Source organism: Actinacidiphila yanglinensis, from assembly GCF_900107965.1.
GTDB lineage: Bacteria > Actinomycetota > Actinomycetes > Streptomycetales > Streptomycetaceae > Actinacidiphila > Actinacidiphila yanglinensis.
On sequence record NZ_FNVU01000014.1, the window covers coordinates 135,911 to 193,581 of the forward strand.

Annotated in this window: 46 protein-coding genes (2 of these 46 running past the window's edge); 28 read left to right on the forward strand and 18 right to left on the reverse strand. The window is 74.1% G+C overall.

Annotated elements, in window-relative coordinates; genetic code table 11:
* The 4 genes from kdpB to C4U44_RS27830 all read right to left on the reverse strand — a co-directional run.
* A protein-coding gene (gene kdpB / locus C4U44_RS27815) for a potassium-transporting ATPase subunit KdpB (RefSeq protein WP_103888792.1) crosses the window boundary here: on the reverse strand, positions 1-1,901 show its 5' portion. The gene continues 235 nt to the left of window position 1, outside the view; the window shows 1,901 of its 2,136 coding nt (coding positions 1-1,901); its start codon is at positions 1,899-1,901; its stop codon lies off the left edge, out of view.
* Positions 1,901-3,565 (reverse strand): potassium-transporting ATPase subunit KdpA, encoded by a 1,665-nt coding sequence (kdpA, locus tag C4U44_RS27820; RefSeq protein ID WP_103888793.1) that lies wholly within the window; start codon positions 3,563-3,565, stop codon positions 1,901-1,903. The genes kdpB and kdpA overlap by 1 nt, the downstream gene beginning before the upstream one ends.
* 1 nt (position 3,566) lies before the next feature.
* Positions 3,567-3,656, reverse strand: coding sequence for a K(+)-transporting ATPase subunit F (gene kdpF / locus C4U44_RS27825; protein ID WP_103888794.1), 90 nt, complete (start codon positions 3,654-3,656; stop codon positions 3,567-3,569).
* A 286-nt stretch (positions 3,657-3,942) separates the two neighbouring features.
* Entirely contained in the window at positions 3,943-5,511 is a 1,569-nt protein-coding gene (locus tag C4U44_RS27830) for a hypothetical protein (RefSeq protein ID WP_103888795.1), read from the reverse strand.
* 333 nt (positions 5,512-5,844) lie between these two features.
* On the opposite strand from C4U44_RS27830, the gene C4U44_RS27835 reads away from it, so the two are divergent.
* From C4U44_RS27835 to C4U44_RS27860, 6 genes are all read left to right on the forward strand, one after another.
* Positions 5,845-6,984, forward strand: a complete 1,140-nt coding sequence (locus tag C4U44_RS27835; RefSeq protein ID WP_103888796.1) for a universal stress protein — start codon at positions 5,845-5,847, stop codon at positions 6,982-6,984.
* A gap of 120 nt (positions 6,985-7,104) precedes the next feature.
* The gene (locus C4U44_RS27840) at positions 7,105-7,467 is read left to right on the forward strand and encodes a hypothetical protein (protein WP_235032395.1); all 363 of its coding nucleotides are present in this window, start codon (positions 7,105-7,107) and stop codon (positions 7,465-7,467) included.
* 205 nt (positions 7,468-7,672) lie between these two features.
* A complete protein-coding gene (locus tag C4U44_RS27845; protein ID WP_103888797.1) occupies positions 7,673-8,614 on the forward strand; it encodes an ABC transporter ATP-binding protein in 942 nt (313 codons plus the stop codon).
* Positions 8,611-9,993 (forward strand): ABC transporter permease, encoded by a 1,383-nt coding sequence (locus tag C4U44_RS27850; RefSeq protein WP_235032396.1) that lies wholly within the window; start codon positions 8,611-8,613, stop codon positions 9,991-9,993. The genes C4U44_RS27845 and C4U44_RS27850 overlap by 4 nt, the downstream gene beginning before the upstream one ends.
* Positions 9,994-9,997: 4 nt before the next feature.
* Positions 9,998-12,751, forward strand: a complete 2,754-nt coding sequence (locus C4U44_RS27855; protein ID WP_103888798.1) for an alkaline phosphatase family protein — start codon at positions 9,998-10,000, stop codon at positions 12,749-12,751.
* A 137-nt stretch (positions 12,752-12,888) separates the two neighbouring features.
* On the forward strand, positions 12,889-13,701 hold the full coding sequence (locus C4U44_RS27860; RefSeq protein ID WP_103888799.1) for a maleylpyruvate isomerase family mycothiol-dependent enzyme: 813 nt from the start codon (positions 12,889-12,891) through the stop codon (positions 13,699-13,701).
* 18 nt (positions 13,702-13,719) lie between these two features.
* Here the strand turns inward: C4U44_RS27860 and C4U44_RS27865 are convergent, their stop codons facing one another.
* Complete coding sequence (locus tag C4U44_RS27865) at positions 13,720-14,451, reverse strand: N-acetylmuramoyl-L-alanine amidase (protein WP_103888800.1); 732 nt, start codon at positions 14,449-14,451, stop codon at positions 13,720-13,722.
* A 120-nt stretch (positions 14,452-14,571) separates the two neighbouring features.
* Entirely contained in the window at positions 14,572-15,978 is a 1,407-nt protein-coding gene (locus tag C4U44_RS27870; protein ID WP_200823431.1) for an MFS transporter, read from the reverse strand.
* Between the two features lie 259 nt (positions 15,979-16,237).
* Between C4U44_RS27870 and C4U44_RS27875 the strand changes: the two genes are divergently transcribed.
* Complete coding sequence (locus tag C4U44_RS27875) at positions 16,238-17,254, forward strand: ATP-binding cassette domain-containing protein (RefSeq protein ID WP_103888801.1); 1,017 nt, start codon at positions 16,238-16,240, stop codon at positions 17,252-17,254.
* The gene (locus C4U44_RS27880) at positions 17,251-18,087 is read left to right on the forward strand and encodes an ABC transporter permease (RefSeq protein ID WP_103888802.1); all 837 of its coding nucleotides are present in this window, start codon (positions 17,251-17,253) and stop codon (positions 18,085-18,087) included. Before C4U44_RS27875 ends, C4U44_RS27880 begins: the two co-directional genes overlap by 4 nt.
* On the opposite strand, the gene C4U44_RS27885 is transcribed toward C4U44_RS27880, so the two are convergent.
* Together C4U44_RS27885 and sigJ are read right to left on the reverse strand one after the other, a co-directional pair.
* Positions 18,065-21,256: an ATP-binding protein gene (locus C4U44_RS27885; protein ID WP_103888803.1), complete on the reverse strand. Its 3,192-nt coding sequence runs from the start codon at positions 21,254-21,256 to the stop codon at positions 18,065-18,067. The two genes, C4U44_RS27880 and C4U44_RS27885, sit on opposite strands and share 23 nt — an antisense overlap.
* Positions 21,257-21,788: 532 nt before the next feature.
* Positions 21,789-22,751: an RNA polymerase sigma factor SigJ gene (sigJ, locus tag C4U44_RS27890; protein ID WP_103888804.1), complete on the reverse strand. Its 963-nt coding sequence runs from the start codon at positions 22,749-22,751 to the stop codon at positions 21,789-21,791.
* A 171-nt stretch (positions 22,752-22,922) separates the two neighbouring features.
* On the opposite strand from sigJ, the gene C4U44_RS27895 reads away from it, so the two are divergent.
* Both C4U44_RS27895 and C4U44_RS27900 read left to right on the forward strand, forming a co-directional pair.
* Complete coding sequence (locus tag C4U44_RS27895) at positions 22,923-23,294, forward strand: DoxX family protein (protein ID WP_103888805.1); 372 nt, start codon at positions 22,923-22,925, stop codon at positions 23,292-23,294.
* A gap of 92 nt (positions 23,295-23,386) precedes the next feature.
* Entirely contained in the window at positions 23,387-23,848 is a 462-nt protein-coding gene (locus C4U44_RS27900; RefSeq protein WP_103888806.1) for a nuclear transport factor 2 family protein, read from the forward strand.
* 150 nt (positions 23,849-23,998) lie between these two features.
* Here the strand turns inward: C4U44_RS27900 and C4U44_RS27905 are convergent, their stop codons facing one another.
* A complete protein-coding gene (locus C4U44_RS27905) occupies positions 23,999-25,255 on the reverse strand; it encodes an SGNH/GDSL hydrolase family protein (protein ID WP_103888807.1) in 1,257 nt (418 codons plus the stop codon).
* Between the two features lie 66 nt (positions 25,256-25,321).
* Positions 25,322-27,934 (reverse strand): right-handed parallel beta-helix repeat-containing protein, encoded by a 2,613-nt coding sequence (locus tag C4U44_RS27910; protein WP_103888808.1) that lies wholly within the window; start codon positions 27,932-27,934, stop codon positions 25,322-25,324.
* A gap of 813 nt (positions 27,935-28,747) precedes the next feature.
* On the opposite strand from C4U44_RS27910, the gene C4U44_RS27915 reads away from it, so the two are divergent.
* From C4U44_RS27915 to C4U44_RS27925, 3 genes are all read left to right on the forward strand, one after another.
* A complete protein-coding gene (locus C4U44_RS27915; protein WP_235032397.1) occupies positions 28,748-29,404 on the forward strand; it encodes a helix-turn-helix transcriptional regulator in 657 nt (218 codons plus the stop codon).
* Positions 29,405-29,514: 110 nt separating this feature from the next.
* A complete protein-coding gene (locus C4U44_RS27920) occupies positions 29,515-30,174 on the forward strand; it encodes a DUF4255 domain-containing protein (RefSeq protein ID WP_103888810.1) in 660 nt (219 codons plus the stop codon).
* Entirely contained in the window at positions 30,171-32,372 is a 2,202-nt protein-coding gene (locus C4U44_RS27925) for an ATP-binding protein (protein WP_103888811.1), read from the forward strand. Before C4U44_RS27920 ends, C4U44_RS27925 begins: the two co-directional genes overlap by 4 nt.
* 58 nt (positions 32,373-32,430) lie before the next feature.
* Here C4U44_RS27925 and C4U44_RS27930 read toward each other — a convergent pair whose 3' ends face one another.
* The 3 genes from C4U44_RS27930 to C4U44_RS27940 form a co-directional block, all read right to left on the reverse strand.
* The gene (locus C4U44_RS27930) at positions 32,431-33,825 is read right to left on the reverse strand and encodes a COG1470 family protein (protein ID WP_103888812.1); all 1,395 of its coding nucleotides are present in this window, start codon (positions 33,823-33,825) and stop codon (positions 32,431-32,433) included.
* A gap of 103 nt (positions 33,826-33,928) precedes the next feature.
* Positions 33,929-34,435, reverse strand: a complete 507-nt coding sequence (locus C4U44_RS27935) for a hypothetical protein (RefSeq protein WP_103888813.1) — start codon at positions 34,433-34,435, stop codon at positions 33,929-33,931.
* Positions 34,436-34,533: 98 nt separating this feature from the next.
* A complete protein-coding gene (locus tag C4U44_RS27940; protein WP_103888814.1) occupies positions 34,534-36,087 on the reverse strand; it encodes an eCIS core domain-containing protein in 1,554 nt (517 codons plus the stop codon).
* Between the two features lie 388 nt (positions 36,088-36,475).
* Between C4U44_RS27940 and C4U44_RS27945 the strand changes: the two genes are divergently transcribed.
* From C4U44_RS27945 to C4U44_RS42055, 4 genes are all read left to right on the forward strand, one after another.
* On the forward strand, positions 36,476-38,086 hold the full coding sequence (locus tag C4U44_RS27945) for a phage tail sheath family protein (protein ID WP_103888815.1): 1,611 nt from the start codon (positions 36,476-36,478) through the stop codon (positions 38,084-38,086).
* Positions 38,087-38,209: 123 nt separating this feature from the next.
* Positions 38,210-38,653 (forward strand): phage tail protein, encoded by a 444-nt coding sequence (locus C4U44_RS27950; protein ID WP_103888816.1) that lies wholly within the window; start codon positions 38,210-38,212, stop codon positions 38,651-38,653.
* Entirely contained in the window at positions 38,653-39,147 is a 495-nt protein-coding gene (locus C4U44_RS27955) for a hypothetical protein (protein ID WP_103888817.1), read from the forward strand. The genes C4U44_RS27950 and C4U44_RS27955 overlap by 1 nt, the downstream gene beginning before the upstream one ends.
* Entirely contained in the window at positions 39,144-39,302 is a 159-nt protein-coding gene (locus tag C4U44_RS42055; protein ID WP_200823432.1) for a DUF6760 family protein, read from the forward strand. Before C4U44_RS27955 ends, C4U44_RS42055 begins: the two co-directional genes overlap by 4 nt.
* 1,550 nt (positions 39,303-40,852) lie before the next feature.
* Here the strand turns inward: C4U44_RS42055 and C4U44_RS27960 are convergent.
* Positions 40,853-41,617, reverse strand: a complete 765-nt coding sequence (locus tag C4U44_RS27960; RefSeq protein WP_103888818.1) for a hypothetical protein — start codon at positions 41,615-41,617, stop codon at positions 40,853-40,855.
* Between the two features lie 355 nt (positions 41,618-41,972).
* Between C4U44_RS27960 and C4U44_RS27965 the strand changes: the two genes are divergently transcribed.
* From C4U44_RS27965 to C4U44_RS28005, 9 genes are all read left to right on the forward strand, one after another.
* Positions 41,973-42,602, forward strand: coding sequence for an extensin (locus C4U44_RS27965; RefSeq protein WP_103888819.1), 630 nt, complete (start codon positions 41,973-41,975; stop codon positions 42,600-42,602).
* A gap of 124 nt (positions 42,603-42,726) precedes the next feature.
* Positions 42,727-43,167, forward strand: coding sequence for a phage tail protein (locus tag C4U44_RS27970; protein WP_103888820.1), 441 nt, complete (start codon positions 42,727-42,729; stop codon positions 43,165-43,167).
* On the forward strand, positions 43,168-43,890 hold the full coding sequence (locus tag C4U44_RS27975) for a CIS tube protein (RefSeq protein WP_103888821.1): 723 nt from the start codon (positions 43,168-43,170) through the stop codon (positions 43,888-43,890).
* Positions 43,887-45,782, forward strand: coding sequence for a VgrG-related protein (locus C4U44_RS27980; protein WP_103888822.1), 1,896 nt, complete (start codon positions 43,887-43,889; stop codon positions 45,780-45,782). Before C4U44_RS27975 ends, C4U44_RS27980 begins: the two co-directional genes overlap by 4 nt.
* Positions 45,782-46,219, forward strand: coding sequence for a GPW/gp25 family protein (locus tag C4U44_RS27985; protein ID WP_103888823.1), 438 nt, complete (start codon positions 45,782-45,784; stop codon positions 46,217-46,219). Before C4U44_RS27980 ends, C4U44_RS27985 begins: the two co-directional genes overlap by 1 nt.
* Positions 46,219-48,177, forward strand: a complete 1,959-nt coding sequence (locus C4U44_RS27990; RefSeq protein WP_103888824.1) for a putative baseplate assembly protein — start codon at positions 46,219-46,221, stop codon at positions 48,175-48,177. Before C4U44_RS27985 ends, C4U44_RS27990 begins: the two co-directional genes overlap by 1 nt.
* Before the next feature lie 83 nt (positions 48,178-48,260).
* Positions 48,261-48,770 (forward strand): phage tail protein, encoded by a 510-nt coding sequence (locus C4U44_RS27995; RefSeq protein ID WP_103888853.1) that lies wholly within the window; start codon positions 48,261-48,263, stop codon positions 48,768-48,770.
* Positions 48,767-50,125: an NADase-type glycan-binding domain-containing protein gene (locus tag C4U44_RS28000; protein ID WP_103888825.1), complete on the forward strand. Its 1,359-nt coding sequence runs from the start codon at positions 48,767-48,769 to the stop codon at positions 50,123-50,125. Before C4U44_RS27995 ends, C4U44_RS28000 begins: the two co-directional genes overlap by 4 nt.
* Before the next feature lie 417 nt (positions 50,126-50,542).
* Positions 50,543-51,946 carry a hypothetical protein gene (locus C4U44_RS28005; protein ID WP_200823433.1) on the forward strand — a complete coding sequence of 468 codons (1,404 nt, stop codon included), beginning with the start codon at positions 50,543-50,545 and terminating at the stop codon, positions 51,944-51,946.
* Positions 51,947-51,952: 6 nt separating this feature from the next.
* Here C4U44_RS28005 and C4U44_RS28010 read toward each other — a convergent pair whose 3' ends face one another.
* From C4U44_RS28010 to C4U44_RS28020, 3 genes are all read right to left on the reverse strand, one after another.
* Positions 51,953-52,435 carry a MarR family winged helix-turn-helix transcriptional regulator gene (locus C4U44_RS28010; protein ID WP_103888827.1) on the reverse strand — a complete coding sequence of 161 codons (483 nt, stop codon included), beginning with the start codon at positions 52,433-52,435 and terminating at the stop codon, positions 51,953-51,955.
* 101 nt (positions 52,436-52,536) lie between these two features.
* Positions 52,537-54,057, reverse strand: a complete 1,521-nt coding sequence (locus C4U44_RS28015; RefSeq protein ID WP_265737345.1) for an MFS transporter — start codon at positions 54,055-54,057, stop codon at positions 52,537-52,539.
* 162 nt (positions 54,058-54,219) lie between these two features.
* Positions 54,220-55,716 carry an FAD-dependent monooxygenase gene (locus C4U44_RS28020; protein WP_265737346.1) on the reverse strand — a complete coding sequence of 499 codons (1,497 nt, stop codon included), beginning with the start codon at positions 55,714-55,716 and terminating at the stop codon, positions 54,220-54,222.
* A gap of 156 nt (positions 55,717-55,872) precedes the next feature.
* Here C4U44_RS28020 and C4U44_RS28025 point away from each other — a divergent pair, with 156 nt between their 5' ends.
* Together C4U44_RS28025 and C4U44_RS28030 are read left to right on the forward strand one after the other, a co-directional pair.
* Positions 55,873-56,514 (forward strand): TetR/AcrR family transcriptional regulator, encoded by a 642-nt coding sequence (locus C4U44_RS28025; protein WP_103888829.1) that lies wholly within the window; start codon positions 55,873-55,875, stop codon positions 56,512-56,514.
* A 76-nt stretch (positions 56,515-56,590) separates the two neighbouring features.
* Positions 56,591-57,133, forward strand: coding sequence for a hypothetical protein (locus tag C4U44_RS28030; protein ID WP_103888830.1), 543 nt, complete (start codon positions 56,591-56,593; stop codon positions 57,131-57,133).
* 90 nt (positions 57,134-57,223) lie between these two features.
* Here C4U44_RS28030 and C4U44_RS28035 read toward each other — a convergent pair whose 3' ends face one another.
* Positions 57,224-57,671 carry the end of a glycoside hydrolase family 2 protein gene (locus C4U44_RS28035; RefSeq protein ID WP_103888831.1) on the reverse strand. 1,505 nt of this gene lie beyond the right edge of the window, so 448 of the gene's 1,953 nt are visible here — the last part of the coding sequence; its start codon lies off the right edge, out of view; it ends in the stop codon at positions 57,224-57,226.

Sequence of the window (57,671 nt, forward strand, 5' to 3'; positions counted from 1 at the left end):
TTGAGGTGGCGCAGGCCCGGGTACACGCCGGCGAACATCGCGGGGATGATCGCGAAGTACTTCGCGACGTCGTTGGCGATCGAGAAAGTGGTCAGCGCGCCGCGGGTGATGAGGAGTTGCTTGCCGATCTCGACGATCTCGATCAGCTTGGTCGGGTTGGAGTCGAGGTCCACCATGTTCCCGGCCTCCTTGGCGGCCGAGGTGCCGGTGTTCATCGCCACGCCGACGTCGGCCTGGGCCAGCGCGGGGGCGTCGTTGGTGCCGTCGCCGGTCATCGCGACCAGCTTCCCGCCCTCCTGCTCCCGCCGGATCAGGGCCATCTTGTCCTCGGGCGTGGCCTCGGCGAGGAAGTCGTCCACGCCGGCCTCGTCCGCGATCGCCCTGGCCGTCAGCGGGTTGTCGCCGGTGATCATCACCGTGCGGATGCCCATCCGGCGCAGCTCGTCGAAGCGGTCGCGCATCCCCGCCTTGACGACGTCCTTGAGGTGGATCACCCCGAGCACCCGGGCCGACCCCGAGCCGTCGTGCCGGAGCACCTCCCCGACGACCAGCGGGGTGCCGCCGCTCGCGGAGATGCCGTCGACGATCCCGCCGACATCCGGTGCGGTGTGCCCGCCGGCCTCGCGCACCCAGCGCATCACCGACGCGGCGGCGCCCTTGCGCAGCGCCCGGTTGTCCTGCGGATCGTCGAGGTCCACGCCGCTCATCCGGCTCTGGGCGGTGAAGGGGACGAAGGTGGCGTGCGCGAGTTCGCCCTCCGTGCGCGCGCGCAGCGCGTGCCGCTCCTTGGCCAGGACCACGATGGAGCGGCCCTCCGGCGTCTCGTCGGCCAGCGACGACAGCTGGGCGGCGTCGGCGAGTTCCTCGATCCCCACGCCCTGGGCCGGGAGGAACTCGGCGGCCTGCCGGTTGCCCAGGGTGATGGTGCCGGTCTTGTCCAGCAGCAGCGTGTTGACGTCGCCCGCCGCCTCCACGGCGCGGCCGGACACCGCGAGCACGTTGCGCTGCACCAGCCGGTCCATGCCCGCGATGCCGATCGCGGACAGCAGCGCCCCGATCGTTGTCGGGATCAGCGCGACGGTCAGCGCGGCCAGGACGACGAGCGTCTGCCCCGCCCCCGCGAAGATCGCGAAGGGCTGGAGGGTCACCACGGCGATCAGGAAGACGATCGTCAGCGACGCCAGCAGGATGTTCAGCGCGATCTCGTTCGGCGTCTTCTGCCGGGAGGCGCCCTCGACCAGGGCGATCATCCGGTCGATGAAGGTCTCACCGGGCTTGGAGGTGATCCGCACGACGATCCGGTCCGACAGGACCTGCGTGCCCCCGGTCACCGCGGAACGGTCACCGCCGGACTCCCGGATCACCGGCGCCGACTCGCCGGTGATCGCCGACTCGTCGACGCTCGCGATCCCCTCGACGACGTCCCCGTCCCCCGGGATCACCTGCCCGGCCTCGACCACCACGTGGTCGCCCAACCCCAGGGCGGTGGCCTGTACCTCCTCCTCCGCCGCGGCCTCCGCCCCCGGGTGCCAGCCGGTCAGCCGCCGCGCGGTGGTGGCGGTCTTGGCCCGGCGCAGGGTCTCGGCCTGCGCCTTGCCCCGCCCCTCCGCGACGGCCTCGGCGAGGTTGGCGAAGACCACGGTCAGGTACAGCCAGGCGGTGATCACCCAGGCGAACACGCTCGGGTCCTTGATCGCGGACACGGTGGTCAGGACGGCGCCGGCCTCCACCACGAACATGACCGGGTTGCGGTACATCACCCGCGGATCGAGCTTGCGCAGCGCGTCCGGGGCCGACCGCAGCAGCAGCCTCGGGTCGAGCAGGCCCCCGGCGACGCGGTGCTGGTCGGTGCCGGGATCGCCGCCGGCCGGGAGGGGCGCCGGTCCGCCGGTGACGGCCATCAGTGCAGCCCTTCCGCGAGCGGCCCGAGTGCGAGCGCGGGGAAGTAGGTGAGCCCGACGACGATGAGGACCACCGCCGTGAGCAGGCCGACGAACTGCGGCCGGTGCGTGGGCAGGGTGCCCGCGGTGACCGGCACCGGCTGCTGGGCGGCGAGGGAGCCGGCCAGCGCGAGCACGAAGATCATCGGCAGGAAGCGGCCGAGCAGCATGGCCAGGCCGAGCACGGTGTTGTACCAGGTCGTGTTGACGGACAGGCCGGCGAAGGCCGAGCCGTTGTTGTTCGCGGCGGAGGTGAAGGCGTACAGCACCTCGGAGAAGCCGTGCGGGCCGGTGTTGAGCATGGCCGCCCGCTCGCCGGGCAGCGCCATCGCGATGCCCGTCCCGATCAGCACGACCGCGGGGGTGGTGAGGATGTACAGCGAGGCGAACTTCATCTCCCGGCTGCGCAGCTTCTTGCCCAGGTACTCCGGGGTGCGGCCGACCATCAGGCCGGCCACGAAGACCGTGACGACGGCGAGCACGAGGATGCCGTAGAGCCCCGATCCGGTGCCGCCGGGCGCGATCTCGCCCAGCATCATGTTGAAGATCGTCATCCCGCCGCCGCCGGGCGTGTACGAGTCGTGGGCGGAGTTGACGGCTCCGGTCGAGGTGAGCGTGGTGGACGCCGCGAACAGCGCCGAGGCCCAGATGCCGAACCGCTGTTCCTTGCCCTCCATCATCCCGCCGGCGTCGTGCCCGGCGGTGCTGCTCACGCTGTGCAGCTCGTTGGCCGTGATCAGCGCGACGGACGCGGCCCAGATCAGCACCATCACCGCGACGATCGCGTAGCTCTGCCGCCGGTCGCCGGCCATCACCCCGAAGGTGCGCGGCAGGGAGAAGGAGATGACCAGCAGCAGGTAGATCTCGATCAGGTTGGTGAAGGCGGTCGGGTTCTCGAACGGGTGGGCCGAGTTGGCGTTGTAGAACCCGCCGCCGTTGGTGCCCAGTTCCTTGATGGCCTCCTGCGAGGCGACCGGCCCGCCGGTGATGCTCTGGTGGCCGCCGGCGAGGGCCGGGACGTCCTGGACGCCGTGCAGGTTCTGCACGACCCCCGCCGCCACCAGCACGATCGCGAAGACGAACGCCATCGGCAGCAGCACCCGGAGCACCACCCGGGTCAGGTCCACCCAGAAGTTGCCCACCCGTTCGGTCCTCGTGCGGGTGAAGCCGCGGATCAGCGCGGCGACGACGGCGATCCCGACCGCGGCCGACAGGAAGTTCTGCACCGCCAGCCCGGTCATCTGCACGAAGTAGCCGAGCGCCGACTCCCCCGCGTACGACTGCCAGTTCGTGTTCGTCACGAACGACGCGGCCGTGTCGAACGCCTGGCTCGCCTTCATCCGGGGCGTGCCCAGGGCGAGCAGCAGGTGGTTCTGCAGCCGCAGGAAGCCGTAGAGGAACAGCACCGAGATCAGCGAGAAGGCGAGCACGGCGCGCAGGTAGCCGGTCCAGCGCTGGTCGGCGTCCGGGTCCATGCCGCCCGCCCGGTACACCAGGCGCTCCACCCGCCAGTGCCGCGGTGAGGTCAGCACGTGCGCGAGGTAGTCGCCCAGCGGGCGGAACGACAGGGCGACGACGACGACCAGGGCCAGGATCTCCAGCCATCCGCCGAGGGTGTCGTTCACCTCAGAACCTCTCGGGGAAGATCAGGCAGACCACCAGGTAGACGACGAGGATCGCGGAGACCACCAGGCCGAGGACGTCGTCCGCGCTCACAACCGGCCGACTCCTTTGGAGATCAGCCCCAGCACGACGAACACCAGGATGGAGAGGCCGATGAAGGCAAGGTCGTCCATCGCCGCGGTACACCTCACTCGACTCGTTCGGCGACCGGCCGGGCCGCGTGCCGCCTGCGCGTTGTGCGATCCGACGCTAGTGGCGATCCGTTCGGGCACGGCTCCACGCCTCACGGCCGATGGGGTGAATGCCGTCAGGACGGAGAAAAGCCGCCTTCGGGGCATGCCCCCGGGCCGGACCGGAGCCCGTGCCCGGCCCGGCCGGACTACCTGAACTCCGCCAGCCTGGGCCGCAGTCCGAGCACGGTGAGCGCGGCGGCGACCAGCAACGCCGCGCCGGCGCCCGGAAGGCGGCCGGTCAGCGATCCGCGGCCGTCCGACACCGCGCGGGCGTAGGCGGCGTGGTTGATCCCGATCAGCTTCTCCAGGTCGGCGTCGTACCGGGCGAACTCGTAGTTGGAGGCGCCCTGGTCGTAGCCGATGCAGAACTCGACGGCCTGCTGCGCCTGCCCCTGCCGGACCAGCGTCCGGAAGGTGCGGTCGTCCCGCTCGTACCGGGCGTACGCCTGCACGGTCGCCTCGGCGGCGGCGCGCTCCCCGGGGAAGGTGATGTTGCGGAACTCGTCGCCGAAGTACCCGGTGAAGCGCAGGTCCGCGTGGTCGGCGCGGTACGCGTCCAGCGCCGCGGCCAGCCGCGCGTCGTAGGAGCCCAGGGTGGCCTGCGGCAGGGTGAGCAGCCGCTGCGAGGTGTCCTCGAAGGCCTGCTCGTAGGCGCCGCGCCGGCCCGGGTCGAGGAGATAGCGGCTCTCGTCGGCGTTCGCGTCGTACGACATCGCGCGGGCCTGGGACAGGGCGACCACCGAGTCGAAGGCGTCCCGGCGGGCCACCGTCAGGTCGTGCGACTGGCCGGCCAGGACCGACCAGCCCAGCGCGCACGCGGCCACCGCGCAGGCGGTGGCGGCGGCCAGCGCGGGGTTCAGCAGCCGCCGGAACCGCCGGGCCAGCACGAGTTGGGTGGCGAGCAGCGCCGCGATCAGGGCGCCGCCGAGCACCAGCAGGGCCACCGTCCGGGCGTCGATCCCGGAGCGGGCGCTGCGGTAGGTGTCCTCGAACGCGCCGTCGTTGGTCTGGCCGAGCCGCTCGGCGGCGGGCAGCAGGGACTGGCGCAGCAGGTCGGTGGCGGTGCGGTAGTCGGTGAGGGCGTTCGCCTTCTCCTGGGGGTGAAGGTCGTTCTCCAGCGCCCGGCCGACGAGTTCCTGGTAGCGGGCGAAGTCGTCGTCGAAGCGGACGACGGTGGCGGTGGCCCGGGGGTCGCCCTGCGCCGCGGCGGCCAGCGTCTGCAGGTCGGTGCTGATGGTGTGCCGCGCGGCGGTGTAGAGCCGCTGGGCCGCGGAGTGCTGGGCCGGCATCGGGGTCAGACCGCCGCGGCCACCGCTGGACAGCAGCAGGTTCGCGGCCTGGGCGTCCATGTCGTTGAGCGCGAAGTACAGGTCGTCCGCGCCGGTGACCCGGGGGGCGGCCCGGTGGTCGATGCCGTTCCAGACGCCGGACGCGGACAGCCCGGCGAGTAGCAGCAGCGTGCCCAGGGCGGCGGCGAGCGCCACCACCGTCGCCCGCAGCAGCCGCAGCCGTACCGGGGTGTGGCGCCGGGTACGGGCGCGCAGCCGGGCCCAGCGGTCCGCCGAGGGCGGCAGGGACTCCGCCGCGGCGCCCCGCGCGGGCGGCGGCGGCCCGCCGGACGGGCCCTGCCCGCTCTCCGCCGGGTGCTCCGGCGGCTCGGCGGGACCGACGGCTCCGCCGCCGGCCGGCGTTCCGGTCACCACGGTCCCGGCCATCCGGGCGCCTCCAGCCGCACTCGATCGGACGGCCCGCCCGTCCCCCCGTACGCCACGAGCGTCGGCCCCGACTCCGCCGGCCGGCGCGGGTATTGACGCGCCCCTAACACCCCGAGAAGGCGTTTTGACGCCGTCCTGACACCCCCGCGGCGGCGGGACCCGCACGGGTGCCGGCGCGGGCGGCGGGCGCCCCGCCGATTCGTGCGGAGGGCCCGGGGTCGACGATGATGGAGGGGTGGGGACGACGGCCTCCGGACCTGCTGGAGACCGGCCGGGGACCTCGTCCCGACGCCGGACCGGGCTCCCGGCCCGGCCCGCCCGGAAGGAGCGGCCATGGCGCGCGGCGAGCTGCGGGTCTACCTCGGGGCGGCGCCCGGCGTGGGCAAGACCTACGCCATGCTCGCCGAGGGCCACCGCCGGGCCGACCGGGGCACCGACGTCGTCGTCGCCTTCGCCGAGGACTACGACCGGCCGCTGACCCGGAGGATGGCGGAGGGCCTGGAACAGGTGCCGCGCAGCACCCTGACGTACCGCTCCTGCACGTTTGCCGAGATGGACCTGGACGCGGTCCTGGCCCGGCACCCGCGGGTGGCCCTGGTCGACGAGCTCGCGCACACCAACATCCCCGGCAGCCGGCACGCGAAGCGCTGGCAGGACATCGAGGAACTGCTGGACGCCGGCATCGACGTGGTCTCCACCGTCAACGTCCAGCACCTGGAGTCGCTCAACGACGTCGTCCACACGATCACCGGGGTCCGGCAGCGCGAGACCGTCCCCGACGACGTGGTCCGCCGGGCCGAGCAGATCGAGCTGGTGGACATGTCGGCGGAGGCGCTGCGCCGCCGGATGACGCACGGCAACATCTACCCGCCGGACAAGATCGAGGCGGCGCTGGCGCACTACTTCCGGGCCGGCAACCTCTCCGCGCTGCGGGAGATCGCCCTGCTGTGGGCGGCCGACCGGGTCGAGGAGGCGCTGCAGCGCTACCGCGTCGACCACGGCATCAAGGAGCCCTGGTCCACCCGCGAGCGCGTCCTGGTCGCGCTGTCCGGCGGCCCCGAGGGCGACACCCTGATCCGGCGCGGGAAGCGCACCGCCTCGCGCGGGGCGGGCGGCGAGATCCTCGCCGTCCACGTCGATCCCGACGACGCGGCCAGGGCCGCCCCCGCGCCGCTGCTGGAGCGCCAGCGGGCGCTGGTGGAGGAACTCGGCGGCAGCTACCACGCGATCTCCGGCGACCATCCCGCGACGGCCATCCTCGCCTTCGCCCGGGAGGTGAACGCCAGCCAGATCCTGATCGGCGCCAGCCGCCGCAGCCCGCTGAAGCGGCTGTTCAGCCGCGGCATCGGCGAGACCGTCATCGAGGGGTCGGGGGACGACATCGACGTGCACGTCGTCACCCATTCCGAGGCGGTGCACGGCAGCCTGGCGCGGCTGCGCGGCCACGCCGACCACGGTGACGAGGCCACCTGAGCGCGGGTGGGTGGGCCGACGGCGCATGAGCGCGCGCGGGTGGGCCGACGGCGCGTGCGCGCGGCACGCCGCCGGCGGGATCGCCCGCCGGACCGGGACCGGGCGGACACAATGGATGCCATGTCCTCACGCTGGTCGATCGGTTCGCACAACTCGCTGCTGTCCGTCGCGTCCACGGAGTCGGTGCTGTCCGTCGGCTCGGCCGGCTCGGCCCTGTCCATCGGGTCGGTGGCGTCCTTCGGGTCCTTCGGCTCGCTCGGGTCGTCCATGTCCGCGCTGTCGTTCGGGTCGTTCCAGTCGTTCGGCTCGCTGCTGTCCGGCCAGTCGAACGGCTCGGTGCTCAGCTGGCAGTCCCGCGGCGCCGCGTACGCGCAGCGTACGAACGCCCCGGACGGGAAGGTGCTGCCGCGCGCCGCGCTCGCCGTGGCCGCCACCGCCGTCGCGGGAATCGTGTGGTGGCAGATCCAACGCGCCGTCAAGTGAGCCTGCCTGCGGCGCCGTCGACGTCAACCGCAGACGGCCGGAACTGATCCCGCAGGTGAAGCCTGGTCGACATGCTCTCGTCCACCGGCGGGGCATCGCAGCGGGGGGCGTCGGTCGTCCCGCGTTCCCCGAGCGTTCAACTTGAGGTTCCTGCCGATGCTGTGCGCCGTCCCTTAACTTCCTTGGGGTTTGGGAAGAAGGGACTATGGACAATCTCCTCGCAGTCCGGGCTCGTGGGATCACCAAGTGCTTCGCCGACGTCGTCGCGCTCGACGGCGTCGATCTGGATGTGGCGCAGGGTCAGATCCACGGCCTGGTAGGACCGAACGGCGCCGGCAAGACCACCCTGCTGGGCCTGCTGCTGGGCCTGGCCGTCGCCGACGAGGGCCGCCTCGACATCCTCGGCACGCAGGTCGGCCGGGCGCTCGCCGCCCCCGACGGCGTCGCCGGCTTCGTCGACGGTCCCGGCCTCTACCCCTCTCTCAGCGCCCGGCAGAACCTCGCGGCGCTGGCCGCCCTGCGCGGTCGCGACGCGCGGACGATGGCGATCGAGGACGCGCTCGACCAGGTCGGGCTCACCGACGTCGCCGACGAGCGGGTCCGCGGCTTCTCGCTGGGCATGCGCCAGCGGCTGGGCCTGGCCGCCGCCCTGCTCACCAGGCCGCGGCTGCTCGTGCTCGACGAGCCGTCCAACGGCCTGGACCCGGCCGGGAAGAACCACGTGCACGGGGTCCTCACCCGGCTGGCGGCGGAGGGCACCGCGGTCGTGCTCTCCAGCCACCGCATGGACGACCTCACGGTGCTGTGCTCGGACGTGACCATCCTCGCCACCGGCCGGGTGGTGTTCTCCGGACCGCTCGGCAAGCTCGCCGCCGAGAACCGGGACCTGGACTACCGGCTGGTCACCTCCGATCCGCCGGCCGCCCGCGAACTCGCCGCCGGCACCGCCGGGATCGCCGTCGACGACGACGCGGCGTCGCGGCAGGGCGCCGGGACGCTCGTCATCCGGGCGAGGACACCCGCCCTCGACGAGCTGGTGGTGGCGCTCGTGCACGCCGGCATCGCGGTGCGCGAGCTCGCCCCCGTGGTGTCACCGCTCGAGGCCGCGTTCCTCGCCCTCACCGAACAGCAGGAGGCCGGCCGATGACCGCCCACGCCACCGAGGCCGACACCGCGGCGGCAGCCGACGACAACGTTGCCGTGTTCCACCCCGTGTCGATCGCCCGCGGCTACCGCTTCGAAGTGGTCAAGCTCGTCTCGCAGTGGCGGATCCGGCTGCTGGTCGCGGTCTGCTGGATCGTTCCGGGGCTGTTCGTCGCTGCGGTGAGCCAGCAGAGCACGCTTCCCTCCGACACCCTCTTCGGCCGCTGGATGCACGCCACCGGGTGGGCGGGGCCGCTGGTGGTGCTCGGCTTCGCGGGCAGCTGGGCGCTGCCGCTGCTGACCTCGCTGGTCGCCGGCGACGTGTTCGCCGCCGAGGACCGGCTCGGCACCTGGCGCCACCTGCTGGTGGCCGTCCGCTCGCCCCGCCGGATCTTCGCGGCGAAGGCGCTGGCCAGCCTGACGGTGCTGCTGGCACTGGTGGTGGGCCTGGTCGTCTCCAGCGTGGTCGGCGGGCTCGCGGCGATCGGCAACCAGCCGCTGGTCGGCCTCGACGGGCACCTGCTGTCGCCGTCGGACGCCGCCGGGAACGTCTTCCTCGCCTGGCTCTGCGCGCTGGCCCCGACCCTCGCGCTCGCGGCGATCGGCCTGCTCGGGTCGGTGTCGCTCGGCAAGTCCCCGATGGGGCTGCTGCTGCCCGCGATCGTCGCGCTCGCGATGCAGCTCGCCCAGTTGCTGCCGCTGCCGGTGGCCCTGCGGCTGGCCCTGCCCGGGTACGCCTTCATCTCCTGGAACGGCCTGTTCACCAACCCGGGGCAGCTCGAACCGCTGCTGACAGCGGTCGCGGTCAGCCTGGTCTGGGCCGTGGTCGCGACCGTGCTGGCCTATCTGGTCTTCGTCCGGCGCGACTTCACCAACCTGACCCACGACGGTGCCGAGCGCCGCGCGATCACCCTGGGCCTCGTGCCGCTGGTCGCGCTGCTGGCCGCCACGTTCGGGATCGTCGCCGCGGCGACCCCGTCGACGGGTTCCGGCATCACCCAACCCAAGATCCAGCGTTCGGTGGCGACGGCCTTCGGCCACCTCTACCGGATGCAGACCAAGGAGCTCAACCGCCCCGCCGTCACCGAGGCCCAGTTGCGGACCTCGGCGGCGTGCACCAAGAGCGACGGCCAGGTCGCGCAGCAAGGGGCGGGCAACGACTGGCGCTGCGTCGTGTCATGGCATCTCCCCGGCGTCCAGGTCACGGGGACGGCCATCTACCAACTCGACGTCACATCGGACGGGCGGTACGTCGCCGACGGCGACGGACCGAAGGAAGTGAACGGCTACTTCCTGGTGCACACCCAGCAGGGCGACGCACCCAACCCGTTGTGGCAGTTCGACGGCAACGTCGTGCTGCTCGAATCCTCCTCGAAGGGATAATTCCATGCAGGTCACTCGGCAGCGTCGAACCACCGAGAGGGCGCAGATCACCCTGCTCGGCAGACGCGTGGGCCGCCGGACCGCTCTGGTGTCGGCGTGCATCACCGTCGTCCTCGGCGTCACCGGCACCGCGGTCGCCTCGACGCAGCAGTTCGGGACCCAGCAGGTGGGCCAGAGCACGGACCACGGCCAGGTCATCTCCAGCGACCAGTACATCGACCCCTACGGCAGCCACACGGTCATCAACGACGGCAAGATCATGTCGTCGTCGGTGAGCCCGGACGGCACCCACCTCGCCGCCGCCGTCACCGACGGTGACGCGGCGCTGGACATCGTGGACCTGAAGACCTGGAAGGTCCAGCAGCTGGTCGGCAAGTCGTCGGCTGCGAGCCTGCAGATCAGCGGCAACGACGTGGGCCAGGAGGGCCCCACCTACTCCCCCGACGGTTCGCAGCTGTGGCTGGGACGGACCGACGGCTACACGAAGTTCACCGTGAACGCCGACGGCAGCCTTGCCAACCCCGTCGACATCAAGATCCCGGCGGACGGGGCCAAGCACGCGCTGGTGGGCGCCGCGGTCTTCTCGGCCGACGGCTCCACCGTGTACTCCGCGGTCAACGGCCAGAACCGGGTGGTCGCGCTCAACGCGGCCACCGGGGCCATCGAGCAGAGCTGGTCGGTGGGCAATGCCCCGCGCGGCATGGTCATGGTCGGCAGCAAGCTCTACGTGAGCAACGAGGGCGGCCGCCCGGCGCAGGCCGGCGACACCACGATGAACTCGTACAACACCCAGGTGCCGGCCAACCCGCAGACCGGCGCCACCACCTCCGGCACGGTCAGCGTCATCAACCTGGCGAATCCGGCCGCCACCCCGGCGAGCATCAACGTCGGTCTGCACCCGACCGCGGTGTACGCGAGCAAGGGCACGGTGTTCGTCACCAACACCGCCAGCAACAGCGTGTCGGTCATCGACAGCGCGCGCGACAAGGTCGTGCAGACCATCTCCACCCAGCCGTGGCCGGAGGCGTCGGTGGGCTACGAGCCCAACGCGATAACCCTCACCGGCGACGGTCGGCTGCTGGTGACGCTCGGCCGTGCCAACGCGGTCGCCGTCTACCGGTACTCGAACGCGCAGGAGCCGGTGAGCTACGTCGGCCTGCTCCCCACCGACTACTTCCCCGCCGAGATCGCCACCGTCGGCAAGCAGGTGGTCGTCTCCAACACCCGCGGTATCGACGCGCTGCGGCCCACCACCGCCGCCGGGCACGGCACCCACGACACCACGTCGAGCGTGCAGCACTTCACGCTGCCCAGCGACAAGGTCATCAAGTCGTACACCGGCAAGGTCTTCCAGCAGAACGGCTGGACCAACAACGACGTGAAGGAGGCCAAGGGCAAGAAGGCGAAGGCCGTCCCGGTCCCGGCGCGTATCGGCGACCCGTCAACGATCAAGCACGTCTTCCTGATCGTCAAGGAGAACCGCACCTACGACCAGCTCTTCGGCGACATGCCGCAGGGCAACGGCGACCCGGCGCTGGCACAGTTCGGCGAGAACGTGACGCCGAACCAGCACGCGCTGGCCTCGCAGTTCGGGCTGTACGACAACACGTACGACATCGGCACAAACTCCGCCGAGGGCCACAACTGGCTGATGCAGTCCGACGACCCGGAGTACACCGAGTCCTCGGCCGGCGAGTACCTGCGCAGCTACGACACCGAGAACGACGCCCTGGGCCACCAGAAGTCCGGTTTCCTGTGGACCGGTGCCGAGGCGGCCGGGAACACCGTCAAGGACTACGGCGAGTTCCAGTCGCTGGAGAGCAAGCCGGCCGGCGCGACCTGGCAGAACCTGTACTGCGACGGCAAGAACATGGCCGCGACCGGGGACCCGAGCGCCTACCCGATCCAGACCGGCTCGGCGATCCCGTCGCTCAACAGCGTGTCGGTCCCCGGCTTCCCGCTCTTCGACACCAGCGTCCCGGACGTCTACAAGGAACAGGTCTGGAAGCAGGACTTCGAGAAGAACGGTCCCGCGAACCTGAACATGTTCTGGCTCTCCAACGACCACACCGGTGGTCCCGCGAGCCCCGCCGCCCAGGTCGCGGACAACGACCTCGCGGTCGGCCGGATGGTCGACGAGATCACGCACAGCAAGTACTGGAAGGACTCGGCGATCTTCATCGCCGAGGACGACTCCCAGGCCGGCCTCGACCACGTCGACGGTCACCGTGCGCCGATCCAGATCATCAGCCCGTACGCCCAGCACGGCAAGGTCGACAACCACTACTACACGCAGATCACCATGATCCGCACCATCGAGCAGATCCTCGGGATCCAGCCGATGAACCAGAAGGACGCCGCGGCCACCCCGATGACCACGGCGTTCACCAGCAAGCCGAACGACACGCCGTTCACCGCGGTCCCCAACCGGACCTCGCTCACCGACGGCCTGGCCACGCAGCCCTCCTGCGGTCCGGACACCCCCGCGCCGCAGGACCCCAACGCGGCGGCAGTGCCCGCGACCAAGAAGGCACCGGCAGCCGAGCAGGACGTCGCGGCGCAGTGGGCCACGTGGAAGTCGCACCAGCGGCTGACCGGTCCCAACGCCGTGGCCGACTACTCGAACCCCGAGCAGATGAACCACTTCACCTGGTACGAGACGCACAACTGGACGACGCCGTACCCCGGTGAGAAGAAGATCTACACGCCCGACGACGTGCCGGGCGCCTTCATCCCCTCGTCCGACAACGACGACTGACCCGACCCGATCGCATCGGATCACACCAGGGGCCCCCGCCCGGCGTCACCGCCGGGCGGGGGCCCGCCCGTTCCCGGCCCGTTCCGGCCGGCGCACCCCTGGACAGCGGCCCTACCGATGGGTCACCCTTCACCACCATGAACTCCGCCCCGTCCGACCTCACCGCGGGATCACCGCTGTCCGTGGCGATCGCCGGTGTCGCCGGGCAGATAGCTCAGTTGCTCCGCTCCACCCCGGACCCGTCCGTGCCGATCCCCGGCGCCCGGTGGACGGTCGGCGAGGCCGGCGCGCACCTGGTCCTGGCGGGCGAGCTGATGGCGGACCTCGCCGCGGGCCGGGAGCGGGCCTACGGCGACGGGACCGCGGGGAGCCTGGCGGCGGCCAACGAGCTGTCGCTGGCCGGCTTCACCGAACGCGACGGGGGCGTCCTCGCGGACGGGATCGTGCGCCATGCGCAGGCGTTCACCGACGCCGCCGCGCCGCGGCCGGCCGACCGGCCGGTGGTCACCCCGCTGGGCCCGATGGATCTGGGCACCCTCGGCTCCTACCTGCTGACCCACCTGCTCGGCCACGGCTACGACATCGCGGTGGCCCTGGGCCGGCCGCACATGATCGACCGCGAGCGGGTCGGCCTGACACTGCCGTTCGTGACCACCGCGATGCCCAGGGTGGTCGACCCGCGGGCCGCCGCGGGCCACAACGCCCGCTACGAGCTGCGGTTGCGCGGCGGGCCCCGGTTCGGGGTGGACTTCACCGACGGCGCGGTGACCGTGACCGAGGAGGTACCGCGCCGCCCCGACTGCACGATCGTGGCCGAACCGGTCACCTTCCTGCTCATCGCGCTCGGCCGGCGCACCAGCACGGGCGCGCTCGCCCGGGGCAAGATCCTGGCCTGGGGACGCCGGCCCTGGCTGGCGCCCGGTTTCCCCGCGCTGTTCACGGCCCCCTAGGTGGATTGACCCGCAGCGCTAGCCGTCCCGGGCGGCCTCCTCGCGCAGCCGGGCGGCGGCCTGCCGGACCCACGGCAGGTCGTTGTAGAGGGCCTGCCCCGGGCAGTCGGTCTGGTACACGTCGCGGTGGCCGGAGATGGCGTTCAGCTCCACGGCGGTGCCCTTCGGGTACCTGCTGCTGTTGTTGCTGGAGACCAGGCGCACCTTGCCCAGCGGGTTGACGTCCGGGTCCAGTTTCCAGGCGGCTATCTCGGCGATGGCCTCCAGCATGGGGACGGGCACCTTCTGGCCGGCACCGAAGTTGCCGAGCGCCGCTATCCCGACCGTGTCGTTGTTGAAGCCCTCGCTGTGCGCTCCCCGCACGTCGCGTTCGGCGCTCCCGGTCCGCCCCTCGTAGATCCCGCCGCACCGGTCGACGATGAAGTTGTAGCCGAGGTCGTCCCAGCCCAGCGCGATGTGGCGCTGTTCGAGCGCCACCAGCATGCGGGGGACGTCCTTCTTGCAGTCGTAGTCGTTGGGGTTGTCCGTGTGGTGTACGAACACCGCCCTGACCGAGCGGTCGTAGACCAGCCCCGGCCGTACGTCCTTCTCGTCCGCGTGCCAGCCCGCGCGCAGGATCACGGCCGGCCGCAGCGACACCGGGTGCACGTCGGCCGAAGGCGCGTGCGCCGGGTGCTGCGGCGCCGAGCAGGTCACGAGAAAGGCCATCGCCGGCAGGTACGGAACCAGCTTGAACCTGTGCAGCCGCATGCCGTCCAGCCTCGGTGCATCGGGGCGGGCCGGACATTCGCGCGGGCCGTTCGGGTGAATTTCAGGGCTCTTGCCCGGCGTGTCCGGCGTGGCGCGCGGGCGATCCGGGCGCGGTGCTGTTCAGCGGGGCGTGCCGCGCGAGGTGCCGCCGCCGCGCGAGGTCTCCCCGCCCGGCGCGGTGCTGTCGCTGTCGCTGTCGCTGTCGCTGTCGCTGTCGCCAGGGTCCCCGGTGGCCCCGGTGGCCCCGGTGTCGCCGATGGCCCCCGTGTCGCCGACAGTGGCCCCGCTGCGCGGCGCGGCGACCGCGGTGGCGCCCGTGACCCTGGTGCTGGGCCGCCGCGCGCCGGTCGTGGCGAAGGGCGAGTACCGCGGCACCCAGCGCATCAGGGCCCCGGCCGCGGCGATGCCCACGGCGCCCATCACCGAGATGCCGGCCGCGAGGCTGCCGAGCGAGGCGGCGGCCGACACCACCAGCGGGCCGCCCGCGCTGCCGGAGTCCGCGCACAGCCGCCACACGCCGAGGAACTGGGAGCGGGTCTCCGGCGGCGCGACGTCCGCCCCGAGCGTCATGAGGATGCCGCTGCCGATCCCGTTGCCGAAGCCGATGAGCATCGCGACCACGGTCAGCTCGGTGAGGGTGTGGGTCAGCGGCAGGGCGGCCTGGGAGGCGCCGAGCACCAGCATGGAGGGCACCGCGATCCACAGCCGGCCGGCGCGGTCCATCACCCGGCCCGAGGGGTAGAAGGTCAGCGTGTCGATCAGCCCGGCGATGCCGAAGATGAGGCTGGTCGAGGACGCGCTCTGGCCCAGGTGCTCGGCCCACAGCGGCAGGACCGTCTGCCGGGTCGCCCGGACCGAGCCGACCAGCAGCACGGCCAGGCCCAGGGTGCCGAAGACCTTCCGGTGCTCGCGCAGGACCGCACGCACCGGCACGGGCTTCTTGCCGCGGGCGCGGGCGGCCGCGCCGTCGGCGTCGGCGACGTCCGGCACCGCGAGCAGGACCACGACCGTCGCGGCCGTGCACACCAGCGCCAGCCAGTACACGTCGTGCACCGGACGGCCGCCGCTGAGCACGGCGGCGCCGAGGAACGGCCCGACGAACGCGCCCACCCGGGACATCCCGCCGAGCGTCGACAGCGCCCGTGCCCGCAGTTGCGGCGGCACCGCCTCCGTCAGGTAGGACTGCCGGGCCAGCATGATCACGGCGTTGGAGGCCCCGGTGACGGTGACCGCCAGGGCCAGTTCCCAGACGTTGCGGGCCAGCGCGCACCCGCTGAGCGTCACCGCGGTGACCCCGGACGCGACGAGCATCGCCTTGCGGTCGCCGAGCCGCGCGGCGAGCGCCCCGGCCGGCACGTCGCCGAGGATCTGGCCGACGCCCAGCAGCGCGAGCACCAACCCGGCGGTGCCGACCCCCGCCCCGAGCGCGCGACCGCTGAGCGCCAGTACGGGCGCGAGCGCGCCCATGCCCGTCTCGAAGATCAGGACCGGCAGGAACACCGCGGGAATCAGGCTTCTCAGCGACACCGGATGCGCGTTCACCTGCTGATTCCCACCCTCCGTGCCGCGGCGTCCGGACCCGGGGCCCGCCACGGGTCGGCCGCGGCCCGTACCTCATTCAACAACAGCCCCACCGCGAGGGGACCCGCCGGGGGTGAGGGACGCGCGCGGAGCCCGCCGCGAGGGCGCCGTCCCGGTGCCCGGTTTCAGGCCGGCGGGGGCGGCGCCGGCCGGGTGAAGCCGGGCTGAAACCGCGCTGAATGCGGCCGGCCGCACGCTCTGCGGCATGACGACGACAGCCACCGCACCCACGCGGGACCTCGCGATCGCGGCCACCGGGCTGCGCAAGGCCTACGGCGAGAAGACCGTCCTGGACGGCATCGACCTGGCGGTCCCGGCCGGCACGGTCTTCTCCCTGCTGGGCCCGAACGGCGCGGGCAAGACCACCGCCGTGCAGATCCTCTCCACCCTGATCGGCGCCGACGGCGGCGACGTCCGGGTCGCCGGGTACGACCTGGCCACCCAGGCGCACGCCGTCCGCGCGGCGATCGGGGTCACCGGGCAGTTCTCCGCGGTGGACAACCTGATCACCGGCGAGGAGAACATGCTCCTCATGGCGGACCTGCACCACCTGGGCCGCCGCGAGGGCCGCCGGATCACCGCCGAACTGCTGGCGGCCTTCGACCTGGTGGAGGCGGCGGGGAAGCCGGCGTCCACCTACTCCGGCGGGATGCGGCGGCGGCTCGACATCGCCATGACGCTGGTCGGCGGACCGCGGGTGATCTTCCTCGACGAGCCGACCACCGGCCTGGACCCGCGCAGCCGGCACGGCATGTGGCGGATCATCCGCGACCTCGTCGCCGACGGGGTCACCGTCTTCCTCACCACCCAGTACCTGGACGAGGCCGACGAGCTCGCGGACCGGATCGCGGTGCTGGACGGTGGCCGGCTGGTCGCCCAGGGGACGGCGGAGGAACTCAAGCGGCTCGTGCCGGGCGGCCACGTCCGGCTGCGGTTCACCGACCCCGCGGCCTACGGGTCCGCCGCCGCGGCCCTGCGCGAGGCGTCCCGCGACGACGCGTCGCTGACCCTCCGGATCCCCAGCGACGGCGGCCAGCGCCAACTGCGCGCCGTCCTCGACTGGCTGGACACCGCGGGAGTCGAGGCCGACGAGCTGACCGTGCACACCCCGGACCTCGACGACGTCTTCTTCGCCCTGACCGCGTCGCCCACGTCGCCCGCGTCACCCTCCGCTCCCGCCGCGCCCGCGGCCGGCGCCGACTCCAAGGAGACCGTCCGATGAGCGCCCCGTCCCTCTCCCCGTCCCCCGCCGCCTCGCCGTCGCCGTCCCCGTCCCTGCGCCTGACCGTGCGCGACTCCGCCACGATGCTGCGGCGCAACCTGCTGCACGCCCGCCGCTACCCGTCGCTGACCCTCAACGTCCTGCTCACCCCGGTCGTCCTGCTGCTGCTCTTCGTGTACGTCCTCGGGGACACCCTGAGTGCCGGGCTCGCCGGCCACCCCGACCGCGGCCAGTACCTCGCCTACGTGGTCCCCGGCATCCTGATGCTGACCGTGGGCGGCGCCTCCCTCGGCACGGCGGTGTCGGTGTGCACCGACATGACCGAGGGCATCATCGCCCGCTTCCGCACGATGGCGATCTCGCGGGGCGCGGTGCTGTTCGGCCATGTCGCGGGTGGCGTCCTCCAGGTGATGATCAGCGTGGTGCTCGTCACCGGCGTCGCGCTGGCCATCGGCTTCCGGCCCGACGCCACGCCGGTGGAGTGGCTCGCGGCGCTCGGCCTGGCGGTCCTGGTCAGCCTGGCGCTGACCTGGCTGGCGGTCGGGATCGGGCTGTCGTCGCCGACCCCGGAGGGGGCCAGCAACGTCGGCCTGCCGCTGCTGATGCTGCCGTTCCTCGGCAGCGCGTTCGTGCCGGTGGACTCGATGCCCGGCTGGTTCCGCTGGTTCGCCGAGTACCAGCCCTTCACGCCCTTCATCGAGACGCTGCGCGGCCTGCTGCTCGGCAGCGCGATCGGCAAGGACGGCTGGCTCGCGCTCGGTTGGGGCGTCGCCCTCGTCGTCCTCGGTCAACTCTGGTCGACGGCGCTGTTCACGCGTGACCCGTCCCGCTGAACCGGCCGGCCAGCACGAGCGCCGTGCCCGCCAACTCCGCCCGCCCCAGGGCGGCGTACTCCGAGAGCGCCTCGGTGTACGCCGCCCCGTCGGCGTCCCGGCCCGCCGCGCGGGCGTCCGCGGTGGACATCGTCGGCTGGAACTCCCCGAGCACGCCGAGCCGTTCGGACAGCGCGAGCATCCGGACGGCGACGTCGATGTCCCCCCGCGCGACACCGACCAGGCCGAGGGCCAGCAGTACCGTGCCGTACAGCGGGAGTTCGGCGGGCGGCGCGGCTGCGGCCCCCGCAACCGGGGTGAGCCGTTCCACCAGCCGCGCGTGCAGGTCGCGGGTCAGGTCCGGGACCAGGTCGTGCCGGCGGTGACGGGCGTGCGCGGCGACGGCCGCCGCCCGGACCTGCATCGCCCAGTTGCCGAGGTACGGATCGGGGCCGTCCTGCCCCGTGTTCCCCTCCTCCACCGCCTGTGCCGCCTCGCGCCAGCGGCGCAGCCCGATCTCCGTCAGGCCGCGGGCGAGGGCGATCCCCGCGCGCACGGCCAGGTCGGTGCCGAAGTCGGCGGGGGTGGCCCCGGGCGCGTCGGGGAGCCGGTCGCGGACCGACTGCTCGCGCCAGTACTCCGCCTCGTCGATCGCGCCGCGCTGGAGGCAGGCGAGGACCAGGGCGGCGCGGATGCCCATCGAATCGGCCCGGTCGCCCGTCTGCTCCTGGGCGGTCAGGCAGGCCAGCAGGTGCCGGTAGGCGTCCTCCCCCCGCGCCGTGCGCAGGCACAGCTCGCCGACCCGGGCATGGCCGAACAGCCGCAGCAGCGGGTGGTGGAGGGGTTCGAGGCATGCGAGCATGCGGCGGGCGGAGGCCAGCGCGCGGTCGACGTCGTGCTCGTGCTCCCACACGTAGCCGGCCACGCACTCCGCCACACCCGCCAGCATCGGCTCACTGTCCTCGCACAGCGCCCGCAGCGCCGGGGAGTACGGCGTGCGGATGCCGGGCATCGCGCGCAGCACCACCGCGAGGGCGCGCACGAGGGTGTCGGGCGGGGCCGGCGGCAGCCGGCGCAGCGTGGCGAACGGGCGCAGCGCGCGCGGGCCGACGCCCATGAACAGGCTTGCCGTGCAGACCACCGCGGCGGTCCTGGCGGTCTCGACGTACTCCGGTGCGGGCCGGTAACGGGAGAGCGGGGCCCCGGTGTCGGCGGCGAGCGCGACCAGGCGGAAGTAGCTGGAGTCGGTGGCCCACACGGTCGCGAGCACGGCGGTGGCGGCGGCGGTCGCGGCTCCGTCACCGCGCGCCAGGGCATGGCGCAGGGCGAGCACGAGGTTGTCCTGCTCGGCCCGGACCCGGTCCCAGGAGGCGAGCGGGTCCGGGCCGAGCAGCACGTCGTGGTGGGCGCGGCCGAAGTCCCGCGCCCAGCCGAGGAACCGCCCGGTCACCGCGTCGTCCTCGCCGGCCGCGGTGCGCCGGGCCGCGCTGAACTCCCGCACGCTCTCCAGCATCCGGAAGCGGATCCCGGCCGTGGTGTCGACGGCCGCGAGCAGCGACTGGTCCACCAGTTGCTCCAGCAGCAGGAGGCCGTCGGGGCCGTCGGGCCCGCCCGCGATCACGTGGTCGGCCGCGTCCGGCGTGAACCCGCCGGGGAAGACCGACAGGGCACGCAGCGCCGCCTGCCCGGCCGGTTCGAGCAGGTTCCAGCTCCACTCCACGACGGCGTGCAGGGTCCGGTGCCGCTCGGGGACGTCCCGGCCTGCGCCGCGCAGCAGCGCGAAGCGGTCCTGCAGCCGGCGGGCGATCTCGGGCACCGACAGTGCGCGCACGCGTGCGGCGGCCAACTCCACGGCCAGGGGAAGCCCTTCGAGCCGCCCGCAGAGCTCCGCCACCTCCCGCGGCGGGAGTTCCACCCCGGGCCGGGCCGCCCGCGCCCGCTGCCGGAACAGTTCCGCGGCCGTCTCCGGGCTCAACTGCGGAAGCGCGTAGACCGATTCGGAGGTCAGTCCGAGCGGCGCGCGGCTGGTGGTCAGCACCCGCAGGTCCTTCGACACCGAGACGAGCCGGTGCACCAGCGCGGCGACGCCGGCGACGGCCTGCTCGCAGTTGTCCAGCACCAGAAGTGCGGGCCCGGGGCCGAGGCGGGCGGCGATGCGGGCGGGCGCGCCGTGCGGCGCCGCCGCCTCACCGCCGTGGCCGGACGCCGCGACACCGACGGCCGAGGCCACCTCGCCCGCGACGTCGGCGTCGGCGGTGACGCCCGCGAGGGGCACGAAGTACACCACCCGCTGCTCCGCCGCGCGGCTGACGGCCTGCGCCAGCCGGGTCTTGCCCAGCCCGCCCGGCCCGACGACGGAGACGACCCGCGCGGAGCGCAGCAGCCGCGCCACCGCGGCGACGTCCTCCGCCCGGCCGACCAGGGGGTTCGGTTCGTGCGGGACGCCCTGCCGCACCACCGGCGCCTCACCGCGCAGCAGTTCCTGGTGCACCGCTCTCGGTCCGGCGCCCGGGTCGCTGCCCAACGTGTCGCGCAGCTCGCGGCGATAGGTGTCGTAACGCGTCAGCGCCGCCGCCAGCCCGGCCGTTCTCGCCTCGCAGCGCAGCAGCTCCGCCAGCACCTCCTCGTCGCGCGGCAGCGCGCGGGCGAGCCCGGCGAGCGGCTCGGCCGCCTCCTCCCACCGCTCCAGCCGCGCCAGCGCGAGCGCGCGGCACCGGCTCAACGAGCGGTGTGCCGGGACACGTTCGGCGCGCAGCGCCAGCACCGGGTCGTGCAGGTCCTCGCCGGAGGCGGCGCCCACCCCGCCGTCCCACAACGCGAGCCCCGCCTCGGCCTCGGCCAGCGCGCCGGCGTGGTCGCCCGCCCGGCCCCGCTCCGTGCTCGCGGCCGCGTGCAGCAGCAGCGCGCAGCTGTCGACCTGCGCCTCGTCCAGCGCGAGACGGTAGCCGCCCGGCGTGGTGACGACGACGTCGGGCCCGAGCTGCGCCCTGACCCGGGAGACCAGCACCTGCACCGCCTTCCCCGGCCGGTCGGGCGCCTCGTCGGTCCACAGCCCCTCCACGAGCCGCCCGCTGCTGCAGCCGGTCCGCAGGTCCCCCGCGAGCAGCGCGAGCAGCCCGCGCAGCCGGGGCGCGGTGATCTCCGTGCCGCGGAAGGCCACGCGCGGCAGCAAGGTCAGCTCGGTGGTCATTCGTGCAGGGTAGTGCGGCCACCTGGAAGGCCCACCCCCTTCGCACCGGCCCACCCGTCCACCCCCGACGCCAACTCACCTGCGCGGCCGGCTCTCCGGCCCAGCCCGGGGCTCCTCCCGCCGCCGCTGCGCGCGAGCGCGCGCCAACCACGCCCGTCCGGCGGGAACTTCGCCGCCACGCGCGGCCGCACCCGCCCTCGCGACGGACCGCCTCGGACGGACCCGGCACCACCCAGGCACACCTCCCACCACCGCTGTGCGCGGGCACGCGCCAACTCCCATTACCCGGACGGGACGTGGCGCGCACTCCCGCACGCGGGGCACGGCCACCCGGCGTTCGGGTCCCGCCCGCAGGCGGGCAACCCAGGGGCCGCAGGCCGCCGGTAGGCCACCTCGGACCCCTCCGCTGCTGGGCGCGAGCACGCACGGCACGCGAGGACGTCGCGGCCACACCCCCGCCGGCCGGCGCGAACGCGCGGCGACCACCGCCGCCCGGGCGGGCCCCGGCCGCCCTCTCACCGCGCCCCGCGGGTCAGTCCACCGACCAGGGCCGCAGCTTCTCCGGGTTCCGGATGGACCAGACGTTGCGGATCCGGTCGCCCACGACCTCGAACGCCATCACGGCCGCGGTGCTGCCCTCGTACTCGAGGAGCACGCCGGGCTGGCCGTTCACCGTGCGTTCCAGGACGCGGAGGCGCGGTGCCCGGATCAGGAGGTCGACGAGGTAGCGCGCCACCTCCTCGTTGCCGCGCAGCGGGTGGAGCAGCGCGGCGACCACGCCGCCGCCGTCGCCGATCGCGGTGACGCCGGGGTCGAGGATGCCGATGAGGGCGTCGACGTCCTTGGCCTCCCACGCCTCCTTGAAGTCCCTGACGACGTCGGCCTGCCGGGCCGCCGGGGTGACCGGCCCGCGGGACGCGCGGACGCGCCGGCGGGCGGACGTGGCGAGCTGGCGGCAGGCCGCAGGAGTGCGGCCGACGATCTCGGCCACCTCGGCGAAGGGGTAGCGGAAGACGTCGTGCAGGATGAACGCGACGCGCTCGGCCGGGGTCATCGACTCCAGCACGACCAGGAAGGCCATGTTGAGCGACTCGTCGAGGGTGATCCGGTCGGCCGGGTCGACGTTGGCGCCGCCGGACCACCCCGTGACCCATTCCGTGCGCTCGGGCACCGGCTCCGGGATCCACTCCCCGACGTAGCGCTCCCGCCGGGCCCGGGCGGAGCCGAGCAGGTCGAGGCAGATACGGCCGGCGACCTTCGTCAGCCAGGCGCCGGGCGACCCGATGCCGTCCTGCTGCTCCGGTGTCATGGCGTACCAGCGGGCGTACGTCTCCTGGACGACGTCCTCGGCATCCGCGACGGAGCCGAGCAGCCGGTACGCGACGCTGATCAGCTGGCGCCGCTCGCTGATGACCTCGCTCAGCTCCCGGTCGGGCGTGCCGGGGCGGCCGGGGCCGTCCTGCCGGGCACCGCCCGCGTCGGATGGGTTGCTCATGGTGTCGCCGACCCCCTTGCTCGTGTCCGCTCCCGCGCGATCTCACCGGTCTGACGACGCAGCCCCGCGGATTGTGAGGCCGGACCGTCGCCTCACAATCCGCGGGGCTGCGTCGTCGGAGCTTCGAGACGGACACCGAATCACACCGCACCGCACGGGAGAGAGACCGGGATGAGCGTGTTCCTGTGGATCGTTCAGGCGGCCCTGGCCGCGTCGTTCGCCATGTCGGGACTGGTCAAGGTGACGCAGCCGGAGGAGAAGCTGGCGGGCTGGTTCCCCTGGGTGGAGGACTTCTCGCTGCCGACGGTGCGCTTCATCGGTGTGATGGGCGTGCTGGGCGCGGTCGGGCTGGTCGGGCCGGCGGCCAGCGGTGTCGCCACGGTCCTCACCCCGGCCGCCGCGAGCGGGCTGGCGGTCATGATGGCGCTGGCCGCGGCCACCCACGTCCGGCGCAAGGAACCGCCCGGGGTGGCGGTCACCGCCATCGTCTTCGCGCTCGCCGCGGTCGTCGCGTGGGGCCGGTTCGGCCCCTACGGCTGGTGACCGCCCGAGCAGCCGCCCGGCACGTCCGTGACCGGCGCATCCATGACCGGCGGTCCGCGACCACCAGGTCCGTGCACGACAGGAGCCATCCGATGACCGACGTCCAGACCCTCATCGACCGCCACGAGATCGACGCGCTGCGCGGGGAGTTCACCGACGCGGGGACGATGCTCGACCTCGACCGCTTCGCCGCGCTGTTCACCGAGGACGGGGTGTGGCGCATCCCCGAGGCCCGCATCGAGTTCACCGGCCGCGCGGACATCCGCGCCGGAGTCGAGCGGCTCCAGGCCAACTGGGAGTACTTCGTCCAGAACGTGCACCCGGGCACGATCCGGATCGAGGGCGACACCGCGACCGGCCGCTCCTACGTGGCGGAACTCGGGCGGATGCGCGACGGCAGCTCGCACCGGAACCACGCGATCTACCACGACCGCTACCGGCGCACCCCGGACGGCTGGAGGTTCGCGGAGCGCAGCTACGAGGTGGTGTACATCGAGACCACTCCGCTGGTAGGCGACGGGCGCCGGCCGGCGGAGGGAGCCCGCCGGGAGTGACGGCGGGCTGCCGGGGGGTTCGCCCATCGCGGAGGCGGACGACCCCGGCCGCCGCGCGCCTGACGGGGATCCCCGTACGTCCTCGTCGGGCGCGCTCGTGGCGGTCGGCGGCCGGTCGGGCCGCGGGTCGGGTCGGGTCGGGTCAGCAGGTCAGGTCAGCAGGTCCAGGTCGATCGCGTCGGCGAGGGCCTGCATGCCGGCCTCGTTGGGGTGCAGGTGGTCGCCGGAGTCGTAGCGGGGATCGAGGGCGGCCGGGTCCGAGGGGTCGACGACGGCCTTCTCGAAGTCGACCGTCCCGTCGAACGCCCCGCTGGTGCGGATCCAGGAGTTGACCTGCTGGCGGAGCGCCTCCGCGGAGGCGCTGTAGTAGGTGTTCCCCTTGTCCGGCAGCATGGTGCCGCCGATGATCCGGACCCCGGCGGCGTGCGCCTGCGCGATCAGGTTCCGGTACCCGTCGATCAGGTCCTGGGCGGTGAGCGGGGCGCCGTTCGGCCCGGCGTCGTTGCCGATGTCGTTGATGCCCTCCATCAGGATCACGTCCCGCACGCCGGGCTGGCCGAGCGCGTCGTGGGCGAACCGCTTGGTGGCCGCGATCCCCTGCCAGATGTTCGGCACGTCCGTCAGCACCCGGTTGCCGCCGAGCCCGGCGTCCACGACGCCCATCGGTGTCGTCGCGGACAGCCGCCGGGCGAGGTCGTCGGGCCAGCGGTGGTACGCCCCGGCCGGGGTGTTGTAGCCGTCGGTGATGGAGTCGCCGAACGCCACCACGGTGCCGCGGGCGGTGGCCGGGACCACGTCGAGGCCGGACAGGTAGTACCAGGAGGTCGTCGCCGTCACGTAGTTGCCGTCCGTGACGTCCGCCGTGTGGTCGCCCGGCGTGGAGAGGTAGCTGGTGTCAAAGGCGTCGGAGTGCCAGGTGGCGGAACTGGTGGCGTTCGGCAGGTAGATGCTCACCAGCAGGTTGTGGTCGGCCGTCACCGACATCGGGACCGGGTCGCTGACCGTCTCCGCGCCCGCGGCGAGCGTGACCGAGCCGTGGTGCCCGAAGGTGACGGTGTGCTGGGTGCCGGGCACGGCCGTGGCCCGGTCCGCCTGCGCGGCGACGCTCACCGCGGCCACGGTGAGCGGCGTGGTGCCGCGCAGGTTCGACAGGTGCAGGCGCAGGGAGCTGCCGCTGACACTGGAGTGGACGACCATCCGGAGCGTCTCGTCGTCGAAGTTCGGCCCGCCGATGGTCATGCTGGGCGACCATGCCGCCACCCGCGCCGCGGCGGCCGCCGGGTGGCCCTGGGCCGGGTGGGCGCCGGCCGGCGGCGCGCCCGCCACCAGCCCGGCGGCGACCGCGGCCGCGGCGGCCAGCACCGGCAGCGCCCGTCCCTTTGTCGCCCATCTCTTCGTGACCAGCATGGTTCACCCTTCTCGCGATCGGCTGCCGTGGGTTGAGCGTGAGGCCGTCGGTTGAGCCCGGGGCCGTCAGGTGAGCGTGAAGCCGTCCACCAGCAGGTAGGACCCGCCGCGCTTCGTCACCGTCAGCGTGTGGGTGCCCGGCGCCAGTCCGGACACGGAGTAGAGGCTCTGTCGGGCCTGGCGCTGCGCGGTGTTCGCGCTGACCGTGCCCTTGTCGACACCGTCGAGGGTGATGCCGATGTCGCCCTCGTCGGAGTTGGTCTCCGTCAGGAAGCCGACCCCGGTGCCGCTGAAGGTGAAGGTGGCAGAGGCGCCGTCCTGCTGGGCGTAGTGCACGCCGTCGTCGAGGTCGCCGTCGCCGCGGGACCCGCTGGACGACCAGCTGCCGGTGTACGCCACGCGCAGATCGTCGTCGTCGGCGACCGGACCGGTCGGCGTGCCGGGTCCGGCGGCGGCGATGATCGCCCGTGCGGCCGCCGGCCAGTTCCCGTCCGTGACCACGGTCGCCTGCTGGAGGTCGATGTCGGTGCCGTTGTTGTTGAAGGAGGCGGTGTCGCTGTAGTTGTCGTGGATCGTGTCGTCGTGGATGCTCGGCGTCCACAGGTTCAGCCACAGCGAGCCGTTGGAGAAGCGCACCACGTTGTCGTGGGTGTTCCAGTTCGAGCTGCCCTCGTCGTGGTAGATCATGTTGCAGCCGTCGATGCACTCCGACAGGACGTTCCCGGCGAACTCCGAGGGCGCGGACTGGCCGCCGAGGGTGTAGATCGGCCCGCCGTCGAAGAGCACGCCCATCACGCTGTGCACGTGGTTGCCGATGATCCGGTTGCCGCCGCCGTAGGTGGTGCCGTGCAGGCACGGGTCGGGCAGCCCCTGCTTGGCCTGCAGGGAGCAGCTCGACGCCCAACCCCAGCCCCAGCCGAGCGAGATGCCGGAGTAGGGCGTGTAGCCGACGTCGTTGTGGGAGAGCAGGGTCCCGCGGGCGTGGCCCACCCAGATGCCGACCGCGTCCTGGTACTCCTGGCCGGGGAACCGGACCACGCTGCCGGAGACCGTGTTGCCGCTCGTCATCAGCGCGGGGTCGGTCTGGTAGTAGTCGTCGACCTCGCCGACAGACACGCCGGTGCCGGAGGTGTCGGTCACCGTGGCGCCGGAGACGGTGGAGTCCTGGGTCTGGTCGGCCAGCGCGATGCCGCTGGTACCGGTCTGCTGCACGGTGTCGCCGCTGAAGGTGATCCGCGCGCCGCGATGCACCTGGACCGCGGCGGGGATGTGGGCCGGAGCGCGGGTGGTGGGGTCCCAGATCACGCCGGCCTGGTTGTCGACGTAGCCCTCGGCGGTCGGGGCGTTCCACGTGGTGTGGGTGAACGTGAGTCCGGAGAAGGTCACGTCGTGGACGGGTGCGACCACGTCCGGGATGACCGTGAAGCCGTCGACGAGGAGGTAGCTGCCGCCGGTCTTCACCACGCGCAGGGTGTGCGTGCCCTTGGCCAGCCCGGTGACGGAGACCATCGCCTGCTGGGCCAGCCGCTCCGGCCCGTTGCCCGAGACCGTCGACACCTTCGTGCCGTCGACGTACACGTCGGCGCTGCCCTCGTCCGAGCTGGTCTCGGACAGCATCTGGATTCCGGTGCCGCTGAAGGTGTACGACACCGCGTCGCCGTCGGTGGAGGTGTAGTGCACGTCGTCGCCGAGGTCACCGAGGTGCCGACCGCTGGAGTACGCCCAACTGCCGGTGTAGACGGCGCGCCAGTCGGAGTCGTTCAGTGGGGCGAGGTGGCCGGGGGTGCCGGCGACGTCGAGGAGTTCCGGGGCGATCGGCAGTTCCACGTCCGCGGTGGCGAGGTTCTCGCCGGCCCTGGGCACGTAGTACAGGTACCCGGCGGCCGAGTCGAGGTAGAACTGCCCGGGTGTGCCGAGCAGTTGGTAGGCGTTCTCCAGCCAGCTGATGCCGTTCAGGCTGGGCAGCCCGGCGCCGTTGAAGGGGAAGCTCGGGTTCGGCACCGAGCTGTGGTTGTTGTTCCAGCAGCCGGGGTCGACGGTGAGGTCCGAACCGCCGGACGCGGAGCGGGTGATGGACGCGAGCGGGCAGCGCATCTGCTTCCACGCGTTGTTCTGCACCACCTCGACCTGGGCGGGGTCGGTCCACGACGCGTACGACGGGTCGCTGGTGGTGAAGCCGGTGGCCGTCACGGAGAAGCCGGACGGGTTCTTCGCGCTCTGCGCGCGGACCGCCCGTACCCCGTTGACGAACAGCTCCCGGCTCGCGGTGCCCTGGGGCACCTTGGCCCGGTAGATGTGCTGGGCCGCGTCGACCTGGGAGAACCCCGTCACGCGGGTGGCGCCGTCGAGGACGGGCGTCTGCCCGGCCACCGCGCGGTAGACGACCGGATGGCCGGGCCGCCCGGAGTCCTCGACGCCGAGCCGGAACGGGCTGGTGAGCCGGTAGGTCCCGCCGCTCAGTTCGACCACGACGTCGCCCGTGGCGTCCGGTACCAGGGCTCTGGCCCGGTCGCGCGCGGTGGCCAGCGCACACGGGTCGTGCGCACCGCAGGCGGACCCCTTGCCGTCCGGTGCGACATGCAGCACGCCGGGGTCCGGCGCCGCTCCGGCCGGCGCGGCGGCGAGTCCGAGCGTGGCGACCGCCACGGCGGTGAGGCAGGCGACAACGGCACGGCGCATCAAGGGCCTCCAGCGTGAGGTGGGGTGAGGGAGTGCGGGATGGCGCCAAGAGGAGCCGGGTGTTCCGGTGCCACAAGGGGTGCAGACGTCCCATGAATATACGAGCCGACCTCGCGCTCTCTAGAGCCGTGCACGACCTTTCCGCTCTAAGGTCCGATCTCTTGCGGACAGGTAGCGTCGAAAGCCGCCGAACGGCAGCCCGGCCGGACCGCGTTGCCGCTCGCGCCTCCCAACGGGGCACCCCCGCACGGACCTCGGGCCCGCGCGGCGGGTCGTCAGCGACCCGCCGGCCCTTCCGCTTCGGTGACCTTCGTCTCAGTTCCGGGCGGCCGCGGGGGCACGGCGGCCCCCGCGGCACCCGATCGACATCGATGGCAATCGATCATTTTCGGCCATCATTGAACGGTCAACCGGGCGCGGGGAGAGGCGGTTCCGGGCAGCGGACGACCGCGGGCCGAACCGGGCGACCGGGCACCGGCGGGGGGCCCGGGAACCGCGCGGGCCCGGCGAACGGAGCCCGCACGGACGATCCCGACGACCGTCGCGGCCCGCCCGGCGGTGGCCGGAATGACCGAACGGGCAGCCGCGCACGACCGCGCCCAGAGGTCGGCAACTGGCCGGATACGCGGTCGCCCCTGCAACTCTGAAACGAATCAACCTGTCGTACCGATCGGTCATACCAGGAACAGCAATGCCACCCCGTAGGGGGGTACGGATTGGTATGGGTTGACACGTCGGAGCAAAATGACGCAAGAAACACTGACCACAGGAGTTCCCCACTCCCCCCTCCGCGCGGGCGAAAGGACCGAGACCGTGGTGCTCTCCACGCCCTCCGAGCCGGCGGGTGCCGCCAGAATCCCCGTGGCGATCCACGCACCGGACCCGATCTCGCTCGCGGGTGTGACGAGTCAGCTCAACCACCGGCCGGAGATCCGGCTGGTCGACGCGGACAGCCGGCAGCCGGGAACCGTCGCCATACTCCTCGCGGTCGCGCTCGACGAGCGCACCCTGTCCCGGCTGCGCCAGCTCGTCCGCACCGACGGGGTGCGGGCCGTGCTGGTGGCGAACCTGATCCGCGAGGCCGAACTGCTCCAGGTCATCGACTGCGGGGTCGGCGCCATCGTGTGGCGGCACGAGGCCACCGGGCCGCGCATCCTCCAGGCCGTGCTGGCCGCCTCCCGCGGTGACGGCGACCTGCCCTCCGACCTGCTCGGGCGGCTCATCACCCAGGTCGGCATCATGCACCGCAACTCCAAGCACCTGCCCGGCGATCCGGCGTCGGGGCTGACCCCGCGCGAGGTCGACGTCCTGCGGTTGGTGGCCGAGGGGATGGAGACCGGCGAGATCGCGGGCAAGCTGTCGTACTCGGAGCGGACGGTCAAGAACGTGATGCACAGCCTCACCACCCGCCTGCGGCTGCGCAACCGGGCGCACGCCGTGGCCTACGCCCTGCGCGAGGGCTACATCTGACGGCCCTCCGGCAGCGGGCGGCAGCCCGGCGCCGGCGAGTTCTCCGCGTACGCGACCGGCGTGCGCACGCCTACGAAACCCCACCGTGCAAGACAGCGAAGGGCGCGACCGTGATCCACGAGGTGGACGAAGTCCTCAAGAGGCTGCTCTCCGGCGGCGCCCTGACCGGAACCGGCGTCGAGGTCGCCTTCGACGCACCGACCCGCGACTGGGCGGCCCGGCGCAACGCGCCGGCCATCGACGCCTACCTCTACGACATCCGCGAGGAGGTCGCGCGGCGCGAGCGGGGCGCGATCGCGATCCGCGACGACCGGGGGATCGTCCTGCGCAGGCGCCAACCGCCGCGCTGGTTCCGGCTGTCCTACCTGGTCACCGCCTGGACCAAGCGGCCGCAGGACGAGCACCGGCTGCTGTCCGCGGTCCTGGCCACGCTGCTGCCCCACGAGATGCTGCCGCCCGAGGAGTTGACCGGCGCGCTGGCCGAACTCGGCCTGTCCGTGCCGCTGACCGTCGCCGCCGCGCACACCGACTCCCGGTCGTTCGCCGAGATCTGGTCGGCGCTCGGCGGCGAGCTCAAACCGGCACTGGACCTCACCGTCATCGCGCCCTTCCCGGCCTACCCCGAGTACGACGCGGGCCCGCCGGTCACCGAGGGCGCGGGCGTGCGGATACGCGGGACCGACGGCAGCCTGGAGGGCTCCGCCGAGCGCTACCACCGCCCCCGCCACCTCGCCGCCCGTGAGGACGCGGCCTCCGGCACCGCCGAGTGAGCGCCCTCACGGCCACCGGCGGCGGTGGAAGCATCCCTGGCGGCCCCGGCAGCCCGGCCACCGGCTCCGTGCCGGCCCGGCTCGGCCTGCTGCGCGACCGGGTCGCCGCGCTCGTCGAGCAGCGCAGCTCCACCGACCCGACCGCCGACGACCCGCTGCGCGGCCTGTACCTGTCGGACGAGGCCGTGTGGCACCTGCTGCGGCCCGCGGGCGAGGAGGACGACGGCGCGACCGGGACGGACACCGCGCCCTTCGGGGGCGACGAGCCGGAAGGCGCCGAGCCCGGCGCCTTCGGGACCGGCGGCGACCGCCTGCACCGCCTCACCGCCCGGCTCGGCCTGTCCGAGCTGGACGCCCGCATCCTGCTCTGCGCGCTCGCCCCCGACCTCGACCGGACCTTCGAGCCGCTCTACGGCTACCTCAACGACGACGTCAGCCGGCGCCGGGCGACCATCGGGCTCGCGCTCGACCTGTGCGGGGTGCCCGCGCACCGCGCCGAGGGCCGCGCCGCCTTCCACCCCTCGGCGCCGCTGGTCTCGCTGGGCCTGATCGAGGTCGAGGAACCCGAACGCCCCTTCCTCAGCCGCTCGTTGCGGGTCCCGGACCGGATCACCGCCCACCTGCTCGGCGACGACACCCCGGACCCGGCGGTGGCCGGCCTGGTCAGGGCGCTCCCCCGGCCGCCCGCGCCGCAGGACGACCCGCTGCTGGAGCGCCTCGCGAAACGCCTCGCGTCCGGTCCGGCCACGGTCTACCTGCGCGAGCAGCGCGAGGGCGACGGCATCGCCTGCGCCGCCGCCGCGCTCGGCGCGGCCGGACTGGCTGCCCTGCACTACGCTCCCGCGGCAGGCCACACCGGGGCCGGTGACGACGGCCGGGGCGACGGCCACTCCGGCGGCCCCACCGGAGCCGGCGACGGCGGCTTCGCGGCCGAGCCGCTCCCCCAACTGCTGCGCGAGGCGCGGCTGCGCGGCCAGGCGATCCTGGTCGCGCCGGTACCGCGCGAGCCGGCCGCCGTCTCCGCCCTCGTCCGGACGCTGGCGGTCGACGACGTGACGGTCCTCATGGTGGGCTCCCGGCCGTACGACCCGCAGTGGTCCGACCGCGACCCGCTCGTCCTCGACGCCCCGCGGCAGCAGGCCGGCGACCTCGACACCTGGTCCGCGGCGCTCGGTTCCGCGGAGGGCGCGGGCGAGCCCGCGGGCGGCCCGCCGGACGAGGCGGGCGGCGGCGCCGGCTTCGACCTCGCGCCGGTCGTCGCGCCCTACCGGCTCGGCGGCGACCGGATCCGCCGGGTGGCCCGGGTCGCCCGGGACATGGCCGAGTTCGAGGGCATCCCGCTGTCCGCCGCGCACCTGCGGCTCGCCGCGCGGCAGCAGTCCGCGTCCGGCCTGGAACGCCATGCCCGCCGGATCAGGCCCGCCGTCGGCTGGGACGACCTGGTGCTGCCCGAGGGCCCGCTGGCGCAGCTGCGCGAGCTGGCGATGCGCGCCCGCCACCGCGACCGGGTGCTCGGCGACTGGCGGCTGAACGCCGGCGGCGGCCGCGGCCGGGGCGTGCTGGCGCTGTTCGCGGGCGGGTCCGGCACCGGCAAGACGCTCTCCGCGGAGGTGGTGGCGGCCGAACTCGGCCTGGACCTCTACGTGGTGCAGCTCTCCTCGATCGTCGACAAGTACGTCGGCGAGACCGAGAAGAACCTGGAGCGGGTCTTCACCGAGGCCGATCGCACCGACGCCGTCCTGCTCTTCGACGAGGCCGACTCGGTGTTCGGGAAGCGGTCGGAGGTGCGGGACGCGCACGACCGCTACGCCAACATGGAGAGCTCCTACCTGCTCCAGCGGCTGGAGTCCTTCGACGGCATCGGGCTGCTCACCACCAACCTGCGGGCGAACGTCGACGAGGCGTTCACCCGGCGGCTGGACCTGGTGGTCGACTTCCCGTTCCCCGACGCGGCGCAGCGGCTGGCGCTGTGGCAGCACAGCCTGGCGCACGTGCCCTGCGCGCAGGACATCGAACCGGGCGCGGTGGCCGCGGAGTTCGAGCTGGCCGGCGGTTCGATCCGCAGCGCGGTGGTCACCGCCGCGTACGCCGCGGCCGGCCGCGGCGAGCCGGTCGGCACCGCGGACCTGCTGGCGGGGGCGCGGCGGGAGTACCGCAAGGCCGGCCGGCTGGTGCTGGACGAGAACGGCGACTGGTGACGGCCGGGTTCGCCGCCGGTCGGCTGCCCGGCCGTCCGGTCGGCGAACCGCCGTCCGCTCAGACCGTGAGCCTGATGGCCTGAAGCGACTTCGTCGTGTCCGTGGTGCCGCCGAAGATCCAGTTCACCTTGGAACTGGCCTGGTCGTTGCAGCCCAGGCCGCCCCACCCGCTCCCTTGCAGGAAGGCGTTCCGGCAGATCGTTCCCTTGTCGTCGCCGACCGCGAAGCCGGACAGGCGGATGTCCTTGCCGGTGGTCCCGGAGTAGATGTCGACCCCGTCGGCCGCACCCTGCCACCCCTTGGACTCCGGGGCCTTCCACCCGCCGTCCTGCTGGAACGCGTCGAGGCTCCCGTGCCCCAGTCCTGACACCGCGACGTTGATGGCCTCGATGCTGCCACCGCTGTCCGCCGTGGAGCCCGCCGTGACGCCGTCGCAGGAGGGCTTGCTCCAGCCCTTGTCCCCCACGTAGACGCGGTAGCAGATGTGCTTGCCGCCGGGGTCGCTCGCGGCGAGCTTCTGCACCTCGGTCGCCGCGGTGTCCGGCGGCGGCTTCTTCTTGCCGCCGGAGCCGCCGCCCGACCCGCTGCCCGACGGCGTCGGGGGCGGGGTGGTGGTGGGCGGCGGCGTGCTGGGCGTCGGCAGCGTCACCACCGGGGTCGGGGTGGGCATCGAACTGGCTGCGGCCTGCACCACCTTGGGCTGGGCGAGGCTCGCCACCTGGGGCTTGTAGGCGAACCACAGCGCCACGGCGGCCACCACGAGCCCGACCAGCAGGCCCATGAGGGTGGCGAGGAAGCGCGGCAGCACCCCGCGCTGCACGAACGTCCCGTCGACGTCCAGCGGGGTGCTGCCGGAGCGCTGGACGGCCAGCCGGAAGGGACGGTTCTCCTTGCGCCCGAACCAGGCGATCTGCCGCGGCCGGAGGGTCGCCTTCACGAACGCGGCCCGGCCGGGCTCGATCTGCACGTTGGCGGGATGGATCTCGTACGAGAACTGGTCGCCGCTGTCCGTGCCGACCACGGAGGCGGTCAGCTTGGTGTTGCCGAGGTTGTCCACGGCGAGCCGGGGCCGCCCCCGGAAGCGCCCCTTGACGGTGTGCGGCACCAGTTCGGCCCGCACCTCGGTGAAGGGCGTGATGGTGAGGTTCCCCTCGGGCACCGTGGTGGCCTCGGGGTGCTCGCTGGGCACGATCTGGATGCCGTACGGGTTCGGCCCGGCGGTGGCGTCCGGAGTGCGCGGCGGCGCGAAGGTGAGCTGGACGGTGTCGACGGTGCCCGGGTAGAGCCGCAGCACCGGCGGCTCGACGGTGATGTACGGGGCGAGGTCGCCGACCGGGGTGAAGCGGTACTCGTCCACGACGTCGCCGGTGTTGCGCAACCGCAGTCGGACGGTCGTGGTGCTGCCCGGGTCGACCGTGGCGGACGGGGGCTCGAGGGAGGTCCAAAGGCTCACGCCCCGAGGCTACGGTGCCGGGCCCGGACCGTCTGCGGACCGCGAGGCAGGACCGGTGTCCGTGCGGGCGGGGGGAGTTGCCCCCGAGGGTCGGGCCGGCGGCTCAGCCGTACGCCGCGGAGTCCCACTCCAGGCCGGGCCGCAGGCCGGCGAGCGCGGCCGGGTCCGCGAACCGGATGTCGAGCACCCAGGAGGGCACCCGGTCGGGATCGCTCCACAGCCCGCCCCACTCCGCTCCGAACGCCGCGTTCCAGCCGGCCTCGTCGTCGGGCGACAGACCGCGCTCGCGCAACGCGTCCTCGATCCGCCGCCGGGCGGCGGCCTCGTCGAAGGGGACGTTCCGCTCGTCGGTCAGGGCGACCTCCGCGAGCACGCGGCGGGCGCGGCGGGCGGGCTCCACGTCGGCGCCGTACGGGTCGCCGCCGTTGAGGTCGATGCCGCCCACCAGCTCCTCCGCACCCGGCCATACGCGCGCCGCGTCCGCCAGCAGCCGCAGCGCGAACGGCTTGGTGGCGGGCAGCGGCCCGGCATCCGGGTGCACGGCGGCGACCAGCAACTCCACGCGGTCGCCCTCGATTCGGCGCACGCTCACGTGCCACAGGTCGGACAAGGCGGATCTCCTCGGGGTGCGGTGCGTCGACCACGGATACCGTCGCGGACGGATCTCGCGGCACGCTACCCGCACCGTACGTGGCCGGTGGACGCTGGTCAGCGGAGGGTGACGGAACCGCCGGCGATCGCCCTTGCGAGCGCACTGAGGGCATCCTCCGCGCCGCGTCCCATCCGGTCGGCGAAGGTGGTCGCCTGCTGCACCATGCGGTTGCGGCGCGCGTCCCAGCGCGGAGCCGCGAACGGGATCTCGTGGAAGGCGTGGAACACGGACTCGGCCGGTCCCAGGCTTCCGTTGGCGTCGATGTGACCTTTGAACTCCGAGAGGCGCGGGCCGCCGAGGTCGTTCAGGAAGTTGAGGTCGCCCCGGTCCCAGCCGCGGTAGTTGCCGCTGGCCTGCACCAGGTTGGCCATGTCCAGCCGCGACAGCCGCACATGCGTACCGGGGTCGGTCGGCTGGCGGTCACGGAACCGGAAGTACTCGCCGTTGCGGTGGATCGTCCATTTCCTGCTCGCACCGTCGTAGGTCCAGTGATGGATCGTCAGGCCGTTCACGAAGTCCCCGGAGGCGTCGTACTGCCGCTGCGACATCCCGCGCGGTCGCTGCGACGCCTGGCGGGCGTAGTCGATGTCGACGCCGAAGTAGACGAAGTCCGGCTCCTGCCCCGGCTGGAGCGTGCTGTTGACCTGCCACGCGTCGTCGACCGTGTCCTTGAGATGCGCCTCGATGGTCCGCTCGTAGGTGGAGTTGTCCCGTTTCGACGCGGGGACGAGGTTGTCCGCGGTGCCGGAGCCGCCGGCGATGTTGTTGATCAGGTGGAAGCGGATCCAGAAGTTGGTCAGCTGCAGGGCGCGGATGTAGTCGTAGCCGAACGGGTCCTGGGCAGGCGGGGAGCCGACGAGGCTCCCGTCGTTGAGCATCTCTATCGACTCGGCGCGGCCGCCGCTGCGTGTCACCGTGATCCCGCTCCTGGCGGGCCTGGCACGCGGCAGCGTGACGCGCTGGATGTCGGGGGTGCCGGCCAGGGCGGCGGCGGGGGCGGCCGCCTGCGGCGCGGTCTGCACCGGCACCGGCCCGGCCATCACCCGGCTGGCGTTGCTCTCCGCGGCCCGCTCGAACGCGTCACCGGGGTTGCTGACCCGCAACCCGTCGGCGGTGGGCGTGCCGGCCACCGGACCGTTGCGCTGCTGGATGACGTGGGTCAACTCGTGGGCCAGCGTGTGCTTGTCGCCGCCGCCGTCGCCCACCACGACGTGGTTCCCGGAGGTGTAGGCGCGGGCGCCCATCTCGGCCGCCGAGCGCCGGGCGGCGCTGTCGTCGTGGATGCGCACGTCGCCGAAGTCGGCGCCGAGTCGCGCCTCCATCTCGGCCCGCAGCGGGGTGGCCAGGACGCGCCCCGAGCCGCGCAGCACGTCGTGCACCGTGGAGCGCTGGACGGCGCCGCCGTGCCCGCAGCCCGCGCCGTGCGCGTGCCCGTCCTCCTCCAGCATGCGGGTCACCGCGGAGTTCCCGGCGGTGCGCTGCAGCGCCAGCAGCCGGCCCGCGGGTGTCCCCCCGGCGGGCGCGAGGCCGGCCGCCGCCGTACGGGGCCGGACCACCGACCGTGAACGACCGGCCTTTTCGGCCTCGTTGCCCTGCTGGTGCGCGCGCATGCCCACCCTCTCCGTGGATGACCACACTTGACTACGGCCGGCATCCGGCACGCGGCAAGGGCCATGGGGGCAGACCCGGGGGCAGACCTCACGTGCACCACGTGCGCCGGCCGCCGGCGCCCCGCGGCGGACCGGCCGCCGGGCGACTCCCCGGGGCTCGCACCAGTGGCCCGGGTCACATCATCGGCTGACATACGGGGACGAGTCGGACCGCTCGCGCCGGCGCGGGGCGCCGGGGCGCCGAGCGGGGCAGGGCACCGGTGGCCGTCCGCTGCCCTTCGGGGCAGCGGATGTGCCCCCGCAAAGGCACCGCAGGACGTTTCGGTCGCGCGATGCACCCGCGAGGGTGAGACTCGACCCTTTTCTCGTACCCCGAGGAGAACAGCGCATGCCGTCGTACCTGTCGCCGGGCGTCTACGTGGAGGAAGTGGCCAGCGGCTCACGCCCGATCGAGGGGGTGGGCACCTCCGTGGCCGCCTTCGTCGGCCTGGCACCCACCGGTCCACTCAACGAGCCGACGCTGGTGACCAACTGGACGCAGTACGTCGCGTCCTTCGGTGAGTTCACCGACGGCTACTTCCTGGCGCACTCGGTCTACGGCTTCTTCAACAACGGCGGTTCGGCCGCGTACGTCGTCCGCGTGGGCGGCGAGCCCGGCGGCGTGCCGGGCCAGGCGTCGGGCGGAACGGGCCGGCAGCCCGCGGCCGTCGCCGGCGGCTCCGGGGCCGCCGCCCTGCCGCCGGGCGAGGACACCCCGCTCGGCACCTTCAAGGTCGCGGCCCTCACCCCCGGCGAGCGCGGCGCGCTGAGCGTCGAGGTCGCGGACGCCGAGGGCGACGGGCCCGCCGACCGCTTCCGGCTGCTCGTCAAGGACGGCGAGAAGACCGTCGAGACCTTCGACGTGACGGCGAAGAAGGGCGGCCGCAACTACGTCGTCACCCAGGTCAAGGAACGCTCCAGGCTGATCGTCGTCACCGAGGCCGCAGCGGCGGGGCAGCTGGCCCGCCCGGAGAACCAGACGGTGGCGCTCGCCGCGCCGTCCGGGGTCCCCGCGACCACCGGCCCGGCGGGTTCCGGCTCCGCGGAGCAGGCCGGCGTCGGCGAGTACCTGGGCGACAGCGCCGACCGCACCGGCTTCGGCGGCCTGGAGGCCGTGGACGAGATCTCCATGGTCGCCGTCCCCGACCTGATGGCCGCCTACCAGCGCGGCGCGATCGACCTGGAGGCCGTCAAGGCCGTCCAGCTCGGCCTGATCGCGCACTGCGAGCTGATGGGCGACCGGCTGGCGATCATCGACCCGCCGCCCGGTCTGAACGCGCGGGAGATCCGGGTCTGGCGCCAGGAGACATCCAACTACGACTCCAAGTACGCGGCGCTGTACTACCCCTGGATCAAGGTCTTCGACCCGGCCGGCGGCCAGACCCGGCTGATCCCGCCGAGCGGCCACATGGCCGGCATCTGGGCCCGCAACGACTCCGAGCGCGGCGTGCACAAGGCGCCCGCCAACGAGGTGGTGCGCGGCGCGGTCGACCTGGAGCTGCAGATCACCCGGGGCGAGCAGGACCTGCTCAACCCGCTCGGCATCAACTGCATCCGCTCCTTCCCCGGCCGCGGCATCCGGGTCTGGGGTGCGCGCACCCTGTCCTCCGACCCGGCCTGGCGCTACCTCAACATCCGCCGGTACTTCAACTACCTCGAAGAGTCGATCCTGACCGGCACCCAGTGGGTGGTCTTCGAGCCCAACGACCAGGCGCTGTGGGCCCGGATCCGGCGGAACATCTCCGCCTTCCTGGTCACCGAGTGGCGCGGCGGCGCCCTGTTCGGCGGCCAGCCGGACGACGCCTACTACGTGAAGTGCGACGCCGAGACCAACCCTCCGGAGTCGGTCGACCTCGGCCGGGTGATCTGCGAGATCGGCGTCTCCCCGGTGAAGCCGGCCGAGTTCGTGATCTTCCGGCTCGCCCAGTTCTCCAGCGGGGCGGGCGAGTTGGAGGAGTGACGGCAACCGCGGCCGACCGGCGCCCCGAGCGGCGCCGGTCCCGCGACCGGTCCCTGACCGGTCCCAGCAGCACGACCAGCACGGCATGACGTACGAGCAGCGCGACGCGAAGGAACAGCGGGCATGAGTCTCCAGCCAGGTGATGCGCTCACCTCACACAACTTCGGCCTCCAGATCGACGGGGTGATGGTCGAGTACCTCCAGGAGGTCAACGGCCTGGACATGACGCAGGACGTCATCGAGTTCCAGCAGGTGTCGGCGAACGGGCAGCCGGTCACGAAGAAGATGCCCGGCGTGAAGAAGGCGGGCGAGGCGACCGTCGTGCGCGGCATGACGCAGTCCTCCGCGTTCAACGACTGGATCAACGCCTCGGTCCGCGGCGACATGGCCTCGGCCCGCAAGAACGCCAGCATCCTGGTGATGGACTACATGAACAACCCGGTCAAGCGGTACCACCTGCGGCAGGCGTGGTGCAGCAAGGTCTCGGCCAGCACGGTGAAGGCCGGCGAGGCCTCGGCGCTGACCGAGACGGTGACCATCACCTACGAAGAAATGATCATGGAGTAATGCGCCGAGGAACGGCTACCCGGTCCGGCGGACCGGCGCCCGACGACACCGCGGCGGCGACGCCGGTGTCGGCCGCGGCGCCGGCGCCGGTGCCGGTCGACCAACCGGCACCCGCGCGGCGCCAGTTGCGCACCGAGTTCGCGTTCGAGCTGCCCCGCGGCTACGTGGACGAGGCGGGCACCGTGCACCGCGAGGGCGTGATGCGCCTGGCGACCGCCCGGGACGAGCTGATCCCGCTGCGCGACCTGCGGGTGCAGGAGAACCCGGCGTACCTGTCCGTGGTGCTGCTCGGCCGGGTCATCACCCGGCTCGGGTCGGTGCCGCACATGCACGACGGCGTGGTGGAGAACATGTTCGCCTCCGACCTCGCCTTCCTGCAGGACTTCTACCGCCAGATCAACGCCGAGGGCCACACCCGGGCCGGGGTGACCTGTCCGCACTGCGAGCAGCCGTTCGAGGTCGAGCTCGGCGGGAGCCGCCTGGGGGAATCGTGACGTACGCGACCGACCGGGTGCACGAGGAGATCGCGTACATCGCCTACCACTTCCACTGGAGCCTGGAGGACATCCTGGACCTCGAACACCGCGACCGCCGCCAGTACGCGGAGCAGATCGCCGCGCTCGTCACGCGTGCCACGGCCGAACGGTGAGAGGGCGGGCTGGGGACCATGGGAATCCTTGACCGCTGGGGCCGGCGGGACCGGTCCCGCGCCACCACGGCGCCGGGCGGCGCGGAGCGTGCCGCCACGGCGCCCGATGCCGTGCCCGGCGCGGCACCCGCCGGCAACGGGACGGCCACCGCACGCCCGGCCGGGCCGCCCGGATGGTCCGCGCTGCCCCCGATCCAGCGGGCGAGCGCGCACCCGTCCCGGCACACCGTCGCGTCCGCGGACTTCGGCGGCACGCTGTCGGCCTGGCAGAACCCCTCCTTCAGCGGGCAGTTGGCGCACGTCGTCCTCGACGACGCGCCCACCGGACTGATCAGGGACGTCCTGACCCCCGCACCGCCCGCCGCCACCGAACAGGGCCGGCCGCCGGTCGCGCTGCCGGTCGCCGTGGTCGGCCCCCGCGACGCGGGCGACGCCCCGGCGCAGGCGGCTTCCGGTGCCGTGGTGCAGCGGGCGGTGTCCGCCGCCCAGGCGGCCGGCCCCAAGGTGGTGCCGCTGGTGCCCGCACCCGTGCCGCCCACCGCGCTGACCAGGGCCCCGGCCCCGCCGGTGGCCCGGCGCGCGCTTCCCGCCGTCTCGCCCGCGCCCGCGGGCGCCACCCGCGGCGGTCCCGAGGAGGGACCGGGCGGCGGATCGGGCGGGAGCGAAGGACCATCGAGCGGCCCCGGCGGACCGGGTGGGTCGGGTGGCCCCGGTGGCGGCACGCCGTCCGGGCCGGCGCCCGCGCCTTCGGCCGCGCCGCGGAGCAGTGCGCCCGGCGGCAACCCCCCGGCCCGCACGGCTCCTCCCGCGACTCCTGCTTCCGGCTCCGGACCGGCCGGTCCACCTTCCCTTCCGGTGGCCCCGGTTCAGCGGCGGACCGCACCGGCATCCGGCAGCGGCAACCGCCGGGCCGGCCTCGGTGCACCGACGCAGGGCCCGGACCGCGGCCGACCCGCCCCGGTACAGCGGCAGGTGGGCGGCAGCGCCCCGGTGAGTCCGGCGCCCGCGCGTACTCCCCTTCCGCCGGCCTCTGTCGGGCCTTCGGCCGCGCGGTCCGGCGGGCAACCGGGCGGCCTCGGCTCTCCCGCGTCCGCGTCCCTGCCGCCCGCAGGATCTCCCGCTGCTCCGGCCGCTCCCGCGGTGCCCGGAGCGACCGCGGTGCCAGGGACGTCACCCGGGCAACCCGCTGCCGTCCAGCGCCGGACCTCCACCGGAACGAGCGGAACGGCGGGAACGGCAGGGTCCGTGGGAAGGAGCCGGGACGCCGGGACGTCCGCGCCCGCGGCATCCTCCCCGACCCCCTCCGCGACCACGGCATCGGCGTCGGCCCCCGCCTCGTCCTCCGCTCCCCTGGGCCCTGTTCGGCCCGGTGGCTCCGCCACGTCCGGCCCCTCGGCGGCGTCCGGCGGCGCCTCCACCCGTCCCCCGGAGAACGTCCAGCGCCGGGCCTCGGCCGGAACGGATCGCGCGAACGCGGCGACCCCGCCGCGCCCCGGTCCCGCCGCCGCCCAGCCGCCCGCTTCCCCGCAGCCCGCCGCCCGGCCGCCACGTCAACGGCCGCTGCTGGGCGCGCCGCTGTCCGCGCCGCCGTCCGGTACGGTGCCCCTCACCGGGCGCGCGGTCTCCCCCGCCACCGTGCAGAGGTCCCGCGGGGAACGCCCGTCCGTGCTCCCCGTCACCGAGCCGGCCGCGCCGGCGACCAGCACCGCTCCGGCGCCCAACGCTCCGAGCAGCGGGGGAAACACGACGTCGGCCCGGACGAGCCCCGCCACGCTCTCCCCGCCGCTCACCGGCTCGTACCCGGCCCCGGGCCCGCGCCCCTCGGCGGGCCCCGCATCCGCGGTACCGAACGCACCGGCCGTGCAGGCCGCCCCGGCGGTGAACCGGTCCACCGGCACCGGCACGTCGCCCGCCGCCGTACCCCCGGCCGGAACGGCGCCCACGCCGCCCACGGCCGCGCTCCCGCCCGTGTCCCCGGCCGCGAACCCGCCCTCACCCGGCAGCAGTCCGGCGAGCGGCTCCTCCCGGCCCGCACCCGGCGACACCGCGCCCGCCGCGCCGCCCGCACCCCCGGTGGTGGCCCAGCGCTCGGCGACCGTCGCCGCCACCTCCGTACCGGCCGTCGCGAGGGCCGCGTTCGTCCAGCGCGCGCCGAGCACCGGCGGCACCGCCCGACCGGTGCTCGCCACGGCCGCCCGCCCGCTGGCGTCCGCGCGGCCGGTGACCACGGCCCTGCGCCCGGTGGCAGCCGCGAGCGCGCCGCAGCCGTCCGTACCGGCGGCGGTGCCGCTGCGCCCGGCCGGGCCGGCGGGCACGACCGCCGCGCCGGCGCAGTCCGCGCCCCACCAGCCGCTCGGCCAGGCCCCTTTGACCGCACGGCCTGCACGGCCCGTACCCCCCGTACCGGCCGCGCCCCCCGTGCCCGCCGCCCCGCAGGCGGCCTCGCTCCCGACCGCGCCCGCCGTCCAGCGCCGTACCGCCACCCCCCAGGGGCCGGCGGCCGTACGCCCGGTCCGCGTGCCGGGCGCCGTGCGCGGGAACGGACCGGCGCCCGTCCAGCGTGCGGTGGCCGCGCCGGTGCCGCCGCAGGCCGCACTCCACGCACCGCTTCCCGTCCCCGTTCCGGCTCCTGCTCCGTCCCTGTCCCCGGCCCCGATTCCGGCTCCGGCCATGCGGCCCGGCGACGCCGGACCGGTGCGGCTCGGGCCCGACAACCTGGCCCTGAGCGGTGTCGCCGAGGCGTTCCCGGCCGTGCAGCGCGCGACGGCGCCACCGGCGACCGGCCCACGGCTGCCCGTCCAGCGCGCCGTGGCCGCACCCGCGGCACGCGGTGCGGCCGCGCCACCCGCCGCCGCCTCAGCCGGAACCCCCGCAGGAGCCGCACCCGTGCCGCTCATGCCGGTACGCACCGCGTCCGCCGCGGAGTTGCCGGTGCAGCGTGCACCCTCCACCCCGTCGCTCGGCTCGAAGCTGATGAAGCACGTGACCCCGCAGCGTCCCGCCGAGCCGCGGTTCACCTCGGTGACGGTGGGCCGCGACGGGGCCGCCGCCGGGCACGGCCGCAGCGGCGGCGGGAGAGCGGCCGCGCCGCCACCCGCGAACGACGCGCCGCCCCCGTACAGCCTGCACGACCCCCGGAGCGGCCCGCCGGCCGGCGGCGCGTTCGACGCACGTACCCTGTCCGACGGCCAGGTCGACGAGTTGACGCACCGCCTGATCGGCCCGCTGACCCGGCTGCTGCGGACCGAACTGCGGCTGGACCGGGAACGGATCGGCAGGTTGCGTGACTCCCGCCGCTGACCACGCGCCCGGCGCCCGGCACCGGCCGGGGCCGCCGGCCCCGCCCGGGCCCGCGCACCCCGCGACCGCGGCGCCCCCCGGCCCTCCCGGCCGACCCGACTCGCCCGCAGAAAGGCAGTGACCGATGGCCAGCGGACTCGACCCCGGCTCCACCATCTTCTTCAACCTGACCATCGACGGCGAGAACCTGGGCGTGTTCAACGGCTGCGAGGGGCTGGGCTCCTCGGTCGAGGTGCACCAGCACCAGGAGGGCGGCAACAACGGGTTCGTGTGGCAGCTGCCGTCCCGCGTGACCTTCTCGAACATCACGCTGACCCGGCCGCTCACTCCCGAGACCTCGAAGGTGGCGGCCTGGATCACGTCCGTCACCACCAAGGTGGTCCGGCCCACCGCCCAGATCAGCGCGCTGCGCGCGGACGGCTCGCTGGTCGCGCGGTGGGGGCTGATCGACGTGCTGCCGGTCAACTGGCGCGGCCCGTCGCTCGATCCGAACAGCCCGGCGGTGGCCACCGAGGTGCTGGAGATCGCCCACCACGGCTTCGTGGCGGACGCGGGGGACGCGTAGATGTCCATCATGAGCGGCGCGGGCAAGAGCCTGGTGCGGGCCTCGCTCGCCATCCACCAGCCGCCGATCGGCTACAGCACCACGCCCGGCGCGCTGATCAGGAACTTCGAGTTCGACTTCAACCCCTCCGAACTCTCGCTGAGCCGCCGCGCCGAGTGGAAGACCACCCCGACCGCCGCCGTACGGGACGGCGCCCTGCCGGAGTTCATGGGTCCCGAGCCGCGGGAGCTGTCGGTCGAGGTCTTCCTCGACCGCTCCGACGACCCGGACAGCAACGACGTGCGCAAGAACGTCGAGGCGCTCTTCTCCTGCTGCGAGGTGACCACCGCGAGCATCGAGGCGAAGCAGCCCTCCACGCCCTGGGTGGTCTTCCAGTGGGGGTCGTTCTCCACCGCCCGCTTCACCGCCTACGTCAGCGCGGTGGAGGCGTCGTACACCCTCTTCGGCACCACCGGCGTGCCGATCCGGGCCACCTGCCGGCTGAGCCTGAACGAGATCCCGAGCAAGACCCCCGGCCAGAACCCCACGTCCGGCGCGCTCACCGCCCGCCGGGTGCACCGGGTGGTCGCGGGCGACTCGCTGCAGTTCCTGGCCTGGCGGGAGTACGGCGACGCCACCGCCTGGCGGACCATCGCCGAGACCAACGGCATCGACGACCCCTCGCGGCTGAACCCGGGCACCGAACTCATCCTGCCCGCGGCCGAGGAGGTCGGCCTGCAATGACCAAGAGCGGCTACTCCAACGTCCTGCACGTCACGATCGCGGGCCGCCCGCTGACCCCCACCCTGTCCACGCTGCTGGTGGGCGGCTGGGTCGACTTCGGCGCGGCGGTGCCCGGCGCGTTCCAGCTCACCTTCCGCGACCCGAAGCGGAAGGTGCTGGGTGAGGCGGGCGCCAAGATCGGCGCGGACGTGGTGCTGGCCCCGGTCGCCGACGGCCAGGGCGCCCAGTCCCCGCTGCTGACCGGCGAGATCACCGGCCTGGAGTCGGACTACGACGGCACCGGCACCTTCAGCGTGATCCGCGGCTACGACCTGGGGCACCGGATGCTGCGCCAGCACCGGGTGATCGCCTACCGCAACATGACCGCGTCCGACATCGTCCGCAAGCTGGCGGGCCAGGACAAGGTCCCGGTCGGCTCGATCGACAGCACCACCACGGTCTACGAGTTCATCACCCAGGCCAACGTCACCGACTGGGACTTCCTGAACCGGCTCGCGGACGAGAACGAGCGGGTGCTGTCGCTGAGTTCGAAGGGCAAGCTCCAGTTCGTCAAGCCCGATCCGGCGTCCGGCGCTCCCCCGGTGAGCACCCCGAGCGAGAAGAGCCCGTACGTCCTGGAGGCCGGGGTCGACATCCTGCGCTGCCGGGCCGCGGTCACCTCCGCGGACCAGGTGGCCAAGGTCGAGGCGCGCGGCTGGGACGTGACCGCCAAGCGCGACCTGGTCGGCCGCTCGACCGCCGCCGACAACCCCGGCATCAAGATCGGCACCAGTCCGGCCGCGGCCGTCGCCGCCTTCGGGACCGCGACCCGCGTCGAGACCGACATCCCCTACGACAAGCAGGGCGAGGTGAACAACGCGGCCGACTCGCTGGCCGCGGACGTCACCGGTGCCTTCGCCGAGGTCGAGGTGACGGTGCACGGCAACCCCAAGCTGCGTCCGGGCGTTCCGGTCGCCCTCGCCGACGTCGGCGCGCCCTTCGAGGGCAAGTACACGGTGACCGCCGCCCGGCACACCTTCGGCGAGGGCCGGCACTACGAGACCTGGCTGACCGTCAGCGGCCGCCAGTGGCGCTCGCTGTACGGCCTGGCGTCCGGCGGGTCCGGTGGAGGCGCGGGCGGCGCGGCCCGGCTGCCGGGTGTCGCCAACGCGCTCGTCACCGACATCAAGGACCCCCTGAAGCAGGGCCGGGTCAAGCTGCGCTTCCCGTGGCTGGACGACACCTACATCAGCGACTGGACCAGGACCGTGCAGTTCGGCGGGGTCGGCGGCGGCGGGCTGATCGGCCCGGACGTCGGCGACGAGGTGCTGGTCGGGTTCGACCGGGGCGCCCTGGACCACCCGTTCGTCATCGGCGGCCTGTACAACGGCAAGGACCGGCCGGGCACGGTGGACGTGCCGCCCTACGACGCGACCAGCGGCCGTACCGTCCGGCACACCCTGGCCGACCGCAGCGGCAACCGGCTCGACCTGCTCGACCAGCGGGTCGGCGGCAAGCGCGGGGTACGCCTGAGCAGCGGCGACAACCGGATGACCGTCAACCTCGACCGCACCCGCACCGAGATCACCGTGGACAGCCAGGGCTCGGTCACGATCAAGGGCAGCCGGTCCGTCTCCGTGGAGGCGGGCGGGAACCTGTCGCTGAAGGCGGGCGGGCGGCTGTCGCTGAAGAGCGGCGGCGTCCTCGACATCGAGGCGAGCACCATCAGCGCCCGCTCGCTCGGCGCCTTCGCGATCAACGCGCTGGCCGCACTGGAACTGAACGCGGTGGGCGTCACCACGGTGTCCGGTGAGGGCGCGCTGATGCTCAGCTCCCCGCTGGACGTCACCATCGACGGTGTCAACGTCATGCTGCTGGGCGTGGTCACCGCCAACGAGATGCCGGTGGTGTGATGGCAGAGCAGTTCGTCGGCACGGGATGGGCCTTCCCGCTGCGGATCGGCCCGGGCGGCGGCATCGCCATGGTCAGCGGGCAGCGCGAGATCGAGGAGTCGATGCGGCTGGTGCTCGCCACCGCACCGGGCGAGCGGCCGATGCGGCCCGAATTCGGCTGCGCCATCCACGACATGGTCTTCGCGCCCGTCAACGAGGCCACCGCGGGCCGGATCCAGCACGAGGTGTACGCCAGCCTCGACCGCTGGGAGCCGCGGATCGAGGTGGAGGACGTCGAGGTCACCGCGGGGGACTCCCAGGGCGTGCTCTACATCGACGTCCGCTACTCGGTGCGCGGCACCAACAACCCGCGCAGCCTGGTCTTCCCGTTCTACGTCATCCCCTCTCACGACGAGCCGTCCGAGGACTCCGGACCGGCCACCGAAAGCGACCGCTGATGGCCCTGCCCTCCCCCAACCTCGACGACCGCCGCTTCCAGCAGTTCGTGGACGACGCCAAGCGCTACATCCAGCAGCGCGCCCCCGAGTGGACCGACCACAACGTGTCCGACCCCGGCATCACCCTGGTCGAGACCGTGGCCCACATGGCCGACCAGGTCGTCTACCGGCTCAACCGGGTGCCGGAGAAGAACCACCTCGCCTTCCTGGACCTGATCGGGATCACCCTCTTCCCGCCGTCGGCCGCCCGCACCGACGTGACGTTCTGGCTGTCCGCGCCGCTGGGCGAGCCGGTGCGGCTGGCGACCGGCACCGAGGTCGCCACCTCGCGGACCGAGACCGAGGAGGCGGTGGTCTTCGCCACCGAGGACGAACTCACCGTGGTGCCCTGCGCGTTGGAGTACCTGGTGATGCAGCACGGCGACGCGGCCGCCGTGGACCGCACCTCGGACCTGGCCGAGGGCGGCGACCTGCTGTGCTTCAGCCGGTCGCCGCGCCCCGGCGACTGCATGCTGCTGGGCCTGAGCGCCGCGGTGCCGCACTGCGCGGTCGCGCTGACCCTGGACAGCCGGGTCGACGGCGTGGGCGTGGACCCCCGGCAGCCGCCGCTGGTCTGGGAGGCGTGGACCGCCGACGGCTGGACCGCCTGCGAGATCGACCGGGACGGCACCGGCGGTCTCAACCGCCCCGGCGAGGTCGTGCTGCACGTCCCGGGCGGGCACACCCTGTCCCGGACCGGCCGGCGTGAGGCGGGCTGGCTGCGCTGCCGGGTCACCGAGCCGCAGCCGAACCAGCCCTTCTACACCACCTCTCCCACCGTCCGCTCGATCGAGGCGTTCACCATCGGCGGCACCACCGGCGTCGTGCACGCCGAGACGGTCCGCGACGAGGCGCTCGGCGAGTCCACCGGGCTGCCCGGCCAGCGGCTGCGGCTGGCGCACTACCCGGTGGTCGGCGACGTGCCCGCGCTGCACCTCCAGGTCGCGGCGGACGGCGGCTGGACCGACTGGGAGACCGTCGGGCACTTCGCCGCCTCCGGCCCGTACGACCGGCACGTCACGCTGGACGCCGCCACCGGGGAGATCGCCTTCGGCCCCGCGGTGCGCGAACCCGACGGCACCCTGCGGCAGTACGGGGCGGTGCCCCCGATGGGCGCCGTGATCCGGGTCCGCCGCTACCGCACCGGCGGCGGCCGGGCCGGCAACGTCGCCCGCGGCACCATCCAGGTGCTGCGCAACTCCGTGCCGTACGTCGCGGAGGTGGTCAACCGCGAGGCCGCCAAGGGCGGGGTGGACGGCGAGACCGTCGCCGAGGCCAAGGCCCGTGCCCCCATCACCCTGCGCGCCCAGGACCGCGCGGTGACCCTGCGGGACTACGAGGAACTCGCCCGCCGCGCCGCCCCGGAGACCGCCCGCATCACCTGCCTGGCCGCCGAGCCGGACCAGCACGGCGCCCACGCGGTCCGCGTGCTGGTCGTCCCGCAGGCGGTCACCGACCCCGGCGGGCGGCTGCGGTTCGAGCAACTGGTGCCGGACGACGCCCTGCTGGAGCGGATCACGCACTACCTGGACGACCGGCGGCTGATCGGCACCCGGCTCGCCGTCGGCCCGCCCTACTACCAGGGCGTCACCGTCGTCGCCACGCTGCACGCCTTCCGCGGCACCGACACCGAACGGGTCAGGCAGCAGGCCCACGACGCCCTCTACCGCCACCTGGACCCGCTCACCGGCGGGGCCCGCGGCACCGGTTGGGACTTCGGCCGGCCGGTGCAGGCCGGCGAGCTCTTCGCGGTGCTGCAACGGGTGCCGGGCGTCGAGCTCGTCGACGAGGTGCTGCTGCACCCGGCCGACCCGCTGACCGGCAAGCGCGGCGACCCGACCGAGCGGATCGACCTCGAACCGCCGTCCCTGGTCTTCTCGTTCGACCACCGGGTGCGCGTGATCGGGGATCAGGAGTGAGCGCCCCGGTCGACCCGGAGCAGGCGGAGCCGGGCCGGCGCGGCTCGATCGACGGGCTCGGCTCGTCCTCCCCTCTCGGGCTGATGCTGCCCGCCGTCTTCGCCGACGACGACCTCGCGCAGCGCTTCGTCGCCGGTCTCGACGAGGTGCTGGCCCCCATCCACAACGTCCTGGACAACCTGGACTCCTACTTCGCCCCGTCGCTGGCCCCCGCGGACTTCACCCGCTGGCTCGGCGACTGGGTCGGCGCGGAGACCGAGGGCGTCGAGGAGATCGCCGCGCTGCGCCTGGCGGTGTCGGCCGCCGCGCACCTGCACCGCATCCGCGGCACCCGGCGCGGCCTGGCCGAGGTCGTGCGCCTCGCCTTCGGTGTCGAGCCCGAGATCACCGAGAGCGGCGCCGCCGCCTGGGACGCGAGGCCGCTGGGTCCGGTCCCCGGCGAGCGGCGCCCGCACCTGCACATCACCCTGCGGCTGCCCGACCCGGGCCCGGCCGACCAGCACCGGCTGGACCGGCTCGTCGCGGCCGCGCGCCCCGCCCACATGCCCTACACGGTCCAGGTGACCGCGGTGGAAAGGACCTCCCCAAGGTGACCGGACAGAGCTACGAGGCCCAGCCGGCCCGGCAGCAAGCACGGGTCTGCGCGGAGTGCGGCACGCACGCGGGCCCCGACCAGTCGTTCTGCGACGGATGCGGGGCCGTGCTCGGCTGGGGGCCGTCGAGCCCGGCCGGACCGGCCCGCGGCGCGGACACCGGCGACGGCACCCCCGCCACCGCACCCCCGGCCGAAGATCCCGGTCCGGCGGCCGGGGGTGCGAGCGCCGGCCCGGGTTCCGCGAGCGAGGGCGGTACCGTGCCCCGCCCGGCCGCTGCCGCGGGGTACCCGGCCGAGGGCGGCCGCGCCGAGCAGAAGCCCGACGTGGCACCGGAGGCGTCCGCGCCCCCGGGCCACCCGTACGCCGATCCCGGCGCCGGCACGAGCCCCGACGCCGACACCCTGCAACGGCCCCCCGTCGCCGAGCCGCTCCCCGAACAGGGCAACTCGGCCGCGGAGGAGAGGGCCAGGGCGCTGCTCATCCCGGTCGCCGACCCGCAGCAACGGCTGCCCACCGCACCGTCGGTGGGGGCGGTCATGCCGGGTCGTCCGGCCGCGGCGCGGCCCCTGGTCAGGGCGCCCGGCGGGCTGCCCGACGACGACGGTCCGCTCGCCTGCCCGTGGTGCGGCACCGGCAACCGGACCGACCGGCACTTCTGCCGGCGCTGCGCGATGCCCATGGCGGGACGCCCGGAGGACGACCCGGCGCGGCGCCGCCCGTGGTGGCGGCGGCTGCTGGACTTCCGCCGCCGGGAGGCGCCGTGGGCCGGTGACCGGCCGCGGCTGCGCCGGAACCTGGGCCGCGTGGTGACCTGGGTGGCGGGGGCGGGCGCCGCCGTCCTCGTGGTGGTGGGCGCGACGCACATCGACGACGGGGTGCACGCGACGCAGGACCACTTCGCCAAGCGGGCCCCGGTCGTTCCCGACTCCGTGACGGCCTCGCGCTCCTTCAAGGGCCACAGTCCGAAGCTGGCGTTCGACGAGTTCAACAACACCTGGTGGGGGCCGGGCATCTCGGAGTCCGGGGCCGGGCAGTGGCTGGAGGCGCGGTTCGTCGAACCCGTGCACCTGCTCAACCTGGTGATCACGCCCGGCGAGTCGACCCAGCCGGGCGACCTGTCGAAGTCCGCGGAGCCGCACCAGCTCGACGTCACGGTCACCACCTCCGACGGGAAGACCGAGGTCCGGCACGTCACCCTCGACCAGGGCAGCGGCGGCCAGACCGTCTCCTTCCGGGCCACGAAGGTCACGTCGGTCAGGTTCACCGTGCGCTCGTCGTACGCGGCCGCGTCGAACAAGCAAGTCGCCATCGCCGAGGTGGAGTTCTTCGGACCGAAGCACTCCGGCGGCTGACCCCCCGGCAGGGCGCGGCACCCGGGCCGGCGGTCCGGGTGCCGCGCCCTGCCGCTGTCGGCCACCGTCCCGTCACCGTGTGCGAGCACCACGCACCCGGTGTGTGGCATCGGTCACGTGGCGATCGGGGCCCCGGCGCGCGCCGGAGCCCGGATCGGCGGGCGGGGAGCGGCACTTGCGCGGGGCGCGCGGCACCCGACGGCCATCCGGAAATGGCGGGGAGTTTTCACCGGCTCTAGGGATATGTGCCCTTACTGTCGTACTTTTCCAGAGCGTACGAGGAGGACCCCGCCAGGACCCGGACCGTGCGCCGGCGAGCGGCACCCCGAAGGCGCGGCGCGCCGTGAAGCGTCGTCCGGGCTCCCCGATGGGCCCGGGGCCCGGAGGGAGCGGAGCGTGTCGGAACGGAATCACCCGGTGCCCGGTGCATCGCGCGGGCTGAACCGCAGGAGGCTGCTCCAGGCGGCCGGCCTCGGCGCGGGAGTACTGGCCGCGGGCGGCACCGCGGCGGGCCTGGCGGCCACGTCCGGAGACGCGCACGGCACCGCGGACGACGCGGCATCGGCGGTGGACGCCGCGGCGAGCGCCGACCTGCCGCTGACCGGCGGTCCGGACTTCCCGATCGGCCTGTACTGGCCGCCGCACCCGTTCGAGACCACCCCGGCCCGCTACCGGGAGATCACCGACGCGGGCTTCACCTTCCTGATCACCGGCAACTACCAGCTCGACGAGGCCAGCGCGAACCAGGCGCTGTCCATGGCCGACCAGGTGGGCCTGAAGGTGCTGGTCGCCGGCGACCCGCGGGTGGGGGTGGTCGCGCAGCACATGACCGTCACCGACGACCGGAGCGTGCCGGCCTCGATCACCACCGCCGACGCCTCCGACTGGATACGCTCGGCCACCGCGAGCTACGCGCACCACACGTCGTTCGCCGGCTTCAGCCTCTACGACGAGCCGGCCACCAGCCGTTTCCCGACCGTCGGCGCCCTGACCGGCATCGTCCGCACGACCGCCCCCACCCTGCTGCCGTACGCCAACATCAACCGCGGCAACGGGGCGCACTACACCCGTTTCGTGCAGCAGTACCTCGACACGGTCAAGCCGTCGCTGATCTCCTTCGACCGCTACCCGATCCTCACCGACCGCGTCGACACGGACTACTTCGACACCTGGGCGCGGGTACGCACGGCCGCGCTGGCGGCGGGCATCCCGGCGTGGACGTACATCCAGTCCACGGGCTTCAGCGGGCACGCGACCCCGACGGCGTCACAGCTGGCCTGGCAGGTCAACGTCAGCCTCGCGTACGGCTGCAAGGGCATCCAGTACTTCACCTACTGGACCCCCGACGCCGCCCGCGGCGAGGGCTACACCGAGGCGCTCATCACCACCGACGGCCGCCGCACCCCGCTCTACGCGGCCGCCGCCACCCTCAACAGCACCTGGCTGCAACCCGTCGGCCGCCAACTCAAGCCGCTGGTCTCGGAGTCCGTCCAGCACGCCAACGACACCCCGCTGCCCACCGGGACGACCGCCTTCGCGCCCGGCAGCCACCTCACGGGCGCCACCGGCGACCCGGCGATCCTCGGGCTGTTCAAGGCCGCCCCGGGCGCCTCCGACGACGGCACCCGCCACCTGCTGGTCACCAACCGCGACCCGGACCGGCCCGCCACCGTCAGGATCGGCCTCGACCGGTCGGCCGTGGGCGGGGTCTCCCGCTTCGCGCCCTCGACCGGCACCTATCCGCGGGCGAGCGGCGCGGCCGAGGTGGACGTCACCCTCGCCGCGGGCGGCGCTGCGCTGTACCGCCTGTCCCCGCGCTGAACGGCCCTACGGCTGCTCGGCGTTGAGGTGCTCGGCGAGCCGGAAGAGCGCCGGCAGCGCGGCGCGGACCGCGGCGCGGTCGGCGTCGTCGAGGGCGGCGAGCGCGCCGTCGAGCCGCCGCTCGTGCGCCCGGGTCCAGGCGGCGAGCTGTTCGCGGCCGGCGTCGGTGAGCGCGACGGCCGCGGCGCGGCGCTCGCCCGGGTCGACGTCGCGGGTGACCAGGCCCGAGCCGATCATCTGGCTGACCAGGCCGCTGACGGTGCTGTTGGCCAGCCGCTGCCGGGCGGCCAGTTCGCTGACCCGGGCCGGGGAGCGCTCGGCGAGCACCTGGAGGAGTTCGACCTGCGCCATCGGCAGCGTCTCCCACGGGTAGTCGGTCCGGATCGACGCGCGCAGCGCGCGGCGCAGGCGGGTGACGGCCTCGGTGAGCCGGCGGGAGTCCGAGGCGTCACCGGACGCGGCGAGTTCGGGGGACGGCTGCGACGACATGGGCCCAGCGTACGGCCCGGCGCCACCCGCCCGGCAGCGTCGCGGACGGCGGCGCCGCGGGGGTGGACTCCCCCGGCCGGCCGTGCCCACCGTGTCCCACCTCATCCGTGGGTCGCGCCCGAGCCGGGTCGCCCGCCCGAACCCGACCGCAGGTCCGGGCCCGCATGCCCACCGCCGCCCGGGCGCACCGCGGTTCGGGGTCCCGCCCAGGCTGCCGCCAGCGCCACCACCGACACCCCCACCAGCACCGCCACCGCCCAGCGCGCGGTCCCCGTACCGCCGCCGGCTCCGCCGTACCGCGTGCCGAGGTGCAGCGCGAGGGTGACCAGGGCGACGCCCAGCGCCGTCCCCAGGCCGCGTGCCATGTTCACCAGGCCGCCGCCGGTCCCGGACGCCTCGCGCGGGACGGCGCCCATGATCATCGCGTTGTTCGCCGGGGTGAAGGTGCCCAGGCCCAGGCCGACCACGGCGAGCACCACGGCCAGCGGGCCCACGGTCAGCGGCACCACGAGGAGCGCGGCCGTCGCGGCGGTGAAGGCGCCCGCGCCGAGCACGCACCGGCCGCGGTCGGACAGCCGCCGCGGCAGGACGCGGTCGGCGCCGGTCGCCGCGGCGGCGAACCCGGCCGGCAGCGCGGTGAGGACGAGCCCGGTGGTCAGCTCCGAGGAGCCGGACCCGGCAAGCACCACGGGCACGAGCACGAGGGGGCCGAAGAGCACCAGGTAGCCGCTGAGCGCGCCGGCCAGCCCGAACAGGATCGTGCGCCCCCGGACCAGCGCCAGGTCGAGCAGCGGTACGGCCGCCCGCCCCTGCCGGACCACGAAGCCCCAGCCGGCCGCCGCCGCGAGCACGAACAGGGACACGACCGCCCAGCCCGGCACCGGCAGGCCCGAGGCCGCCGACAGCCCCAGCAGGACGCCGCCGGTCGCGGCGCCGAGCAGGGCGAGCCCGGGCCAGTCGAAACCGCCGCCGCCGCGCCGCTCGCGGGTGCGCGGCAGCAGGTAGTGCCCGGCGACCAGGGCCACCACGCCGATCGGGACGTTCACGAAGAACACCCAGCGCCAGCCCAGCGTCGAGACCAGCACACCGCCGACCGTCGGGCCCAGCGCCAGGCCGAGCGCCTGGGCCGCGGCCTGGATCCCGAGCGCGGCCCGCATCCGCTCGCGCGGCGCGCTCGTGGTCACCAGCGCCACGCTGTTGGCCTGCATCAGCGCGGCGCCCACCGCCTGCGCCCCGCGGAAGAGCACCAGCGTCAGCAGCGAGGGCGCCAGCCCGCACACCGCCGAGGCGGCCGTGAACACGCCGAAGCCGTACAGGTAGAGCAGCTTGCGCCCGTACGCGTCCGAGAGCCGTCCGGCCGGTACGAGCAGGGCGATCAGCACCAGCAGGTAGGCGAGCGACACCCACTCCACGGCGGCCGGCGACGCGTGGAACCCGTCGCGCAGCCGGCCATAGGTGAGGGTCACGATGCTCGCGTCGAGCTGCCCCATGAACGCGCCGAAGCACACGGTCGCGACGGCCAGCCGCCAGGCGTACGGGCGCCGCCGCACGGCGTCGGGCCGGGCCCGCTCGTGCAGCAGCAGGCCGGGCCAGCCGGGCCGGGTGTCCACGCGCGTCGTCACGCGTCCGAGGATACATCGGACACCGAACTGTTCGGTGACCGTCGGCGGGCTGGTGGATGACCGGGCGAGAACGGCGGCCCGGCGCGGGGCGAGCGGTCCGGGTGCCGCGCCGCCTGCCGGGGCGCTCCGCTCAGGCCGCGCCGGGCCGGGCGACCCGGCAGGTCACGGCGAGGGCGCGACCGCGAGGCCGCCGGCGATCGCCGCGCGGACGGTCGCGCCGCCGGCGTCCGGCCCGTCGCTGGCCCAGCAGACGTATCCGTCGGGGCGGACCAGCAGGGCGGCGGCGCCCGACGCACCGCCGTCCGTGGCGCGGACGAGGTCCACCCGCGGTGGGAGCCGCAGGCCGGCCGGGAGGGCTCCGGCGAGATCGAGCAGGACCGCGTGCCCCGCCGCGAGCAGCGCCGGTACCCGGGTGGGTCCGGCCTCGGTGGCCAGCTCGACGTCGGGCACCCGCTGCCCGGTGAGCGGGTGGTCGCCGGGCAGCGGGTAGCTCAGCGCGAGACCGGACATCAGCCCCGCGAGGTGGCGGTTGGTGTCGGGCAGCCGCAGCAGCTCGGTGACGATGTCGCGCAGCGCGGCCAGGCCCGCGCCCGGGTCCGGGTCGGCCAGCACGCCCTGGGCGGAGGTGTGGTGCAGGACGCGGGCACCGGCCGGGTGCCGTTCGGCGTGGTAGCTGTCCAGGAGTCCGCCCGGTGCGCGGCCCTGGAGGGTCGCGGCCAGTTTCCAGCCCAGGTTGAAGGCGTCCTGGATGCCGAGGTTGAGGCCCTGGCCGCCCAGCGGCGGGTGGATGTGGGCGGCGTCGCCCGCGAACAGCACCCGTCCCAGCCGGTACCGCTCCACCTGCCGGGCGGCGTCGCTGAACCGGGAGGAGTTGTCGACGGCGCCCAGGACCACCTCCGGGCCGTAGACGGCGCGCAGCGCGTCGGCGATCTCCTCCCGGCCGACCGTGGCGGGCAGGTCGCGGACGGCGTCCGACCCGTCGACCCGCCCGGCGGTGAGGCGGTACCGGTCGCCGCCGAGCGGGACCAGCATGGCCCAGTGGCCGCCCGCGCGGCGGACGAGGGTGCTGATGTGCCCCATCTCCCGCGGCACCAGCGGCGACACCGCCGGCAGCCGGATGTCGGCCAGCAGCGCCCGGCGGGTCCCGGGCGTGCCCGGGAAGGGCAGGGCGAGGAGTTTCCGCACCGTGCTGTGGCCGCCGTCGCAGGCCACCAGGAAGCGCGCCCGCGCCCGCAGGCCCTCCGCCGCCACGGCGACGCCGTCGTCGTCCTGCTCGACCCCGGTGACCGCGGCGCCGCGCACCACCCGGGCGCCGGCGCGGACCGCCCGCTCCTCCAGCACCCTCTCGACCTCCCCCTGCGGGACCGCGATCGGGAAGGGGTGCCTGGTCCGCCACGGGGTGCAGTCCAGGGCGACCGGCAGGGCCGCGAAGTGCCCGCCGACCGGCGCGCGCGGCAGGGCCACCTCCAGCAGCGGCTCCAGCAGCCCGCGCGCCTCCAGCAGTTCGGCGGTACGCGGCTGGATCGCACCGCCCTTCACCTGCTCGACGCGCCGCGGCAGCTTCTCCAGCACCACGGTGCCGACCCCCGCCAGCGCCAGCTCGTACGCCAGCATCAGCCCGGTCGGGCCCGCGCCCGCGATCAGGACCTCGGTCGTGATCCGTTCGCGATTCCGCTCCCGATTCCGCTCTCGTCCGGCATCGTCCCGCCCCCTCGTCGTCCCGGCCCCGCCGCAGGGGCCTCGTTCCTCGCCTCGGGGCAAAGGTATACCAGATGCAGAAATATCCCGGGTGCGGCTTTCTGCTACGGTGGCGCCGTGGACGGACAGCCAGGGCTACGGGAACGAAAGAAGCTGCGGACCCACGCGGCGATCTCCGACGCGGCGATCGCGCTGTTCCTCGCACACGGCTTCCAGCAGGTCTCGGTGGCGCAGGTGGCCGAGGCGGCCGAGGTGTCCAAGCGGACGCTGTTCGCCTACTTCCCGTCCAAGGAGGACCTCGTCGTCCACCGCCTCGCCGACCACGAGACGGAGCTCGCCCGCGTCGTCCGCGCCCGCCCGGCGCGGACCGCGCCGCTGGCCGCGGTGCGCGCGAACTTCCTCGACGGGCTGGCCCGGCGGGACCCGTTCACCGGGCTCAACGACGTGCCCCAGGCACTCGGACTGCTGCGGATGATCCTCGGCACACCCTCGCTGGTGGCGCGGATGGAGGGGTTCAGGACCGGCGCCGAGCGCGCGCTCGCCGAGGCCCTGCGGGAGACGGCCGGCATCTCCGAACCCACCGCGCGGCTGGCCGCCGTCCAGATCGTCGCGGTCCACTGGGCGCTGGCCCTGGACAACGCCGCGCGCATGGCCGGCGGGGAGCCGGCCGACGCGCGCCACCCGGGTGCGGTCGCCGACGCGGACCTCGCGTTCGGGCTGCTGGAGCACGGTCTGGGGGACCTCAGCGGTCGGTCGTGACGACGAAACCGGCGTGCCGCCGCGGGCTGCCGTTACGATCCTGGGGAATCGAACAACCGGGCGGAGGAGAGAACGCGTGAGCAGCAGGCCAGACCTGGTCGGTGTCGTCGGGTCCGCGCGGGCCCTGGGCTCCCTGGCGGCACTGTCGGGAGCGGTCGGGGCGCTGCCCGTGCTGCTCGGGCACACCAAGGGGTTGAACGGCACGGTGGTGGCGGTGATCGGGGTGCTGCTGTTCGGCATACCCTGCGCCTGGTTCGCCGGGCCGCGGCGCGCCTGGTACCGGGCCCGGCTGGAGGCGGCGGTGCCCGCGCCGGACGGCTCGGTGGTGACGGCGCCGGAGGACACCTTCGAGCGCGTCACCCGCCCGATGACGTCGACGGTGGTCGTGACGATCGGCGTCGGGCTGCTCATCGCCTGCACCACCGGGGTCCCCGCGGGACTCGTGCTCACCGGGGTCGGCGCGGGCCTGCTGATCCAGGCCCGCTGGGTCGCGCGCCAGGAGCGGGTGAAGGGCGTACGGCTGCTCTGCCCGGCCTCCCCCGGCCGGGTCGCGGCCGACGACCCGCACCTGTCCGCCTACCAGGAGGTGCCCTTCTACACGGTGCCCGCGCGGGCCTGACCCCGCGCGGCGCGACCCGCGGGTCCGGGCGCCGGTGCCCGGCCTCGTTCCGGCGGTGCCCCGGCGCCTTCAGACGGTGTGCCGCAGCGTTCAGGCGGCGTCCGGCGCGGCGCCGTCCCCCTTCTCCCCGGTGACGATCTCGCTGATCGACTCCAGCGGCAGCTTCGGTGAACCGTCCGAGAAGAGCAGGCCGTTGGTCTCCTGGGCGGTGTCCATGAACTGCGTGTAGCAGAAGCCCGCCACCAGCGGGCTGTCCCGCAGCGCGGCGAACATCTCCCGCAGCAGTGCCGCGTACTGCGTGTCGGAGCTGGTGTACGTGTACGCGAAGTCGCCCTCGTCGGCGCGCAGCGAGAGCCCGCCGAACTCGGTGATCATCAGCGGGGCGTCGCCCGCGGCGAACCGCTCGGCCTGCCGCGCGGTGAGCGTGAGCGCGCGGCCGGACGGGCTCCGGCCGGACAGGACCGCGGCGAAGGCGGCCGCGTCGCCGTAGCGCGCGGTCAGTCGGGCCGGGTCGGCGGTGTAGTCGTGCACGCCGAGG

Excerpts from the sequence above, each read along its gene's own strand:
- C4U44_RS27955 (WP_103888817.1), top strand. The coding sequence starts at position 38,653 with ATGCGCCGAGGAACGGCTACCCGGTCCGGCGGACCGGCGCCCGACGAC.
- C4U44_RS27910 (WP_103888808.1), bottom strand. The coding sequence starts at position 27,934 with ATGCGCCGTGCCGTTGTCGCCTGCCTCACCGCCGTGGCGGTCGCCACG.
- C4U44_RS27845 (WP_103888797.1), top strand. The coding sequence starts at position 7,673 with ATGGACAATCTCCTCGCAGTCCGGGCTCGTGGGATCACCAAGTGCTTC.
- C4U44_RS27885 (WP_103888803.1), bottom strand. The coding sequence starts at position 21,256 with ATGACCACCGAGCTGACCTTGCTGCCGCGCGTGGCCTTCCGCGGCACG.
- C4U44_RS27880 (WP_103888802.1), top strand. The coding sequence starts at position 17,251 with ATGAGCGCCCCGTCCCTCTCCCCGTCCCCCGCCGCCTCGCCGTCGCCG.
- C4U44_RS27830 (WP_103888795.1), bottom strand. The coding sequence starts at position 5,511 with ATGGCCGGGACCGTGGTGACCGGAACGCCGGCCGGCGGCGGAGCCGTC.
- C4U44_RS27860 (WP_103888799.1), top strand. The coding sequence starts at position 12,889 with ATGAACTCCGCCCCGTCCGACCTCACCGCGGGATCACCGCTGTCCGTG.
- C4U44_RS27905 (WP_103888807.1), bottom strand. The coding sequence starts at position 25,255 with ATGCTGGTCACGAAGAGATGGGCGACAAAGGGACGGGCGCTGCCGGTG.
- C4U44_RS27985 (WP_103888823.1), top strand. The coding sequence starts at position 45,782 with ATGGCAGAGCAGTTCGTCGGCACGGGATGGGCCTTCCCGCTGCGGATC.
- C4U44_RS27965 (WP_103888819.1), top strand. The coding sequence starts at position 41,973 with ATGCGGCCCGGCGACGCCGGACCGGTGCGGCTCGGGCCCGACAACCTG.
- C4U44_RS27865 (WP_103888800.1), bottom strand. The coding sequence starts at position 14,451 with ATGCGGCTGCACAGGTTCAAGCTGGTTCCGTACCTGCCGGCGATGGCC.
- C4U44_RS27945 (WP_103888815.1), top strand. The coding sequence starts at position 36,476 with ATGCCGTCGTACCTGTCGCCGGGCGTCTACGTGGAGGAAGTGGCCAGC.
- C4U44_RS27970 (WP_103888820.1), top strand. The coding sequence starts at position 42,727 with ATGGCCAGCGGACTCGACCCCGGCTCCACCATCTTCTTCAACCTGACC.
- C4U44_RS27950 (WP_103888816.1), top strand. The coding sequence starts at position 38,210 with ATGAGTCTCCAGCCAGGTGATGCGCTCACCTCACACAACTTCGGCCTC.
- C4U44_RS27850 (WP_235032396.1), top strand. The coding sequence starts at position 8,611 with ATGACCGCCCACGCCACCGAGGCCGACACCGCGGCGGCAGCCGACGAC.
- C4U44_RS27995 (WP_103888853.1), top strand. The coding sequence starts at position 48,261 with ATGCTGCCCGCCGTCTTCGCCGACGACGACCTCGCGCAGCGCTTCGTC.
- C4U44_RS27940 (WP_103888814.1), bottom strand. The coding sequence starts at position 36,087 with ATGCGCGCGCACCAGCAGGGCAACGAGGCCGAAAAGGCCGGTCGTTCA.
- C4U44_RS27990 (WP_103888824.1), top strand. The coding sequence starts at position 46,219 with ATGGCCCTGCCCTCCCCCAACCTCGACGACCGCCGCTTCCAGCAGTTC.
- sigJ (WP_103888804.1), bottom strand. The coding sequence starts at position 22,751 with ATGAGCAACCCATCCGACGCGGGCGGTGCCCGGCAGGACGGCCCCGGC.
- C4U44_RS27895 (WP_103888805.1), top strand. The coding sequence starts at position 22,923 with ATGAGCGTGTTCCTGTGGATCGTTCAGGCGGCCCTGGCCGCGTCGTTC.
- C4U44_RS27840 (WP_235032395.1), top strand. The coding sequence starts at position 7,105 with ATGTCCTCACGCTGGTCGATCGGTTCGCACAACTCGCTGCTGTCCGTC.
- C4U44_RS27980 (WP_103888822.1), top strand. The coding sequence starts at position 43,887 with ATGACCAAGAGCGGCTACTCCAACGTCCTGCACGTCACGATCGCGGGC.
- C4U44_RS27875 (WP_103888801.1), top strand. The coding sequence starts at position 16,238 with ATGACGACGACAGCCACCGCACCCACGCGGGACCTCGCGATCGCGGCC.
- C4U44_RS27855 (WP_103888798.1), top strand. The coding sequence starts at position 9,998 with ATGCAGGTCACTCGGCAGCGTCGAACCACCGAGAGGGCGCAGATCACC.
- C4U44_RS27835 (WP_103888796.1), top strand. The coding sequence starts at position 5,845 with ATGGCGCGCGGCGAGCTGCGGGTCTACCTCGGGGCGGCGCCCGGCGTG.
- C4U44_RS27975 (WP_103888821.1), top strand. The coding sequence starts at position 43,168 with ATGTCCATCATGAGCGGCGCGGGCAAGAGCCTGGTGCGGGCCTCGCTC.
- C4U44_RS28010 (WP_103888827.1), bottom strand. The coding sequence starts at position 52,435 with ATGTCGTCGCAGCCGTCCCCCGAACTCGCCGCGTCCGGTGACGCCTCG.
- C4U44_RS27900 (WP_103888806.1), top strand. The coding sequence starts at position 23,387 with ATGACCGACGTCCAGACCCTCATCGACCGCCACGAGATCGACGCGCTG.